The organism is Salinibacillus kushneri (genome assembly GCF_900111405.1).
Classification (GTDB): Bacteria; Bacillota; Bacilli; order Bacillales; family Alkalibacillaceae; genus Salinibacillus; species Salinibacillus kushneri.
Genome location: NZ_FOHJ01000005.1, coordinates 57672 through 115342 on the forward strand (window position 1 = coordinate 57672; position 57671 = coordinate 115342).

At 36.3% G+C, this 57671-nt stretch carries 54 protein-coding genes, 3 pseudogenes and 1 riboswitch (2 of these 58 cut by a window edge); of the genes and pseudogenes, 22 read left to right on the top strand and 35 right to left on the bottom strand.

Annotated features, from left to right (window positions below; genetic code table 11):
• Positions 1-777 carry the 5' portion of an LL-diaminopimelate aminotransferase gene (locus tag BMX63_RS08585; protein WP_143060131.1) on the bottom strand. Its footprint begins 387 nt before the window's first position, so only the first 777 of its 1164 coding nucleotides appear in the window; its start codon is at positions 775-777; its stop codon lies beyond the left edge, outside the window.
• 187 nt (positions 778-964) lie between these two features.
• On the opposite strand from BMX63_RS08585, the gene guaC reads away from it, so the two are divergent.
• The gene (gene guaC / locus BMX63_RS08590) at positions 965-1948 is read left to right on the top strand and encodes a GMP reductase (protein WP_093134232.1); all 984 of its coding nucleotides are present in this window, start codon (positions 965-967) and stop codon (positions 1946-1948) included.
• Positions 1949-2143: 195 nt separating this feature from the next.
• Here the strand turns inward: guaC and BMX63_RS08595 are convergent, their stop codons facing one another.
• From BMX63_RS08595 to BMX63_RS08615, 5 genes and pseudogenes are all read right to left on the bottom strand, one after another.
• Entirely contained in the window at positions 2144-2734 is a 591-nt protein-coding gene (locus BMX63_RS08595) for a hypothetical protein (protein WP_093134235.1), read from the bottom strand.
• On the bottom strand, positions 2731-3225 hold the full coding sequence (locus tag BMX63_RS08600) for an RNA polymerase sigma factor (protein ID WP_093134237.1): 495 nt from the start codon (positions 3223-3225) through the stop codon (positions 2731-2733). The genes BMX63_RS08595 and BMX63_RS08600 overlap by 4 nt, the downstream gene beginning before the upstream one ends.
• Positions 3226-3405: 180 nt before the next feature.
• Positions 3406-3552 (bottom strand): anti-repressor SinI family protein, encoded by a 147-nt coding sequence (locus tag BMX63_RS08605; protein ID WP_143060132.1) that lies wholly within the window; start codon positions 3550-3552, stop codon positions 3406-3408.
• A gap of 181 nt (positions 3553-3733) precedes the next feature.
• Positions 3734-4603, bottom strand: coding sequence for an ROK family protein (locus tag BMX63_RS08610; protein ID WP_093134242.1), 870 nt, complete (start codon positions 4601-4603; stop codon positions 3734-3736).
• A 161-nt stretch (positions 4604-4764) separates the two neighbouring features.
• Positions 4765-5527, bottom strand: a pseudogene (locus tag BMX63_RS08615) (SDR family oxidoreductase).
• Positions 5528-5700: 173 nt separating this feature from the next.
• On the opposite strand from BMX63_RS08615, the gene BMX63_RS08620 reads away from it, so the two are divergent.
• Entirely contained in the window at positions 5701-6537 is an 837-nt protein-coding gene (locus BMX63_RS08620; protein WP_245732782.1) for a sulfurtransferase, read from the top strand.
• 142 nt (positions 6538-6679) lie between these two features.
• Here BMX63_RS08620 and BMX63_RS08625 read toward each other — a convergent pair whose 3' ends face one another.
• The 4 genes from BMX63_RS08625 to BMX63_RS08640 form a co-directional block, all read right to left on the bottom strand.
• Positions 6680-7978, bottom strand: coding sequence for an NCS2 family permease (locus BMX63_RS08625; protein ID WP_093134244.1), 1299 nt, complete (start codon positions 7976-7978; stop codon positions 6680-6682).
• 128 nt (positions 7979-8106) lie between these two features.
• Positions 8107-8481 carry a response regulator gene (locus tag BMX63_RS08630; protein WP_093134246.1) on the bottom strand — a complete coding sequence of 125 codons (375 nt, stop codon included), beginning with the start codon at positions 8479-8481 and terminating at the stop codon, positions 8107-8109.
• Between the two features lie 143 nt (positions 8482-8624).
• Positions 8625-8710, bottom strand: a riboswitch (cyclic di-GMP riboswitch).
• Positions 8711-8891: 181 nt separating this feature from the next.
• Complete coding sequence (locus BMX63_RS08635) at positions 8892-13229, bottom strand: S8 family serine peptidase (RefSeq protein WP_093134736.1); 4338 nt, start codon at positions 13227-13229, stop codon at positions 8892-8894.
• Between the two features lie 695 nt (positions 13230-13924).
• Positions 13925-15715, bottom strand: coding sequence for a S9 family peptidase (locus tag BMX63_RS08640; RefSeq protein WP_093134249.1), 1791 nt, complete (start codon positions 15713-15715; stop codon positions 13925-13927).
• Positions 15716-15919: 204 nt separating this feature from the next.
• On the opposite strand from BMX63_RS08640, the gene BMX63_RS18660 reads away from it, so the two are divergent.
• From BMX63_RS18660 to BMX63_RS08655, 3 genes are read left to right on the top strand one after another with little or no spacing between them, the layout of a single operon-like run.
• Positions 15920-16045 carry a MobA/MobL family protein gene (locus tag BMX63_RS18660; RefSeq protein WP_093134253.1) on the top strand — a complete coding sequence of 42 codons (126 nt, stop codon included), beginning with the start codon at positions 15920-15922 and terminating at the stop codon, positions 16043-16045.
• The gene (locus tag BMX63_RS08650) at positions 16012-17088 is read left to right on the top strand and encodes a MobA/MobL family protein (protein ID WP_093134255.1); all 1077 of its coding nucleotides are present in this window, start codon (positions 16012-16014) and stop codon (positions 17086-17088) included. Before BMX63_RS18660 ends, BMX63_RS08650 begins: the two co-directional genes overlap by 34 nt.
• A 33-nt stretch (positions 17089-17121) precedes the next feature.
• Positions 17122-17349: a hypothetical protein gene (locus tag BMX63_RS08655; protein WP_093134258.1), complete on the top strand. Its 228-nt coding sequence runs from the start codon at positions 17122-17124 to the stop codon at positions 17347-17349.
• 416 nt (positions 17350-17765) lie between these two features.
• Here the strand turns inward: BMX63_RS08655 and BMX63_RS08660 are convergent, their stop codons facing one another.
• The 3 genes from BMX63_RS08660 to BMX63_RS08670 form a co-directional block, all read right to left on the bottom strand.
• Positions 17766-18233, bottom strand: a complete 468-nt coding sequence (locus BMX63_RS08660) for a DUF4362 domain-containing protein (protein WP_093134261.1) — start codon at positions 18231-18233, stop codon at positions 17766-17768.
• Positions 18234-18377: 144 nt separating this feature from the next.
• Complete coding sequence (locus tag BMX63_RS08665; protein ID WP_093134264.1) at positions 18378-18989, bottom strand: hypothetical protein; 612 nt, start codon at positions 18987-18989, stop codon at positions 18378-18380.
• A 26-nt stretch (positions 18990-19015) separates the two neighbouring features.
• A complete protein-coding gene (locus BMX63_RS08670) occupies positions 19016-19603 on the bottom strand; it encodes a M57 family metalloprotease (protein ID WP_093134267.1) in 588 nt (195 codons plus the stop codon).
• A gap of 433 nt (positions 19604-20036) precedes the next feature.
• Between BMX63_RS08670 and BMX63_RS18010 the strand changes: the two genes are divergently transcribed.
• Both BMX63_RS18010 and BMX63_RS08675 read left to right on the top strand, forming a co-directional pair.
• Positions 20037-20210: an antitoxin VbhA family protein gene (locus BMX63_RS18010; protein WP_177167246.1), complete on the top strand. Its 174-nt coding sequence runs from the start codon at positions 20037-20039 to the stop codon at positions 20208-20210.
• A gap of 72 nt (positions 20211-20282) precedes the next feature.
• Positions 20283-20498 (top strand): hypothetical protein, encoded by a 216-nt coding sequence (locus tag BMX63_RS08675; RefSeq protein WP_093134271.1) that lies wholly within the window; start codon positions 20283-20285, stop codon positions 20496-20498.
• A gap of 53 nt (positions 20499-20551) precedes the next feature.
• On the opposite strand, the gene BMX63_RS08680 is transcribed toward BMX63_RS08675, so the two are convergent.
• Positions 20552-20782, bottom strand: a complete 231-nt coding sequence (locus tag BMX63_RS08680; RefSeq protein WP_220083821.1) for a hypothetical protein — start codon at positions 20780-20782, stop codon at positions 20552-20554.
• A 37-nt stretch (positions 20783-20819) separates the two neighbouring features.
• Positions 20820-21308 carry a metallophosphoesterase family protein gene (locus BMX63_RS08685; RefSeq protein ID WP_093134276.1) on the bottom strand — a complete coding sequence of 163 codons (489 nt, stop codon included), beginning with the start codon at positions 21306-21308 and terminating at the stop codon, positions 20820-20822.
• A gap of 1030 nt (positions 21309-22338) precedes the next feature.
• Between BMX63_RS08685 and BMX63_RS08695 the strand changes: the two genes are divergently transcribed.
• Positions 22339-24324 carry a S9 family peptidase gene (locus BMX63_RS08695; protein WP_093134281.1) on the top strand — a complete coding sequence of 662 codons (1986 nt, stop codon included), beginning with the start codon at positions 22339-22341 and terminating at the stop codon, positions 24322-24324.
• A gap of 102 nt (positions 24325-24426) precedes the next feature.
• On the opposite strand, the gene BMX63_RS08700 is transcribed toward BMX63_RS08695, so the two are convergent.
• The 6 genes from BMX63_RS08700 to BMX63_RS08725 all read right to left on the bottom strand — a co-directional run bounded on the left by BMX63_RS08700 (position 24427) and on the right by BMX63_RS08725 (position 29884).
• Positions 24427-24897: a hypothetical protein gene (locus tag BMX63_RS08700; protein WP_093134283.1), complete on the bottom strand. Its 471-nt coding sequence runs from the start codon at positions 24895-24897 to the stop codon at positions 24427-24429.
• 5 nt (positions 24898-24902) lie between these two features.
• A complete protein-coding gene (locus tag BMX63_RS08705; protein ID WP_093134286.1) occupies positions 24903-25688 on the bottom strand; it encodes a hypothetical protein in 786 nt (261 codons plus the stop codon).
• A gap of 384 nt (positions 25689-26072) precedes the next feature.
• Complete coding sequence (locus tag BMX63_RS08710; protein WP_093134288.1) at positions 26073-26573, bottom strand: GNAT family N-acetyltransferase; 501 nt, start codon at positions 26571-26573, stop codon at positions 26073-26075.
• A 34-nt stretch (positions 26574-26607) separates the two neighbouring features.
• Positions 26608-27078 carry an NUDIX hydrolase gene (locus tag BMX63_RS08715; protein WP_093134291.1) on the bottom strand — a complete coding sequence of 157 codons (471 nt, stop codon included), beginning with the start codon at positions 27076-27078 and terminating at the stop codon, positions 26608-26610.
• Positions 27079-27287: 209 nt separating this feature from the next.
• Complete coding sequence (locus tag BMX63_RS08720) at positions 27288-28274, bottom strand: acrylyl-CoA reductase family protein (protein ID WP_093134294.1); 987 nt, start codon at positions 28272-28274, stop codon at positions 27288-27290.
• 245 nt (positions 28275-28519) lie between these two features.
• A complete protein-coding gene (locus BMX63_RS08725; protein WP_093134297.1) occupies positions 28520-29884 on the bottom strand; it encodes an N-acetylmuramoyl-L-alanine amidase in 1365 nt (454 codons plus the stop codon).
• Between the two features lie 286 nt (positions 29885-30170).
• Here BMX63_RS08725 and BMX63_RS18285 point away from each other — a divergent pair, with 286 nt between their 5' ends.
• From BMX63_RS18285 to BMX63_RS08735, 4 genes and pseudogenes are all read left to right on the top strand, one after another.
• Positions 30171-30260: a thioredoxin gene (locus tag BMX63_RS18285; protein ID WP_143060133.1), complete on the top strand. Its 90-nt coding sequence runs from the start codon at positions 30171-30173 to the stop codon at positions 30258-30260.
• Between the two features lie 12 nt (positions 30261-30272).
• Complete coding sequence (locus BMX63_RS08730) at positions 30273-30479, top strand: thioredoxin family protein (RefSeq protein ID WP_093134299.1); 207 nt, start codon at positions 30273-30275, stop codon at positions 30477-30479.
• A 249-nt stretch (positions 30480-30728) separates the two neighbouring features.
• Positions 30729-30983: pseudogene (locus BMX63_RS18740) on the top strand (RepB family plasmid replication initiator protein); the annotation flags it as partial.
• A 45-nt stretch (positions 30984-31028) separates the two neighbouring features.
• Positions 31029-31637, top strand: coding sequence for a replication initiation protein (locus tag BMX63_RS08735; RefSeq protein ID WP_342732330.1), 609 nt, complete (start codon positions 31029-31031; stop codon positions 31635-31637).
• A gap of 1158 nt (positions 31638-32795) precedes the next feature.
• Here BMX63_RS08735 and BMX63_RS08740 read toward each other — a convergent pair.
• From BMX63_RS08740 to BMX63_RS08790, 11 genes are all read right to left on the bottom strand, one after another.
• Positions 32796-33224 (bottom strand): hypothetical protein, encoded by a 429-nt coding sequence (locus BMX63_RS08740; RefSeq protein WP_093134304.1) that lies wholly within the window; start codon positions 33222-33224, stop codon positions 32796-32798.
• A gap of 370 nt (positions 33225-33594) precedes the next feature.
• The gene (locus BMX63_RS08745; RefSeq protein WP_093134307.1) at positions 33595-33903 is read right to left on the bottom strand and encodes an LCP family protein; all 309 of its coding nucleotides are present in this window, start codon (positions 33901-33903) and stop codon (positions 33595-33597) included.
• A 79-nt stretch (positions 33904-33982) separates the two neighbouring features.
• Positions 33983-34420, bottom strand: a complete 438-nt coding sequence (locus BMX63_RS08750) for a hypothetical protein (protein ID WP_143060134.1) — start codon at positions 34418-34420, stop codon at positions 33983-33985.
• Positions 34421-34540: 120 nt separating this feature from the next.
• Positions 34541-35908: an MFS transporter gene (locus BMX63_RS08755; protein ID WP_093134312.1), complete on the bottom strand. Its 1368-nt coding sequence runs from the start codon at positions 35906-35908 to the stop codon at positions 34541-34543.
• A gap of 46 nt (positions 35909-35954) precedes the next feature.
• The gene (locus BMX63_RS08760; protein ID WP_093134314.1) at positions 35955-36800 is read right to left on the bottom strand and encodes an isocitrate lyase/phosphoenolpyruvate mutase family protein; all 846 of its coding nucleotides are present in this window, start codon (positions 36798-36800) and stop codon (positions 35955-35957) included.
• Positions 36766-37677 (bottom strand): NAD(P)-dependent oxidoreductase, encoded by a 912-nt coding sequence (locus tag BMX63_RS08765; RefSeq protein WP_093134316.1) that lies wholly within the window; start codon positions 37675-37677, stop codon positions 36766-36768. Before BMX63_RS08765 ends, BMX63_RS08760 begins: the two co-directional genes overlap by 35 nt.
• 2 nt (positions 37678-37679) lie before the next feature.
• On the bottom strand, positions 37680-38315 hold the full coding sequence (locus tag BMX63_RS08770) for a dTMP kinase (RefSeq protein WP_093134318.1): 636 nt from the start codon (positions 38313-38315) through the stop codon (positions 37680-37682).
• A complete protein-coding gene (locus BMX63_RS08775; RefSeq protein ID WP_093134321.1) occupies positions 38316-39110 on the bottom strand; it encodes an isopentenyl phosphate kinase in 795 nt (264 codons plus the stop codon).
• 75 nt (positions 39111-39185) lie between these two features.
• Entirely contained in the window at positions 39186-39740 is a 555-nt protein-coding gene (locus tag BMX63_RS08780; RefSeq protein WP_093134323.1) for a cupin domain-containing protein, read from the bottom strand.
• 22 nt (positions 39741-39762) lie between these two features.
• Entirely contained in the window at positions 39763-40527 is a 765-nt protein-coding gene (locus tag BMX63_RS08785) for a hypothetical protein (RefSeq protein ID WP_093134326.1), read from the bottom strand.
• 14 nt (positions 40528-40541) lie between these two features.
• Complete coding sequence (locus BMX63_RS08790) at positions 40542-41702, bottom strand: homocitrate synthase/isopropylmalate synthase family protein (RefSeq protein ID WP_093134328.1); 1161 nt, start codon at positions 41700-41702, stop codon at positions 40542-40544.
• A gap of 324 nt (positions 41703-42026) precedes the next feature.
• Between BMX63_RS08790 and BMX63_RS18665 the strand changes: the two genes are divergently transcribed.
• From BMX63_RS18665 to BMX63_RS08800, 3 genes are all read left to right on the top strand, one after another.
• The gene (locus BMX63_RS18665; protein ID WP_281242739.1) at positions 42027-42155 is read left to right on the top strand and encodes a hypothetical protein; all 129 of its coding nucleotides are present in this window, start codon (positions 42027-42029) and stop codon (positions 42153-42155) included.
• 154 nt (positions 42156-42309) lie between these two features.
• Positions 42310-43218, top strand: a complete 909-nt coding sequence (locus BMX63_RS08795; RefSeq protein WP_177167247.1) for a nucleotidyltransferase family protein — start codon at positions 42310-42312, stop codon at positions 43216-43218.
• 785 nt (positions 43219-44003) lie between these two features.
• Positions 44004-44564: a hypothetical protein gene (locus tag BMX63_RS08800; protein WP_093134333.1), complete on the top strand. Its 561-nt coding sequence runs from the start codon at positions 44004-44006 to the stop codon at positions 44562-44564.
• Between the two features lie 2221 nt (positions 44565-46785).
• Here BMX63_RS08800 and BMX63_RS18470 read toward each other — a convergent pair.
• Positions 46786-47086, bottom strand: a pseudogene (locus BMX63_RS18470) (IS256 family transposase); the annotation flags it as partial.
• Positions 47087-47489: 403 nt separating this feature from the next.
• On the opposite strand from BMX63_RS18470, the gene BMX63_RS08810 reads away from it, so the two are divergent.
• Together BMX63_RS08810 and BMX63_RS08815 are read left to right on the top strand one after the other, a co-directional pair.
• Positions 47490-48260: a ParA family protein gene (locus BMX63_RS08810; RefSeq protein WP_093134338.1), complete on the top strand. Its 771-nt coding sequence runs from the start codon at positions 47490-47492 to the stop codon at positions 48258-48260.
• On the top strand, positions 48238-48480 hold the full coding sequence (locus BMX63_RS08815) for a hypothetical protein (protein ID WP_093134341.1): 243 nt from the start codon (positions 48238-48240) through the stop codon (positions 48478-48480). The genes BMX63_RS08810 and BMX63_RS08815 overlap by 23 nt, the downstream gene beginning before the upstream one ends.
• 785 nt (positions 48481-49265) lie before the next feature.
• Here BMX63_RS08815 and BMX63_RS18015 read toward each other — a convergent pair.
• Positions 49266-49439, bottom strand: a complete 174-nt coding sequence (locus BMX63_RS18015; protein WP_177167248.1) for a hypothetical protein — start codon at positions 49437-49439, stop codon at positions 49266-49268.
• A gap of 466 nt (positions 49440-49905) precedes the next feature.
• On the opposite strand from BMX63_RS18015, the gene BMX63_RS08820 reads away from it, so the two are divergent.
• The 3 genes from BMX63_RS08820 (at position 49906) to BMX63_RS08830 (ending at position 54187) form a co-directional block, all read left to right on the top strand.
• Complete coding sequence (locus BMX63_RS08820; RefSeq protein ID WP_093134343.1) at positions 49906-51162, top strand: YeeE/YedE family protein; 1257 nt, start codon at positions 49906-49908, stop codon at positions 51160-51162.
• Between the two features lie 226 nt (positions 51163-51388).
• Positions 51389-52738 (top strand): alkaline phosphatase, encoded by a 1350-nt coding sequence (locus tag BMX63_RS08825; RefSeq protein WP_093134346.1) that lies wholly within the window; start codon positions 51389-51391, stop codon positions 52736-52738.
• Between the two features lie 213 nt (positions 52739-52951).
• Complete coding sequence (locus tag BMX63_RS08830) at positions 52952-54187, top strand: dicarboxylate/amino acid:cation symporter (protein ID WP_093134348.1); 1236 nt, start codon at positions 52952-52954, stop codon at positions 54185-54187.
• 258 nt (positions 54188-54445) lie between these two features.
• On the opposite strand, the gene BMX63_RS08835 is transcribed toward BMX63_RS08830, so the two are convergent.
• Positions 54446-55159, bottom strand: coding sequence for a gamma-glutamyl-gamma-aminobutyrate hydrolase family protein (locus BMX63_RS08835; protein WP_093134351.1), 714 nt, complete (start codon positions 55157-55159; stop codon positions 54446-54448).
• A gap of 308 nt (positions 55160-55467) precedes the next feature.
• On the opposite strand from BMX63_RS08835, the gene glcD reads away from it, so the two are divergent.
• Positions 55468-56889, top strand: a complete 1422-nt coding sequence (glcD, locus tag BMX63_RS08840) for a glycolate oxidase subunit GlcD (protein WP_093134354.1) — start codon at positions 55468-55470, stop codon at positions 56887-56889.
• Positions 56876-57671, top strand: the 5' portion of a protein-coding gene (locus BMX63_RS08845; protein WP_093134356.1) for a (Fe-S)-binding protein. The gene runs 545 nt beyond the window's last position; 796 of the gene's 1341 nt are visible here — the first part of the coding sequence; its start codon is at positions 56876-56878; its stop codon lies off the right edge, out of view. Before glcD ends, BMX63_RS08845 begins: the two co-directional genes overlap by 14 nt.

The window sequence follows — 57671 nt, forward strand, 5'->3', positions numbered from 1 at the left end:
GGCCTCAATAATGATTGGATTCCCTACTACATAGCCAATACGACAACCTGCCATGTTATAGCTTTTTGATAATGAATTAAATTCCACCCCTACTTCCTTAGCTCCGTCTATGGATAAAAAGCTTACCGGCTTCTCCTCATAATACAGCTCAGAATAAGCAAAATCATGAAGGACAGTAATATTATGAGTTTTCGCAAATTCAATCACTTTTCCAAAGAACTCCTTAGATGCAAGAGCTGGAACAGGATTTCCCGGAAAATTTAAAATCATTAGCTTTGCTTTCTTTCTAACTTTCTCCGGAATAGCATCCAGGTCAGGCAAAAATTGATTTTCTTCTTTTAACGGCATTCTATATGGTGCTGCTTCAGCTAAAGAGACCCCTGTCTCATAAGCCGTATAGCCTGGGTCAGGTACTAAAATGATATCATCTGGATTCGTAAGGGTTAAAGGCAAATGCACAAGTCCATCCTGTGATCCTGTAACCATTAAAGCTTCCTCACTTACTTCTAAAGAAACGCCATAACGCTTTTGGTAATAAAGAATAACCGCTTCAAGAAATTCATCTGTTCCTGTTAATGTATAGCCAAACTGTGAAGAATCCATTACATGCTTTGCCATTTCTTCCATAACAAACTTAGGCGGTGGTAAATCCGGACTACCGATACTTAAATCAATTATATCCTGGTCCCTTTGAAGTTTTTGTTTCTTATAGCTGGCAAGTTCATTAAAAATGGAGGTCTGAAAATGATTCATTTTACGAGACAATAAGATATCCACATCCCACTCCCCCTTTAAATCCTTATGAAATAGAGCATAATTAAACCTATTATAAACACAGTCAGAAACGTAAAATCAATAAAATTATCAAATAACTTTGACAACTGGTAAAAAATATTGTAAATTCATATAGGCGAACATTTTAAAAAAACTTGTACTATTTGTTCGTTTATAGAGGGGGATTACGTTGGAAAATGTATTTGATTATGAAGATATTCAGTTAATTCCAGCAAAATGTGTGGTAAAGAGCCGTACAGAATGTGATACATCTGTATCTTTAGGAGGATATACATTTAAGCTTCCGGTAGTACCAGCCAATATGCAAACCATTATAGATGAAACGATTGCTCGATATTTAGCCAAAAATGGATACTTTTATATCATGCATCGGTTTGAACCGGAAACCCGCCTCCAATTTATAAAAGATATGCAGGCCCAAGGCTTAATTGCCTCGATTAGTGTAGGTGTTAAAGAAGGAGAGTACCGGTTTATTGAAAAATTAGCTGATGAAAAATATATACCTGAATTTATTACGATTGATATTGCCCACGGGCATTCCAATGCGGTCATTGACATGATTCAGCATATAAAAAAACATTTACCAGAGAGTTTTGTCATTGCAGGTAATGTAGGAACACCCGAAGCAGTAAGGGAATTAGAGCATGCTGGTGCTGATGCCACAAAGGTTGGAATTGGGCCAGGAAAGGTTTGTATTACTAAGGTCAAAACGGGCTTTGGCACAGGAGGCTGGCAGCTCGCAGCTCTTCGTTGGTGTGAAAAGGCAGCCAGTAAGCCGATAATTGCGGACGGAGGTATACGGACCCACGGAGATATCGCCAAGTCCATTCGTTTTGGCGCAACCATGGTTATGATTGGCTCACTCTTTGCCGGTCATGAGGAATCTCCAGGCGAAACCGTCGAAAAAGAAGGGAAGCTTTACAAAGAATATTTTGGTTCAGCTTCAGAATTTCAAAAAGGAGAAAAACGAAACGTAGAGGGGAAAAAGATGTATGTAGATTATAAAGGCCCTCTGCAAGATACCCTTGATGAAATGGAACAAGATTTACAGTCCTCCATTTCCTATGCAGGAGGAAGGGAATTACAAGCGATTCGAAATGTTGATTATGTTGTAGTGAAAAACTCTATTTTTAATGGAGATAAAGTCTATTAAAAAATCATTATAATCAGAACATAGACACAAAACACGAATGATCTTTCCGTATGAAAAGGTCATTCGTGTTTCATAATGGTCTAGTCCAATACTTCACTTTTTATACGATCGACTATCCAGCGATTTTCATCAAAAACGAGAAAATATGTCATAATGCGATGTTCTAGAAGTTCATTATCCCTCTCCTGATTTACTTTATATTCCGTATCGCTTATTTTTTTCTAAATCAAACGGTAAATCTTCCTCTAGCCATGTAGCTCCATCCTGTGCAATGACATACACTTCTCCATTTTCTTCACGGAAATATAACTCTGTAAAAGATTCTGCCAAATCAGCTGACATCACAGTTCGAAGCTGCTCATATACTTCATCCAATGACTGAACATTGGGCAGCTTTTGATCTTCATTAGCACGATTATATAATTCCTTAAACGTTTTTTCATACTGCTGCATTATCCTTAAAACATCTTCTTCATTTAAGGCTTCCGGTGTTTTCTCATCTTCCCCTTCTTCAAGTATTGTCTCCTGTCCAGCCGAATCCTCTGTTTGTGGTGTAGTTTTCTGATTCATTTGAACTTCGCTCCATAAAAATATTGCTGTAAAAAACAACACCGCTATACTAACAAAGCTAATGAATACCTTTTTAAACATCGGGCCTAGCCTACTTCGTTTTTGCCTTACCGATTCTGTTTTAATTCGCTGTAGTATTTCCATCTTTGTTCGGTCCCTTATCTTTCTATCTTTAGGAAAGGTCCGCAATTCATTCCAAAGTTCCTTTTTTTTCATTTTACCCCTCCCATTTGCTTCTTTAATGTTTTCATTGCACGGTGAAAGGTTACTTTTACTTTATTTGGACTCCATCCTAATATCCTTGCCGTCTCCTCAATAGTCAGTTCCTGAATACCACGCAATAGGAGGACTTCACGATAATTTTTCTTCAGGCATTGAACCGCCTGGTATAATTCTCTTTTGGTTTCACTTAACTGATAAATATCCTCAGGGGATTCTTCGTTTGACATATTTTTCTCTTGCAGAAGCTTGGACTCTTTATTTCGCTCTCTCTTTTTCTTGCGCATTTGGTCAATGGCGACATTTCTTGCAATACTAAAGAGCCACGTTTTCGGTTTAGACTCATGTTTGAAATGTTTCATTGCCTTGATAAATACCTCCTGTACCATATCCTCCACATCCCCGCTTCCAACATAATAAATGAGAAAGTTGTAAACATCATCACTATACTGATGAAACCAAGTTGTCACTACATCTTCATTAGTCAAAGCCTTCTCCTCCCAATTGCCATACTCAAAAATAGGACGATGTAAATTATGAAAAGATTACACTATTAAAACATTATTAGCGAACAAATTAGAACGATATACCCAAAAGAAAAGGATTGGCCAAATGAGCCAATCCTTTTTTTATATACTGAATAGTGTGTTTAAAAGCAAATGAATCCATTATCCATGAACAGTCTTCTTCGTTTCTAACTCTGAATTTTTACTCTTCTCCGCAAAATAATCCCGGATCTCTTCGATGGTTAGACCAATTTCTTTAGCCTCAAGCATTAATGTAACCCATTCTTTATCTAACTCATCCTTCCTCATCTTCTCCCTCCTAATCCCCCTGTGATGCATCAGAGTCTGTGAGCTTCTACCTATTTCTATGATTAAAAGGTACCACACATACCCCAAAAGAAAAATTATACTTTAGTATACATTTATAAAAGGATGTTTCCTGACAACAGAAAAGGATGTTCCTTGATAGAACATCCCCAAAAACTAATTCTTATATTTCTCGTTTTAATGCCTTAACGCCTAACATTATAGCCCCAATTACACCTTGTTCATCTTTTAATTCAGGTTTAACAATAAGGTTCTTTACATTATCCACAGCTAAATAACCATTCAGTAAATTCATAAATTCATCCTGAACCATTTGATATAGCTTTTCCTGCTTCATTACACCGCCACCAAGGATAATTTTCTCTGGCGAAAGCATAACAAAATAGTTCATTATGGCTTGAGCTAAGTAGAATGCTTCCATTTCCCATACACCCGGATTTTCAGCTAACAAATATCCCTTTTTGCCGTAACGTTTTTCAATGGCAGGTCCTGAAGCCAGTCCTTCTATACAAGCACCATGACTTGGACAGCTTCCTTTAAAATCATCATCCGGATGCTTCTGTACAAAAATATGGCCCATTTCGGAATGGTTTTTCCCTTGAAACACCTGACCATTTTGAACGAGTCCTGCACCAATCCCAGTACCTACCGTTATATAAAGACTGGAATTAGCCTCTTTTGCGGCCCCGTAGTAATATTCACCAAGGCAAGCTGTATTAACATCCGTATCCATCGCTACTGGTACGTGGAAGGTATTCTTCAGCTTCTGCAAAAACGGATAGTTCTGCCACTTGATCTTTGGGGTTTTTAAAATGGTACCATAGCTATTGCTTGTCTTATCTAAATCAACCGGACCAAATGTGCCTACACCAAGTGCCTCAATGGGATGCTCTTTAAAAAAAGATTCCACTTTAGCCAACGTTTTATCAGGCTCTTCCGTTGAGAAACTTGTTTTATCCAAAACAAGTCCCTTCTCATCTCCAACAGCACATACAAATTTTGTTCCCCCAGCTTCTATACTACCTATTAACATGAAGGTATCCCCCTTACCTGAAAGCTCCTTTACGATATACGGGTTTCATTTGTCGTAAATATTACTTGTTACTTCCGTATTGAAGTGTTTTTACCTTTATTATATCTAAATGAGGCAAAGCTTTCATCTGCTTTTCTAAACAGTAATACATACATATCGACTTAAAATGGCGACGTCCAGCCACCATCTGCCGTTACAACAGTTCCATTAATAAAGCTTGACTCATCAGAAGCTAAAAACAGGGCTACGTTAGCAATTTCTTTCGGTTTACCAGTACGTGGAATCACTGCTTGAGCCTTACCGGTTCGCTCCTGTCCCAGGTTGCTAATATTATTTATTGAACTGCTGATATTCGTTTCGACAGCACCGGGGGCAATTGCATTACACCGAATACCTTTTTGGGCATACATAAAGACTGTATTTTTTGTCAGTCCAACAACTGCATGTTTAGACGCCGTGTAAGCTGCACCTGCATGAGCACCATTCATTCCTCCTGTAGAATCTGTATTGATAATCACCCCTTGCTCTTTTTTCAAGAAATATTGGTAACGCTTTCTTTATCGCGTAAAAAACACCCGTTGTATTAATGGAAAAAATTCTTTCCCATTTTTCAGAATCAAGATCTCCTGCTGGCTCAAAACCATCCATAATTCCGGCGTTATTTACTAATATATCCAGTGTTCCATATTCGTTAACAGCTGTCTCAATCATATTTTCAATATCTATTTCTTTTGCAACATTTGTTTGGACTGCAGTAGCATTACCGCCCTGTTTTTGAATTCCGGAAGCCACATTTTCTGCTCCTTCTAAATTAATATCAGAGACTACCACTCTTGCCCCCTCTTTTCCATATAATTCAGCAATAGCTTTTCCCATACCTGATGCTGCTCCTGTTACCACAGCAACTTTTCCATCTAACTTCATCACTTTTCCTCCCTTTTCTTATCCCTTGTAAGTTATAGTATATTTTTCCTATTATTTAAATCATATCCCTATTTAAGATTAAGGTCAAAAATAACCCTGGTTACACTATTCATAAACCTTCACTTCATTTAAAATAAAGGAAACAAATTTCCCATGTTATTGGAGGGATTCCATTGACGTTTCGAATGTCTGTTGATGAGTTAAAAGAAAAATTAGACTCAAACTATGTTGTTATTGTGGATGTACGATTTGAACTGACCAATCCAAATGCTGGCAGAAAAGCCTATTTAAAAAGCCACATCCCCAATGCATTTTATTTAGACTTAAATGATGATTTGGCGGGGAAAGTAGAGGAACATGGCGGAAACCATCCATTACCTGATATAAATGAGTTGACTGAAAAATTAGGGAGTATAGGAATTAACCATCATACTACTGTCGTCGTTTATGATCAGACAAATGATATGTTTTCTGGTCGTCTTTGGTGGCTGCTTCATTATTTAGGTCATGAAAAAGTTTATGTTCTGGACGGTGGGTTTGAAAGCTGGCAGGATAAAGGGTATGAAGTAACAGATGAACAGCCTGTTGCAGATAAAAAAACATTTATTCCTAAACCCAGAAAAAATGAAGTAGTAGATATTCATCAAGTAAAGGAAAAACTTAAAGATCAATCTGCTGTATTAATCGATTCCCGTTCTAAAGACCGTTATCTTGGCAAAACGGAACCCCTGTATAAAAAAGCAGGGCACATCCCTGGAGCTAAAAATTACTTCTATAAAGAGGTTTTAAATGAACAGGGAATGTGGAAGGAACCTGAAGAACTGAAAAAACATTTTGCCAATCTTCCCAAAGATAAAGAAATTATGGTTTCCTGTGGATCAGGAGTATCTGCAACACCTAATATAATGGCACTGAAAATCGCTGGTTTTCAAAATATAAAACTTTATCCCGGAAGCTTTAGTGATTGGATTTCATACGAAGACAATCCTGTAGAGACAAAAGAAGAGTAGGAGATAATATATGAAACCGTTATTAATTTCAGTTCAATAATACCTCTCAGGTTAGGATTTCACAAACTTCCTATTGCGGGAATTTTCATGTATTAGAAAGGGTACAAATCAAAAAAGATTTGTACCCTTTCCCTTTGATATATTAATGAACCACATGAAACACAAAATTCACAAGGAATAGTGAAGCTATAATATAAAGCGTGAACGAAACCTCTTTAGCCCTTCCAATTGCTATTTTTAAAATCGGATATAAAATAAATCCGATGGCCATTCCATCTGCAATACTATACGTAAATGGAATAAGAGCAATGATGAGAAAGGCAGGGAAACTCTCGCTCATATCCTTCAGGTCCAGATTACGGATATTTTGGAGCATTAAGCTGCCAATAATAATTAAGATGGGAGCTATAGCACTACTTGGAATTAACTTAATGACCGGAATAAAAAAAATCGAAAGTAAAAATAGAAATCCCGTTGTCATTGCTGTAATTCCTGTTCGCCCACCAGCTGCCATGCTCGCTGAACTTTCAACCGTTGCAACAGTTGGACTTGTACCAAAAATTCCCGAAAGCATAGCTGAAACAGAGGTTGCTTGGAATCCACGTGAATATGCATCCGGGCGGTCAATAAAATTCGCATGGCCATGAACTAATCCTACGTTCTCGAAAACAAGCACCATTGTCAAAGAGAATACGGCAATCCAAAATGTCATCGAAAAGAAGCTTTCAAAAGATAAGGTTCCGAATACATCAAGATATTCCTTAAGGGATACTTGATTTCCCTGACCATTTTGTTTATCAATAAGGCCGAATGCCCATGCAATGATTGTTCCAATCACAACGGTAATAAGAAAGTTACCCGGTACATTCCGTAAAAAAAGGATAATCGCAATCAAAAATGTCAGCACAGTGGCTATTACAAGAGGATTTCCAAGATCTCCAAGTGCTATAATGGAATTCGTACCCTTTTCAACAATACCGCCCTTTTCCAGACCAATTAACATTAAAAAGAGTCCAAGACCTACCGTAATCGCTTCTTTTAGGGATTGAGGTATGGATTCACTTAACGTCTTGGCAAATCTGGAAAAGGCAATCAGTACGAAGATAAGACCTGACACACATACAACTGCTAAGGCTTCTGGCCAGGTCAATCCCATCGATTGAACCATGGTATAGGAAAATAACGCATTTACCCCCATACCTGGAACAAGAAGGATAGGCATATTTGCCCAAAACCCCATAATAAAACAGCCCAAAAAGGATATGAAAATCGTTGCCAGAATTGCTGCACCAAGAGGTATCCCGGCTTCTGATAGAATGAGAGAATTTACGGCGATAATATAAACAATCGCAAAATATCCGATTAAACCAGACATAAGTTCCCTCTTCAATGTTGTTTCATACTTGTCGAGCTGAAAGTAATGGTTCAACCACTTATTCATTTTATACGACCTATCTAGTTAAAAAGCCCTCTCCCTACCCGCTCTCTCCTGAAATTCAGGCGAGCCATGAATATATATTATAGCAAAAAAGGATTATAAATATCAACGTCATCAAACTTTATAATAGATTAATAAGCCTTTCCAACTGGACTAAGATGTTTATTTACCGTTTCACCTAAGTTTTTAAAATAAGGCTTTACAACAAAATCTTTTGCACCTAACTGTATTGCCTTCATGACATTTGTTTCCGTGCTTAATGAGGAACACATAATGACATTGGCTTTTGAATCAAACCTCATTATTTCCGCAAGAGCCTCCAGTCCTGTTATTTTTGGCATCACTGTATCCATGATTACCATATCAGGATGTATGGATTTATAAGTATCGATAGCTTCCTGTCCGTCTCTCGCTTCCACGGTTTCATAGTAGCCATACTGTTTTAATATTTGTTTTAGCCAATTTCTCATAAAGGCTGAATCGTCTGCTAATAAGATTATACTCATATATTCATCTTCCCTATTTATAAATTTGGTAAAAAATGCATAAAAGGCTAATAACCCCTATGCCAACAACCAATAAGGGTAGAGTTTTATACAAGCAAAAAAAGACCAACCAAAGAAAAAGGTTCGCCTTTTACGAATCATTCTTCGGCAACTAGGCTGCCATAGCTCAGTAAGCATTAGGCCCTTGGTTTTGCGTCCTTATCTTTCAATAAGTTTGCCCTTATCGGTTTCATATTTTATTTCAGTAAGGTATCCATTCCCTATTATTATCGACAAATTTAGCAGATAATCAAGCGTTTTGTTTGGACTTTCATAATTTAACAAAAATAACTGCCTGTTTATATTTAGATTGTTTTAATTTAAAACACCCAACATCCCTAAAAAGATGTTGGGTGTTTTACAGCTAAATCCTACTCTTCTTCATCGACATTAATAAATAGTTTTCCATCAGCCGTTTTTCTCGTTTCATTACCATGGTCATCCACAGCTTTTACTTCAATAACTGCCCCTTTTGCGACCAAATTGCTCGTTGCAGTCCAGTACCCAACATAGTGCCCATCTGACACTTCCATCATTGGAAGTTCAGTGGCATTAGATAGCTGATTACTTGCATTTGTGAGCGGCATATGGATGACAAAGGTTGCATTTAAGCCTGGCTCACTATCAAATTCAATTTGTACACTTTCTCCAGCATTTAGATAATGATCTTCTGTTGGAACAAGATTACTGATTTCAGGAGCAGTAAAATCAACATCCAGGGTTATCGAATCAGTAGTTTGATTGCCTGCTAAATCTTTAGCAACGACTTCAATGTCATTTGCGCCATTGTCGAGCAGTATTCGCTTAGAATAGGATCCATCGTCTGAGACATCTGCTTTTTGACCATTCACTTCAACCCAATCAAGGTTCGAATCCTCAACAGTTCCTTCTACCGTCACGGTTTCACGATTGAACTTGGAACCATCTTCAGGACTGTTTATAGTAAGCTCAGGATTCGTTGTATCCAATGTAACCGAAACAGTTTCGGATTCACCCGTCATGGTACCATCAAGCTTAGAAATAGCTTTTAATTCATTTTCGCCCTCTGTAAGTCCAACAGGAATCTCAAATTCTCCATTCTCACCTACTTCGGCAGTTCCAGCTAGTTCTCCATTATTCATCAACTCAACTGTAGTGGTTGGAGAAGCAGTACCTGTTACGGTAATCTCTTCCTCACTGGTAATAAGTTCTGCTTCAGGTGAGGTGATTTGAGGATCTTCCACCTCATAGCTTACACGAGCACGAATCATATAGTTTCCTTCTGATGCTGGAGTTTGCGACCACTCACCACCAACACGCTGATAGCTTCGTTCTTGGTTTTCACTACTTTCATCGGTCGCTAGTCCAGGGGTATCAGGGTTTGGATGGGTTTGAACGTAAACCATATAAAAGTCCCCATCAACAAAAATATTGTGCTCTCTTAAGTCGACAACGGTCCACTCTCCATTACGCAGTGCTTCCGCATCAATAGGACCGGCTATTTTCTCACCAGGCAAACCTTCTTCACCACTGGCATCCCATATCTCAACGGCAAATTCAGTTCCACCCGGTTGTGGCCATTCTTCATCCCAGAAGCGGAATACACCATCTGTTACAACCGCCTGGTCATTGCCTTCGGGAAGGGACATTTTGACCGCCCAGGCATTACCAGCGTCATAAAAGGCTCGTGCATTTTCAGCTGTACCATCATCATAGCCTATTTCTCCACCAGGATAGGTGTATAGGGGTTCAAGTTCAGCATTCACTTGAACATCTTCTGTTAAATCAACATTCAGCTCTTGGCTATGGTAGTTTGATGCCATCACTTTCAACGTATAAGAGCCTTCGTAACCAGTGATAGAAAACTCCCCGTTTTCATCGGTTTCAACTGGAGCAACATTTGCATCCTCTTCAAGCAAGACAGTCGCACCTTCAATCGGTTCACCTGTAGCTTGATCTGTAATTTGTCCAGAAACAGTATATTGGTCAATTTCTTCAAGTGTAAAGTCAGCCTCAGTCACACTATCAGCTTCTAATGTTACACTCTGCTCCTGAGATTCAAATCCATAAGACTCAGCTTTTACCGTAAATTCTCCAGCAGGATGGTTAAAGGAATATTCACCTGTTGCAGGGTCTGTTGTAACCGAACGTCCACTTTCAAGGACGCTTACTTGCGCTTGGATAGGTAATAGGTTAGGATTAACGTAGCCCTCTTGGGCAGGAGGATTCTTTTTAGGTAAGTCCGGCTTAATTTCAGCTGGATTTACCTTTTCTTCTTTTAGACCAGCTTTTTCATTTGCACGTTTATTCCCATTACCCTTATTTTTTCCTTTTGCCTTTCCTTTATTTACTTTTCTATGAAGAGATGCCTGGTTACCTTGAGACGTATCAGATAACGTCACATCATCAATATACCAGCCTTCTCTAGTGACACTGTAGTCTGAGGTTACATTAAAACCAATATAAACTCTTTGACCACTATATTCAGATAAATTAACCTCTGCTTCTTCCCAATCATCAGTCGTTCCTTCCACTCGCATTAACTGAGTCCATTCTTCCTTATCAGTGGAAATAAAGACATGTCCAAAATCATAAGCTGTTCCGGAAGAGTATTGTTCTAAATCATGCCATTGGTTAAATTGAAGGTAAGACTCACCTTCAGGTAGATCAATAGGTGGCATTACGAGTGTTGCATTCATGTCATTATCGTACCCACCTGTAAGATTCGTTGCATATACATTTTCACCGGATGCTGCATTTCCTGGACCTGATTCAGGTGTTCCCCACTCCCAGGAGCTATTTTCACCAAACACCGTCCAGCCAGCAGGTTGTGATCCTTCGAAGTCCTCTGAATACCCAGTGGTTATACCTGGTAATACGTCTAGTGTATAGGCTTCACTTTCAGCCGTATTTTCTCCAAAGTCTTCAACTGACCACTTATAAGTGAGTGAATCACCATTAATTTGATCACCAGGAATTGTTGCGGTGTAATCCGCCGATTTGTAATCTCCTGATGTCTGAGCCGCTTCCACAGATTCCCATTCACCATCTTCGTTTTGATACTCGAGTACAACAGAAGCGATACTAATATCATCTTCCACATGAATAGTAAGTGGAAGGTCCATGCCTTCATACGTCTCATCTGGAGCTGTGTGCTCAAACGTGGGTGCAACGGTATCTTCTCCATTCTTCGTAACGCTACCTTCGATCGTTCCTAAGCCGTTATCTAAAAGAGCAACAGCATCATAAGCATTGAGTAAACCGTGTCCAAATCCATTGTTAGGAGACTCAGGATACTCATCATCCGTCATTGGGATAGCTGAATTGATAAGAACTTCTTCCAGTTCATCGACTGTAATACTGCTATCTGCTTGACGAAGTAATGCAACAGCTCCTGAAACAGCAGGTGCGGCCATGGATGTACCACTATAGGTTCCATCATATCCATCCCCTGGAACAGAAGAGCGAACGCTTACTCCAGGTGCAGAAATTTCAGGTTTTATTTCATCATATGGAGATGGTCCACGAAGAGAAAATCCTGCAAGATTGTCACTGCTGTCGGTAGCACCTACAGCAAAAGACTCAGGATAGTTGGCTGGTGTAGCCACAGAGCCTGGACCACCTGGATTGGTTAAACTCGTATTTCCGGCTGAAAAAGAAGGGAAAATACCAGCAGCTCTCCAATTGGTTACCACATCACGATACCACTCGTCTAAACCAGGACCGCCACCCCAGGAGTTGTTTACCACATCTGGAGCCAGGTCGGCACGTGCATTTCCTTCAGAGTCTGTTGGGGCCATAATCCATTCAGCAGCCTCTAGTAAGTCGGCATCGGTTCCACCAGCAGCCGTAAAGGCCTTAACAGCAATAAACTGTGCACCAGGAGCTACTCCGACCTGATTGGATCCATCTGGTTCACTTCCAACCATTGTCCCCATGGTGTGAGTTCCGTGACCTTGATCATCATATGGTTCACTCTCACCTGCAGTTGCATCAAACCAGTTATAATCATGACTTACTTCTCCAGTTTCGGCATCATAGCCACGATAATTATCCTGAAGGGCCGGGTGATCCCATTGAACCCCTGTATCAATATTGGCTACAACAGTTCCTGTACCATCAATGCCCTGTTCCCAAACCTCTGGTGCTCCTACTCGATCGACATTCCATTCTACGTTTGTCAATTCAGATTCAGGCTCGTTGTTCACCTTTTCATCAACAGGTGTAAGCAATTGACGGGTCTCATTCGGCAAAATCTTTTCTACCTCTTCAAAAGAAGCAATGTTTTCCGCAACTTTCTTTGTAGATGTAACCGCCATTCCATTCACAATATGGTAGGAATGAACGTCTTTCGCATTTCCTTTTTCCACTTCTTTTTGGAGATAGTTTTTCACATTTTGCTGAGACTCCTGAGCCGTCGCTTTTAAAGCGGAAATCACAGCTGAACGCTGGGTAAACTCAGCTTTATTCGCTGAGAGATTGTTAGATTTAGCTTTCTTTTTGGCTTCCTTTGCTACCTGTTTCGTATCTGTTTTTTCTTTAAACTTCACCAGATACGTCACATTCTGCTGCTCGTCAAACTGCTTTTGCAATCGGTCACTTACTTTAGCTTCAGCTATTTGCTGTGTGTTCTTTGCTGACTCATGAATTTTTGCATTCTTAGATGTACTTTCACCATGAGCCATACCCGGAGCTACTAAGGAAAAAACCATCATTGCAGAAGCGACCATACTAAAAGTTCGTCGACGCTTCTTTTTTAGCAAAAAATCTCCTCCTTTTTCGTTATTCTATGTTTCTATCTTTTGGTGTAAAAAACAAAAAACGCCCCTTTTCCCCTCCTTTCCCTACTAAATTTTTTTAGACATGTAGGTTCTAGAGATGCAGGCGATTTATTCTGGAAAATCTATGAAGTTAATTCTAGTTTAGTAAAATTTTGTATGGAATGATGTCGTAATTTGACGCCTGAATCACTATTCTGAAAAATTAGTCTATTCGTACCTTCTAAACCATTATCCCTCCTTCTACGAAAGTACTAATCAATAGAGCCTCTATCAAAAAAGAGAATTCTTTTCAAGGACTGCCATTTTCTATTTTTGGAAAAACGTTCTTCATTTAAGGAATATGTCGCATTCCCATTTCACAAAAACAAAAATCCAACATAATCCCTACCTTCTTCCGATACTTAAAGAGAAAGAAGATTATTCTAGTCAATACATCTATCAAATGAACCAATAGTAGAAATATTGGGGAGTCTATTAAGTAAAAAGGCTTAAAACATAGTGACGAAAGACCAGTGAAAAACGTTTGATTATAAAATATAGAGTATTCGGTACAACAAAATTTGTAAATTAATAAAGCGGACAGTTCGACAAAATTCCACAAAAAATTCCTGGGCATTTATTGTAGCCCAGGAATTTAAAACCCATTAAGATTGATATTTTTCAAAAAAATCAGCAATCATTCGAAAAGCTTTGACTTCATTTTCTTTTTTTGAAAATCCGTGTCCCTCGTTTTCCATTACTAAGTATTCCACTTCAACATCTTTACCTCTTAAGGCCTCAACGATCTGGTCTGATTCTTTCTTTACAACACGTGGATCATTCGCACCTTGTATAATCAACATTGGTTTTTTCATTCCATCTAAATAGGTTATAGGGGAATCCTTGATAAACCTCTCTCTATCCTTTTCAGGATCTCCTAACCATAGTTTCATAATCGGCTTCCATTCTTCTGGAACAGAATTGTAGAAGCTAAACAAATCACTTGGCCCAAAAATATCGACTACAGCACGGAAATAGTCAGGATGTCGGCCTGCTAATAATAGTGACATATATCCTCCATAGCTTCCACCTAATAAAAAGAGATGTTCCCGATCCGAATAACCATTTTCAAATAACCATTTAATTCCCTCTACACAATCCAGACGTGGTCCGTGTCCCCAATCCTGCTCAACAAGTTTGACAAATTCTGCTCCATAGCCAGTGCTTCCACGGAAATTAGGGGCAAAAACGTTATAACCAATGCCAGTAAGAAATTGAAAATAGGATCGGTACGATTTCCGCTCCGAGCTTTGCGGACCTCCGTGCGGCCAAAAAACTGTATACCCATTAGTTACTTCTGGATTTGCTTTAAAAAACAGAGATTCAATTGGGGTATCATCATAGGATTTATAGGTGACAATCTCCGGATTAACTAATTCATCAGAGCTTACGCCCATTACCCGATTATTCGATAAAGCTACCCATTCTTTCCCTATTTCCTTCTGATATATATTGGAAGGTTCAACTGCGCTATTTCCTAATAGATAAAGGTTACCACTTTTCGCTACTTTCAATTGATTTATGGTATGAATGGGAATATCGATTTCACTGAACTGACCCGTTTCTACATCATACGCATACAGTTCATCCACAACTCCATGCTCAGCCACTAAATAGACCGTTTTTGATTCCTTATGATAAACAAGATCGGTCATTTCTCGCCCATCAATCTTTAGCACTTCTTTGAAGGTCTTCGTCTCCAAATTAAAAGAGGCTAAATAAGAAAATTTAGATTGATAGTTTGTTACAAAGTATACCGTTTGATTATCCATATATACAGGACTGGACGTGGTATGCACAGCCTTTGGATCCGGTGTTAAAGGTAAGCTCTCCCCATCTTTATGTACATAAAGTAATTGATAGGTATTTGCATAGGCCTGAAGATAAATGAAGGTTTCTTCATCCGGACTAACGGCTTCTAAAAAGCAAGGAGCCTCATCCCCTTTAAACAGCATCGTGTCCTCTTCTGTTTTTAGATTGTATATTCTGATGTTTAAAAAGGTAGGATTATTCTTATTCGTTGTGTAGTAGATACGTTCTCCATCTTCAGATAAGTGTCCGTAATAAAACTTTTCATTTCTTTCACCTGTCACAACAGGCAGCGGGACTCCACCATTTATAGGTAAAGCATAAATTTGGTAGTTTTCATCTCCATCATGATCAATGCCTGTAAGTAAATAACGCTTTTCCGGATCATAAGAAACAATATGACTGTTTTCATTATGGAAAGATACTTGATAAGGAAATTGATTCGGTAAATCCATCTTCCATAGATTCATTTCACCACTTAAATTGGTGTTAAATACTAGAGATGACTCATCTGGACTTACAGTAAAGTGGGTAATTGCAAAAGACCGTAAATATTGCTCAATATCTGGTCTTGGAAAGTTAATCATAACTTCGCTCCCCCTTATTTTCAGAAAATACAAAACAATTATAATAATTATAGCGCTAAATAATAGGAAGAACAACAACAAAAGACCATTTTGTTTGTTTAGAAGAACGGTGTTAAGGTTGGCACGAGAAATTAACGTGGCTTTGCCCGTTGAACTTTCTCATGGCCAACAAAAAGAATTAATTCAGACCTATGCAAAAGAGGTATGGTTGCCGATATAGCGATACATAGAGATGATTCTAAAAACCCTCATGCTCATATCATGCTCACCGTTCGCCCATTTGAAAAAGATGGAGAATGGCAAAAGCAGAAACCAAGAAAGAGTATCTAAAGGACAAAGATGGGAATTTCCTTTACAACAAAAAAGGGAAAATCAAAACAAGAAAAGTTGATCTTGTCGGCTGGGATAAAAGTGAACTCATTGAGGAATGGCGTCAAGAGTGGGCGAATCATGCCAATAAAATGTTAGAACGTGAAGGTGTTAATGAGCGCATTGATCACCGTTCCCATGAAGAAAGAGGGTTGGAGTTTCAACCTACTCAACATGTAGGATATAAAGCTAATGCTATGGAAAAAGAAGGCATTCAAACAGAGCGCGGCAACTATAATCGTGAAGTGAAAGCCTATAATCAAACGGTTGTTGATTTGCAAGCGTATCGTGAAGAAAAGCGTCAATTGGAACAGGAAAAGGCTCAGGAAGAGCAATTTTCTACAGCTGCAGAACGTACTCAATTAGCAAGTGCTGAAAAATTCTTGAAAGCTAAACCAACGTTTGAAGCTATCGACAAACGATTAAGACAGCTTATTGGCTTTGAAAATAAAGTGGAAAGAGATTATCAGGCCTTAGAACAAAAAGACCAGGACTTTAAAGAAATCAAAAAACATTTATTTGAAATTTCCTCTTCTCAGAATCGAATCAAAGAGAACCAAGAAAAGCTTGATTCTGTTGGCAGGCTCGAAGGCTTAACAAAACGAGGAAAAACCATTAAGAAATCAGCAGAAAGTGAAATCCAAAGGCATAAAGCCCTTGTTCAAGAGCATGAGCGCAAATTAGAACCTTATCGTGAAAAATACGGTTTCCGTAGTAAACCTGAATTCAAAGCCATTGATGAAAAGTATCAAAGTAAACGAACGAAATTACGTGAACAGAACAGAAATCAACGTGGAGCAATCAGACGTGAACGTGATGTGCTTCAGAAGGCAAAAACAGCCTTAGAAAATCGTTTTATTCGGGAAGTAGCATCCAAGTATCCAAACACCCCTGAAATGGCTTATTTGGACTATAAGACGCCCAAACAGATCGATACGATTAATCAATCCAATAAGGCTCAGAAAGTACACTCTATTTCCGATTTCAAGGAAATGAGAAACTAGTATACCAACAGGCATCAAAATATCAGTCAACAAATGGAGCAAATCAAACATGAAGGCACGAACTTAGCTAAGTTACCAGCGATGCAAGAAAAAGCCGATTTTTCAAAACAGGGTGCAAGTTTATTTGATGGTATTATTCAAGGAATCGAGCAGGCTCAGCGTTCAATGGAACAAAAGCAAAAGAAACAAACCAAAACCAAACCTAAACAAAAGGAGAGATTTAAGCAAAAAGGCATTGGAGAAAATGAATTAGAAGGCTAATGATGGGAAAGTGAGTGAATGTCGAGAGAAAATCTAATCAAATTCTGACTGATTGGAGTAGGCCTTTCAGCAAGCAAAGTATCAGCTGAAGATTGAACACTTTAAGTTAACTGATGATGACAAGAAAGTTATGAAGGAACAATATTACACATGAACAACTAATTAAAAATTTAAATAAGGGAGTGATTGATTGCTAGCTCCCCCAAGTTCCTTTCTATCCTAATGCTTTTAATTTGCAACATTCGTTGTGTTTTTATCTGATTCCATAGACATTGATAAGTCTGGTGTCTGTGAAAGAATAAATTCATTTAAATCACCATTACGTAACCAGCGTCAAACCACCTCTATATATGTGTCGGCATCAATGAAGCACTGCAAATGTCTAATAAGGATAATGTGTTTTAAAGAAGGGCGATTTATTGGTCACTCTCCTTCATAGACAATACTACTACTTTTTCTTTATCATTATTGCAATGCTGCAGTACATAGGTAGTTTTATTTTTATTATTAATTTTCGTAAACTTGCTACATTTAATTTCCTTGGGGTTATTATCTCCATATTCATCTTTTGTGTTGTCTACTTTATAAATGAATTCTGTTCCATTAAATTCCAAGTAGTGGTAAATTGGGTCACCTTCTGTTGTTACTTTAACAATTTTTAAATTTGACTTTACAGATTTGTTAGATTTTTCAACAAAGTCATGTAATTGTTCAATATTCATGACTCCATTATTTGTAATAACAACTGCTCCCTTGTTGATATCATGCTTGGGGTCATAGTTAGATATAAGGCTACCTTGGTTAGTATTGCCATTATCAGCACCTGAACACCCTATTAATAATAATAAGGAAATAAAATTAATAATAGTAATTTTCAACCTCATATGTAATATATCTCTCCCTGTTACTATTTTGGTACCTTGTGAACGAGATACGAATCTGTATAGTTCCTAATATAAATGATCAAATTAACCTAGTAAAGATATTCATCGTTTATTGAGGTGGATATCTTTACTAGGTTCTCTTTACTAATTTGAAGCTATTTCATTGACCCCTTTAACTCCTTGTTTAATAACCTTTTTATTTATTTCGCCTTGTGCTGTGCTTTGAATTTTTTGCTCATTACTTAAAGCAAAGTTAGATTCAGTACCAACGGTATAGAACCCTTGTACTCCTCTAACAGTTTGATATTTTCCATCTCGACTTGTATTGTCATCTATATGTTCTAGAAACAATAAATATTGATGATTTTCATCTAGTAAAGGTAAATCATCAAATATTTCAATCTTGCCGTTGGGTCTTTCACCACCATATTGAGAAATTACTACGTTATCTAAAGTTTTTTTACCTTTAATCACTTTTTCAATATTAAATTTCGCATCAGTAAAAGTATCGTTATGACCTTCAAAAGGTTGATAGGATGAGAGCTGTTTGTCAAGACTCCCTATAACAATAAGATCTGAATGGTTAACTAGAGATTTTACATCTGAAAATTCTTCGCCCCATGAGGCGTGAACGGGGATAGTATTATTGTTCGCTGTTTTATTTTCTTCATTTATTTCAAATTCGGAAGACATAAACCCTAAAACCCCTGACAATAAGAATACCCCCATTACAACTATAATCATATTCTTTTTCAAAGGTAATCATCCTTTCTTTTAGTTGTTTAGTTTTGATGATAATAATGATTCATAATCGTTGCATCTTCCGTTTCATTTGGAGTATATTGATCCCTACTATCGTACGGATACATTAGGTAACTACTACTGTCTCTATGCTGTAATCCTATGGCATGTACTAATTCATGCGCAATTAATCCTTTCAATTTTGGATAGTCATAATTCAATATTCCATTTCCAACATTCAATTTCACATTCACGCCATAATAATGATCGTTAGCATCCCAATTATATGAAGCACCTTCTGCTTTTCCAGTCCATCTTGCGGAGGATAAATTAACATCTTCTACGAGTACATGTCTTCCCGAAAGACTCCCACTTTTCACATATGATACGGTATATTGATGATTATTGACATTGTCTAATGCTGCATTATTGACTAGACCTTGCAACCTTGAATAAGAGTAACTCACATTATTTACATACTGAATGTAATCCTCGTTTGACCAGTGTCCATCCCATGCAAAAACGGGAGTTGCCTTGACTTCATTCCCAAAAGCATTCCCTATACCAAAAGATATCGTTGCCAATAAAAGCACTGCAATGAAGAACCTATAAGACTGTTTCTTAAACATTAATAAACCCCCTTCATAATTTTTAGTAGATTTCAGTCCAGTAGACAACCTCGATTAATCCCTCCTCCTAGCGAATCCAATAATATGAAAATATTTCCTTATTATAGGATTCTTCACCATTCGGTTTACTTCCTTCCATACTATGGAAAAATAGGTAATTCGTCCTTTTAAGGGAGTAAGGCAAAGCCGAACGTTTGGAATTCCTCAACAAGCGTCCTTTGCGCCACGAATGTGGCTAGCAAAGGTGCAACAAGAACTATATAATCATAGTATGATTATTACAAATTGGTACAAGGAGAGGTCTTTTGAAGACCAACTGAAAAAAGAGTCGGCAGGTAAAAACCAAACCTAAACAAAAAGGAATAGGAGAGATTGAATTAAAATTAAAAGGACGTCTAAAATAACAGATTTAAGAAAGGTTGAGGTTACTTAAATGGACATAAATAAAGCGTATGAGCAGGCAAAATACCAGCTGGAAATTGAAGGATTTACGCTTAATGAAAAAGATGAGAAAGTCATGAAAGCTGTAGCTTCCGGTCAAATCACACGTGAGCAATTGATTGAGGACTTAAAACAGGGGGTGGACACATGCAAACGGCTTCCCTAATTCTTTCGCTTACTGCATTAGCATTAAACATTGTCACACTAACTATCATTTTTAAAATAAGGGGAAAGAGCAATGGCTGATAAATTGCTGGGTTGGTTTAATCATGAATATGAGAAAGTCCTTCATAGTGGTTTATCTAACAACGAAAAAGATAAACAATATAGCGACCTCATGACCGAAATGGAACACGCTTTTAAAATCCCCATGCTAGGGAATCAGGAGTGGGAAAAAGAGAATCGGAAAGTGATTGCTTTGTATCGAAAAATCTCTAAAAGCAGGCATTCATAGGCAGTAGAAAAGGCCATAGGGAACTATGGCCTTTTCTTAGAAATAAAATTATCTTATTCATTTTCAAGCCAATTATAGTAAGGCGATTCAGGTTTATCATCATTCTCTAGCATAAGTTCCAACATTCTCAAATGATCGCTTGCTTTATATATGAGTTCATCTGCTCGTTTTTTTGTAATACAAATAGGTTCTTGTGTATGAATGGCCATTTCTTCTGTTTCCCTGACCAATTTTATGGCCCTTTCTCTATTTTCCTTATCTTTTAAATTTATATATTTGAACATATCCTCATGAAAAAATATGAATAGAACTACTGCTTTTCTACGTAAAATAAACGAATTCAGTATGTAACTCATTATTAATCTCCAAAATGCTGAATGAATAATAGGGGAGCCTTCGTTTATCCGTAGGCGAACCGGGATTCAATAATAGTGTATTTTTGAAATATCGAAGAAGCGGAATGTGTGAGTGACCAAAAATTAAAATATCAGGTTCTTCTCCCTGAAACGCCTCCAGAGCCCGTTTTTCTGTTGTTTTTTTCTCTCCATGCCCATGAACGATTCCGATTGTAAATCCATTCACTTCTATCTTCTGTTTTGCCGGGAGTTTGGCAGTTATATCATCCCCATCCACATTGCCATAGACTCCTTTAACATCTGCATATTCAGCTAAAGTATGATATACATCTATGGATTTCCAATCACCTGTATGAATGATAAGATCTGCCTCTTTACAAGCTGTAAGTAAACGAGATGGAAGTTCTTTATTGTTTCCTGAAATATGCGTATCACCTGTTACAACAATTTCCATTTACATACCCCCTTTTCTCACATTAGGAATGATAAAATGATCTTTTTTCGATTCAACAGTTTTCAAAACCAAAATAATTTTATCTCTCATCTAGGCGAAAAAGACTAATTATATAAATAAAATGGAAACATATGTTCGATTATGCTATAATAAAAATACACAATAGACAAGCTCGCATGAGGGGGCGGACACTTTATCCTTCAAGGGGAACCTCCCCAAGAAGGGAGGTGATGCCTATCGATATGGCAGACACGATCACACTCATGATCTCTTTCGGAATGTTAATCGCCGTCGTCATGTCCGGAAAAAACAAATAACCCCTCATGTGCTTTGGCTAGGCTGTGAGGGGTTATCCTTCATTTAAACCTCCCCCTCATGATGGGGTTGGTCTATTGTGGGACCGTTCCATGTTACCAGCATGGGACGGGTTTTATTATCGTATGAAATTCTATTTTAATTATAACATGAAATAAACGTATATACCATGTATTTTTGGTCTGTGTTTATTCTAAACATCCAAAACAGAAGTCGAAATGGCCAAATGAGTAACTCTGGTATAAAGCTAATGACATCTAATAATAAATCCCGAAATCGATAGTTGTTGCTGCCTTTCCTTCTTTTTAACACTTGCCTTTTGCTTTTCCACCATTCTTTCAGCGCTCATCCCCCCCTATTTTTAGTGCTTATATCCGTACATCATTCATTTTCATTTACGTTTTTATCCAGGTGGAGGTTCCAGAATAAAATCCTAAGACCGTATACTTCCAAACGAACAATGAACTGTCGATTTGTCCCATTTATGCTACACTATAAAAATAAGATTCAAAATATTTTATACTTTGGCTCTGTTAAACATAGTATTGATTTCCGCGCCAGTGCACTCCCTTTACGCGGGCGGTCAGGTTGCCTCCTCGGCTGCCTCTGTATACCGCTCTTCCCGTAGGAGTCTCGCGTACTTCCGCTCCAATCAACTTGGTAGAAAATCAATAATAAGCTTTAACAAAGCCTATACATTAAAGGTGGGACATTAATGAGTGTAAGTGGTATTACAGCAGAGGATTTACTTAATTTTACGTTTATTTCTGATCCACAAGTGTCACCTGATGGTAACTGGGTGGTGTTTGTGAAACGCACGATGAATAAAAAGGAAAACTATCAATCTTCCTTATATGTAATGAATACGAAAACAAAGGAATCCATACCTTTTACACAAGGAGACAGTAAAGATACACATCCAAGATGGTCCCCTGATGGTAATATGATTTTATTTACATCAAACCATTCAGGAACAAATCAAATTTGGAAAATTTCCTTTCATGGGGGTGAAGCCCAGCAAATCACCTTTTTCAAAAACGGAGCAAGCCAGCCAGTCTGGTCTCCCGATAGTAGGTCGATTTTATGTGCGACACAATTAAAGGAAAATCAGTCCATCCATGAAGAGGAAACGGATAAGAAAGATGAAAAGGATGAGCAGCCTAAGCCATACATTACGACACGCTTAAAATATAAAGCCAATGGACAAGGGTTATTAGAAGAGAAATTCTCTCAGCTTGTTCTAATTGACCTAGAGAGAAATAAAATTACTCAGCTTACTGAGGGGAACTTTTATCATCACAATGCAGCCTTTTCTCCAGACGGAAAACGGATAGCGTTTGCCGCAAATCGTTCGGAGAATCCAGATGATACTATGATTTCCGATATTTTTGAACTCGAGCTAGACAATCTAAATCTAACGAAGCTTACGAATAGTCATGCAGTATTCTCAGCTCCAAATTATTCGCATAATGGAAAAACGCTATCTTTACTTGGTCATGACTTCGAATACCAGGGCGCGACATTAACAAGAGTCTGGACACTCGACCTTGATACTAAACACCTTACTTGCTTAACTAGCGATTGGGATGTGGAAGTAAATGATGTGGCGATTAACGATATGGCAACAGGAAGTGGCAGTCCTGGAGCAATCTGGACGTCAAATGATGATGGCTTGTATGTCCTTGCAAGTAATCGAGGAAACACCCATCTTTATTACATTTCATTAGACCAAACCATTAACCCTGTTCTCGGTGGCACCCGTCAAATCTATGCTATAGACTTTGACAAATACCGGGAACAAGCTGTGATTGGGGTAAGTAATCCTGAAATTCCCGGTGACCTTTATCACGTTTCTTTACCAAATCTAGAAGAAACTCGATTAACTGAAGCAAATGAATCCTGGATGAAAGATAAAGACCTCACTCTGCCAGAGGAAATAGAGATTCCAGCGCGTGATGGAATTTCCTTACAAGGATGGATTATGAAGCCTGTTGATTGTAGGGAAAATGAAACCTATCCCCTTATTGTAGAAATTCATGGTGGACCGCACATGATGTACAGCAATTCTTTTATGCATGAATTTCAAGTGTTCGCAGAAAAAGGCTACGGAGTTCTATTTATGAATCCTCGTGGAAGTCATGGGTATGGACAGACGTTTGTCGACGCTGTTAGAGGCGATTATGGTGGCAAAGATTATGAAGATATTATGGATGCAGTGAATTATGCAGTTAAGAATTTTGACTGGATTGATGAAAATCGTCTTGGTGTAACAGGAGGCAGTTATGGAGGCTTTATGACAAACTGGATTGTCGGGCATACGAATCGATTCAAAGCCGCTGCTACTCAGCGTTCGATTAGTAATTGGATTAGTTTTTATGGCGTAAGTGACATTGGCTACTTTTTCACAGATTGGGAGCATAAAACCTATCAACTGGACGATCCGGAAAAACTATGGAAGCACTCTCCTATTCGTTATATTAATAATGTGGAGACTCCGCTTCTCATTCTTCATGGTGAAGAAGACCATCGCTGTCCCATTGAACAGGGGGAGCAAATGTATGTTGCGCTAAAAAGTCAGCACAAACCAACAAAATTTGTACGCTTCCCGGAGTCTGATCATGAACTATCCAGGAACGGGAAACCAAACTTGAGAATCCGTCGGCTCAATGAAATGGTCGCATGGTTCAATAAATATTTATAACCTGCAAAGATGAATGATGTGCTTCCCTTTAGTGATACATGGATTGATTTTCTTTCCTAAAGGGAAGTAACTTTTTGAATGTGATAGCAGGCTTTCATTTCATCATGATTTCTTATCTTGTTTAACTTTTGCCACACCCAATGTCAGATAGTCCCAAAGAATATCTTCCACTTCTTTTCCGTCTTCTTCCCTGCAATTAATAATTAGGATGACCTCTCCTGTTCCTTTTCCTTTAAAGAGTTTCATTTTTGGATTTTTTAATTTAATTACACAAAAATCAAAAATAAAGCCAAGTATGAATCCAAATGCAGCTCCAATGAGTCCCCAAAAAATGGGTCCCCATTCCAGAACAAATCCTCTGCTAGCACCAATGACAGAGAAGATGACTGCAAGAAACATGCCCTTGTTAATTAAAGATTCTCCATCTGATCGATGTAGTGTATCAAAAAGTTTTGGATCTTCAGTACGTTTATCCAAAGGGACTGCAAAAATCTCATTGAAGCCTTTTTCCTCCAGTTTGCTAATGGCAAGTTCAAGATAAGACGAATGATCAAAAGTAGCAAAAACCTGCATATGAATTACACCTTTACACCTTTTTTTATTTTAAACATTGCAGGCTGGTAATGTGTTTTTAAAAAGTTTTTTTGTTCAGCCTCAAATAATTTATTGTTCTCCACAGCATTCATGTAGGAATCATAAATGGTAAAGAAATAAAAGGATGGCATATAGAGGACCCATTGTTTATTTAATACTGCAGTTGATTTTTCAATGTTTCCCAGTAATAAATAATGCAGGCCTTCTATAAAATGCGAAAAATGAACAAAAACTACGGTAATCACGAGTGTAAAGAAAGCACTAAAAATTCTATGGATATATAGCTGACCAATACTGGGAATGGTCATAGCCCAAAGTGTGGCTACTGTAGGATTTCGCTTATCTAAGTAATTGATTTCCAAAGGTCTAATGATAAGTTGATTTACAGGGGATGTATCCTTTTCATTAAGCAAATAAATTTTATTCAAGTCGACTGCACTCCGGTAGCTATCCCAAATGGAAAATAAGTAAACAGGAATGTATAAATGCATATATTGAACGTTTAACACTTCTTTCGCAGCCTCAATGTCACCCATAAACGAGTAAACCATGGCAAGATTCAGCTGAACCATTTGATTGAGAACCAGTTCCCACATAACTAATAAAAATCCACGCAGGTACTTTGAAAGCAGCAAGTGACCATAGCCGGGAAATGCAACTGACCATAATGCAATGATATATGGATTTCTTAAGTGAATTTGTGTAGTTCCAAAAATACTAAGATGAGCGAGCTTCCTTCGATTCTGATTTTTATTTTGATTACTGGTCATACGTCAACCCACCTTTAAAACTGACCTCCTATTGGTATTATCTTCTAAAAGTGGGTATTCATACATGGACTATCTGACTGATAAGACTACATTTGCATAAATTTCATCATGTAACCCAACTTCATAACGTCATAAACACTTTTGGGAACGCCAAAATTAACTGGAAAGCAGTCTAAACTGTCATCCCTTATATATACTGAACAGCGAAGAGGATGATTAGAGTGAGTGGTTTAAAGTCAGGCACTATTTGCAAAAATTAGATTTAAAAGATGGTAATCTGTAATCGACACAGTGTGCGAAGAATAATCTGATGATTTTAACACGAGGATTTTCACCATTATAATGTACGAAGCTCTGGGCCTGTTCTAAGTGTGGTTTCGATGTTTAAGTTGTATAAACATGTACCTTTCTCCCGTTTAGAATAACGATTTTATCAAATTCCATTCCTAGCTTTTTTGCAACTTTTTGAGAAACGAAATGTTCAGACTGAATTAGGGCAATAAATCTTTCCTGATCTATATGCTTTTCTCCATAATCCAAAAGTGCCTTGGCTGCTTCTGAAGCATATCCTTTTCCCCAATATTCACGAGCAATCCAATATCCAATTTCTATTTCCTCCTTACCATCAACCCTTTGTGGAATTAAACCTGCATGTCCAATTCGTGTTTTATCCTTCTTATTAACGAGCACCATTAAGCCTAAATCTTTCCCATAAGTATATGTTCTATAAATCCAATGCAAGAAATCCTTACCACCACTTTCATCTTTTGTCGTTCCATTACCAATAAATCGAACGACCTCAGGATTTGATAATAAAGACATAAGAAAAGGAAAATCTTCATCACGATATGGCTGGAATAATAATCTGTCTGATGTTAGTTGCATAGTAAATCTTCCTCTCTCAGAAATAAAGGGATTTTCATTCGTTATCTAATCTTCCTAACCGTTTATACGGCCTCGTTTCCCAAGCCTCATACGGAATATAATGATTAGCATTCATTGCATCTATCGTTCGGGACTTCATATTTGGACGTGTTATGTAGTCTCCAATATTATCCTCGTTTAAATGAATAAATGTTGCTTCCTTAATTTCTTCTGGCTGGATTTTCAGACGTCCACTAGAAAAATCTGCTTTAAAAACGACAGATAAGATTTCACCTGAAGTATTATAATAAACTCCCGTAATCCCAATTGGGTTTATGACAATTCCTGTCTCTTCTAAAACTTCTCTGCATACGGCTTTTTCTAAAGACTCCCCTTCTTCAACCTGCCCTCCCGGTGATTCCCATGTATCTGAACGCTTATGGGTCTTAACGAGTAATGTTTCCTGATGATTATTTGTGACAAAAGCTGATACAGCAATAATATGTTTTGGGTGACTATGTCCCATTTTTCTCCCCCTTTTAAACTCTTCCCTGTTCTTCCACTATTTCTTTCTCCCTTTTACCAATTCGTTAAATACTGCACATAGCATATTCTTAGCAGCTGGTCATGTTCGAATGATCTTGAACCTAGTTTACGGCGAGTTGTCCTTACCAACCCCTTTTTGCTTCTTTACCGCATGATAGCGGTAAAGAGGCAAAATAGGAAATTCATCATCTAAAGTTTAACCAGTGTTCTACCACGTACTTTCCCCTCCAAAATATTTGCCAGGACATCTGGAAGTTCTTCTAATGAAATTTCATTTACCAGTTCATTCTCCATTGAAGTTGGCTTTAAATCATCTCCTAAACGCTTCCAAACATTAACGCGCTGGTCCATAGGACATTCTACTGAATCGATACCAAGCCAATTAATTCCTCTTGAAATAGCAGGAATCACAGTGGTTGAAACCTCAACTCCACCTGTCAGACCACACGTTGCAACAGAGCCACCATATTTTAATGTACTGAATATGTACTGAAGTGTTTTACCTCCAACAGGGTCAACCGCTCCAGCCCATTTTTCCTCACGAATAGGTACCTGATCTGTATCCATGATTTCATTACGATGAATAACTTCAGCAGCTCCTAGATCTTTAAGGTAACCCTCCTCACTGGATTTACCTGTACTGGCAATCACTTTATAATTGCGTTTTGCTAACATATTCACAGCAAGACTACCTACACCGCCTGTAGCTCCAGCAACTAAGACTGGCCCTTCACTTGATTTCAACCCATTATCTTCAAGTCGTTTAACTGAAAGTCCAGCCGTAAAACCAGCTGTGCCTAAAATCATTGCTTCTTTTAAAGACAATCCATCCGGCAGTGGGACAACCCAATCTGCAGGAACCCGCGCAATTTCACTAAAGCCACCAGAATGTCCAGTTCCCAGCTGATAGCTCGTTACAATAACTTTCTCTCCTTCTTTAAAACGTGCATCTGTTGAGTCAATAACCGTACCAGCTAAATCAATCCCAGGTATTAATGGGTAGGATTCAACAAATTGGTTTTGAATCGCCACTGTTCCATCCTTAAAATTCACACTAGAGTAAGCCACACGAATCGTTACTTCTCCCTCAGGTAAATCTTCCATACTTATTTGTCTTATATCTAAAGACGACTGATCACCTGATTTATCCAAAACCAATGCTTTAAACTGATTCATTTTTCATACCTCCTAAAAAAGATTCTATCATCATAGAAATTGTAACCAAAATCACACCTGACTCCAAACATTTAAAATGCGGTGCAGTCCACTTATCACTTTTAGAAATAGCTGTTATAAATGATGATATGAAATAAAGGACAGTCCCTCACCGCTTTTAAGCGATAAAGGACTGACAACTTTTAAGGAATGAAAAGCCAAGCATTTCATTATGAATTTATCAGTAATGGATTCCACCTGATACTTCACACATCTCTTATCGCCTGTCTTACTTCTTCTAAATCCTCTATGCTTGAGTTTATCATACCGTGATAAATGTCCAGTATTGATTGACCATAGTCATTGCCTGGAACAGCCCATTTGCCATTTAGACCAGTCCAGGTCGAAGCGGACCCTCTGGATACCAAATCAAAACGAGGATCTACTAAAGGATATTCATCAGGTAAATCGTCAGTTGTAGCATAGGCATACAGATGCTGAATATGAGCAAGTACGCCTTCTTCCGGTGTAGCAAAGCTTGCCCCTGGATTTGAGGAATCTGTTGCACCTAGTCCACAAAAGTTATTTTGCTCAGGTTCCACAATCCCAGTAAATCGTAAATAATCGGTTTCGTGCATAGCCTGAGCAAAGGCAATGTCACCACGAACGCCATAGTATGCACCAAAGGTTAAATAATAGCTCGCAATTTCAATCGCATGACTATAAATGTCTTTTACATAACGATTCATTAATTCTGGTGAAAGGAATGTTTCTCCTAAAATCGAATATCCATTTGGCTCCTCCTGAGAACCGTCCCCGTTTCCACTCTCTCCATTATCTGTCACAATAAATGCATCTTCAATTCCCGTATTACGAATCTCCTGCAAGCGCCTTTCTGCATTCTCCTGGTTTGAAAAAGCTCCTGCTTGCACACGATACCATTGTTCACCCGAAATTGTAACCATTGTAATGAATGACTCAATTCCGTTTGATTGTAATTCATTCACTCGATTTCTTGCATTATCTCTTGATTGAAATGATCCAGCTATTACTTTATAAATGGTAGCTCCTGGTTCCTCTTCCTTACGCTGTAAGCTGAAGGCACTTGCTAATCCATTAACATGGCCTCGTGCTAATGTTTGCCGATAGGATGGATCGCGAAGTAAATCGGCATCATTTACATTGTCAATAAAACCATTCTCGGTTAAAAGAGCAGACATCGTTGTTTCCCGCAAAACATGAAAATTTGCTTTCTTCTGTCCACGATCTCTTAACTGATTAACCTTTGTAATCTCTTCGTGCATAATATCCTGATATTCAGCGGTCTGTGAAGAGTCTGATAAGCTAATGTGAATATAATCCTCATAACCAGTTGCAGAACCATTAAAAGCATTACAGTGGATAGACAAATAATAGTCTGCTCCCCATGCATTCGCATCATTGGTTCGTTGACTTAAGCTAACTGTGCTGTCATCCGTACGACTCATACGAACATTCACATTTTCATATTCACTCACTAAAATATCACGAATTCTACGGGCAATATCCAAAACAATATGCTTTTCATCTAATCCATTTCCGCTGGCACCAGTATCAGATCCACCATGCCCCGGATCTAAATAGAGTTTCATACATAACAATCCTTTCTATTAAAAGGGAATTCCTTTTACTATATTCAAAATATACAGAGAACGACTTGGACAGTTTGTTTAGTTTTACAAAAAATAAGGAATATGTTTTATTAAAGGTTAGAAACAGTAAGGGAATAATGGAAACAGATTCCTTGTTCCTTCCAAAAGGAAGTTGTACATGGTGAATCTGCAGTTCCGTAAAAATCCCAAAAACTTGCTGTTTAAAGATTAAATTCCTGACATAATAGGAAAAATAATGATAACTTCAGCAAAGGAGGTCAGCATCATGGCTAAAACGATTACTTCAGAGGAATACCAGGATCTTGTTAAAAATATGGACAAGCCAATGGTTTTAGAATTTGGAGCAAATTGGTGACCAGGCTGTCGTATGTTGAGACCGGTGGTCTCAAAAGTAAGCGAACAGCTGGATACTGTTGATTTTTATTATGTAGATGTAGATGAATCTTCAGACCTTGCTCAAAAATTTGAGGTTCAAAGTATTCCGACAATGGTTCTTGTCAAAGACGGCGAAGAAGTAAACCGTTCTGTTGGATTTATTCCTGAAGAACAGGTTACCGAATTTGCCCAATCATAATTACAGTAAAGGCATTGCTTCCTTAGCAATGCCTTTTGATTATCATGTTAGACCTATGGTTAATCTATTATAAATAAGTCCACACAAGTAAATGGACGGGTTAATTCTTTTTTAAGCAATTTTTAAAAATTGACTTAAATTGTTTCCGATGAACTTGTTTTATGGATAACTAAATCGTAATAAATACAGATATTAAAGCGCTATATATATTCCATTTATAACTTGACATCCTAGGGATTAGATGGTTCACCAAAGTATAGTGAATTACGAAAGATAACAGAGGATCTAATGAGCAAGGTTATTGAGGTTGTAAAAAAAGAAGAGGCGAAAATTTTGCAGATGCATTGGATGTCTTCAGTGGAATATAATTCAGAAAAAGGGACGGTGGATTTTACATTTGATCCAAAGTTAAAGCCTTATTTATTACAGTTACAGCGAGAATTCACCTCCTATAAATTACGAAATGTGCTGGCTTTAAATAGTGGTTATGCCATACGATTTTATGAATTGTTAAAGAAATGGGAGAAAATTGGAATCATAGAGTATACCTTGGAGGAACTAAGGAAGAGGCTTGGAACTGGAAATAAATACAAGGAATACTCAAATTTTAAGTTAAGAGTTATTGATCCTGCAAGACGGGAACTTTCGGAAAAAACTGATATTAAGTTTAATTATGAGGAGTTAAAAAAGGGACGAAAAGTTGTAGCCTTAAAATTTATTATTTCTACTAATAGAGAAAAAAGGACTAAGATTGTTGAGGACACCAAGAGTACTGAAGAAACTTTGTTGGAAGAGTTAAATGGCTTAGCAAGAGGTTACCATGTATCCAATGAAGTGTTTTATCGTTGGGTAGCATTAGGGAAAAATATTTGGGGATTAGAATATACAAGTCAATTAAGGAATTTGATATTGTATATCAATCAACAAAGCAATAAGAATAACCCGATTGGCCTGGCTAATTATCTGCTTAAAGAAAAAGGGAAGCTAGCTCAACAAGGGTATGACTCAACTATTCAAGTAGAGAAAAAAGAAATCCTACCGGAATGGTTTAATAAAAATAATGATGGAAATGATAAAAAGGATTCAAGAAAAAAAGAAGTAACATACATAGAGAGGCAAGAGATGGAGAAATTGTTGGAAAAGTATAAAGTGTATTAGTTTTTACATACATAATTAGAGTTTTACTTATATCCCCTATTCTATTTTGGAATGGGGGTGGTTCTATATAAGAACCACCATCAGGTTCTAGCATTTTTTCACTGTTTTTTAAAATAAATTTATTCATCAATCTTTATTCCTTCCATAAACAACAAAAATGCATTATATGCGGTTCTTTTAAAACTTTGTACTACGTTATATTTTTCTACAACTGAGGGGGGGGGCTATTTGAGAACACCCTATGTTAAGCAATCATTAAACCCCCCTGATGTTAAAGAACATAGGGGACCGTTATGTACGGATTGTTTTCACTGTATCACGATACAGGTACTCCTCAATCCTCACATACCTTAGCCGCGTCTCGACACGGGGGAGTATGATTAATATGATTATCCAATATATCTATCGGATAATAAAGGATTAAAACTTATCATGATTGAATAGTGGTGGCTAAACCTTTCAGAGGTTATTTATAACCTGGTTCTATATTAGAACCATCCCTATGACGAAAAATATCTGGATTTATCATTTATCTTTTTTGCAGCATCATTAAGGAATATTTTTCCAATCAAAATATTGAGTTATCTCTAAATACAGAAGTTTTATGATACGTTAATTTAAAACGATTTTCAATATCAAAATACCGTTATGTTGGTAACACTCTCTCAAAGTCTACTTTTGATCTTTATCACTCATATTGAAAAAATCAGCACGTCACTTAGCCTTTGCTCCCCCCCCGTATTTACCAGAAGCAAAGCTATTATCCTATTTTATGAGCAAAATAGCATATAGTTTCAATAGGCACAAGTCTAGGAACAATCTGTTGGTCCTGCTATAGGAACAAATATTAGTTACTAAAAGGTTGTAAGAGGATAAATTACATAATTATCCCTATTTGCCCCAAAACTCAAACCGAAAATGTAAGACTAGGCACAAAACTAGGAACAAGACTAGGACTTCTAACGTCGCAGTCCCTTGTTCCTTCTATATATTGCCACTCAGACCAGGCTGCTTCTACTTTTCCAAAAGGAAATACCGTAGTTCCAACTATAAGTAATGCAAATCCTAAAATTACTTTGCAAGTTTTAATAATACCGTCCCACTTTCTATAATAATTGACATATAAATAGTCTTATAAATTGTGAATCATTAATGTATTTATCTATAAATCATAATTTCATCTGACCAAACAGCTGTATTAGGTACAGATCCTGTAAGCAAAACTCTTACTCTAGCTTGTGTACTATGATTTAAGTCATCAAGATATAATTTCTTAACAGGGGTTAAGTATGAAAAATACCCAGTCACTTGATCAATACTACGTATCATGAATTCATACCCCGTAGAATCAGTTCCCCAGACATCCATATAATAATCTAACTGAGGACAATTTCTTGATTCAGCTTGAACATCAACTGAGGTTGCATTAGATGTATAAACACTATAATCAGTCCAAACTCTAACTTGACAATCTCCAGTAACTGTTTGCCATTCAGACCAAGACGATGCTGATGCATTATTTGGAAGTAAGCTCATAGATGTAAACAGTATAATAGCTAAAGCGAATAAAAACTTGAAATTTTTCACTCACAACATCCTTTCTAATATATGAATACCATATTGAACATGGTATTCATATATTATCAGCAAAACCGTTTGGATAAAAATGGACTAATAGTAAAAATGTACCTATTACACCTAAAATATTATTTAATAGATAAATAAATTGGTAAAATTTTATAAAGATAACCAGATATTTTTTATAATATCAATTTCTTTAAAAAATATTTGAAAAATAAATCAAACTGCATATAATATCAGGAAGAGGAAGTGTCTATAATTTTGTGTATAAGTATGACTAATCGGTAAAATTTAAATATTCATAAACCTTAAGGATGCTTAACCTTATATATTTAGACAAATAAAAACTTTAATAATAACCTACTACATAAACAGATTATGATCCTAATTCCCTATTCAACTGAATAGACACATTTTTTATACTCTCTTTATTTGGAATAAAATAGTATGAACCACCAATCATTTTATTAGATCCCTCAATTTCAAAAGTTTTAATAGAGGAAGTATCCATTGATGCATAAGATCGAATTAACGAATGGATTTCCGAAGGTTGAAAGCTAGTGTCTACATTTTGTTCAAGAATGTCAGTGATTTTATGAAGTTTAAAAATTGTCCCGGTAGATATGACTTGGTCAACCGTTGCCTGAATAATAATTGTTTTTTCTTCAAATGCAATCTTTGACAAAAAAACTGCACCTTTAATTGTGTCTAACAATTAAAGGTGCAGTACAACAGTTCAAAATCCTTTCCTCTACTGGTTTTATTTATTTGTAAATGTTTATCGGATTGTCAAGTACCGCTACTTGTTGATTATGAGCTGAATCACTATAAATCCGAAGTATGACATGATAAAGATCTCCATCAGACCAATCCCCATTACTATCAGGTTGTTGTACTAAATCGATATCGAATTGTTTTGTCGGCATTCTGTAAGAGAAATATCCTGAAAATGTTTGACTAGTAGCACGATTGAACTCTTCATTCACTAAAACTAAGTCATAATAAAAGGTTGGACAATTATCACTTGTTGCCCAAACGTCAACAGTGTCTGCATTAGAATAATATGAACGGTAGTCAGTAAAAAGCTTTACTGTACAACCTCCGGATTCATATACTCCCCACGTAGAATGATTATAATCTGCTAAGGAAACAATTGGAAAAATACTTGCTAATAATACCGTTAAACAAAAAATTATTAACATCTTTTTTAGCTTTCTCATAAATTACATCCCGCTCAATTAAAGATTAATATAAACAAATATGCGATTCTAGATTATCTATCACCTATCAGGTACTATTCACAAATTTTATATATTTCATTTCTATATGCTTCCATCATAATTATCACGTTTTTGTAAGCTTAAATTTTGGTTGGTTACTTTGCTATTTTCAACGCTTAATAATTGCCTGTTAAATAATTGTGTGACACTTAAAACAGTAAAAATAACCCCCAAAATGGTTATAGCCTTGGCTGGATCAAAAGAGCTCCCAATCCATCCTGCTAGAACACCATTCAATGGCAATGTAATTTGTGCGACAAATCTTCTTACTGAGAATACCCTACCTTGAACTTCCTTGGGAGTTACCAATTGCCAAATCGTACTTGAATGAGCTGTTGTAATGGGTAACATAAAGAAAATTAAACCACCAATTATCCCGGATATATATATATTATCGGAAAAACCAAAACTAATCTCAAACACCCCGGCTAATATTAAAGGGATGATAACACCGTAAATTCTGTTTTTCTTTAGACCTCCAAACAATGTCATTACTAGACCTCCGCATAAACCTCCTATACTACTAAGAGTGGTGATAATGGCTAATCCTGTATCAAAATCTAATCCGTTACTTTGAAGTTCCCCATTTAAACTATACTTTAGTACAAGAGGATAGAGGGTAGTAACAACTGATAGCAATAAATTACCAACAGCGATTAGTCCTAGTAACCACAGTAAAGGCCTATTAAAATATGATAAACCAGACTTCATCTCTTTTATAAACCCTATTGATTTTTTTCTTAACTTTTTGTTATTTTCACTTGGTGAAGGAATATACAAAAAACCTAAGATTACAGCACTGATAATGAATGTTACACCGTCTAATAGAATAGCTAGTGATATCGCTTGCTCTTCACCTTGGAAAGAAATAATGTAAGTATCCATAAAAGCTGGAATAGAAATTAGGAATGTTGCAATTGTTGGAGCAATTACTTTAGAAAGTGAAAAACTTGTTTGGGTCATTCCATTAGCGCGGGATAAATGTTTTTCAGGAACAATCATTATGTAAGATGCTGTAAAGGAACTGATAATAAAGCTTCTTAAAATTCCCAATAAAGCACTGTAAATTAGTAGTATAATTAGACTCTTTAAAGTTTCGGTAAACATTAAAAAAAAGAGTATTAATGTAAGTAATCCTCCAACATAATTGCAGAATAACAGTATTTTTTTTCTATCAAGTCTATCTGTCCAAATTCCTACTAAAGGTTGCGACAGTACATAAGCAGCGTTATAAACAACTGTATTTGCACCAATTGCAAAGGCTAACATCGTTCTATCTGAAGGATCATTATACATTACTTGTGTAAGCCATATAGTTATGGCGAAAATGTTAACAGCACCGCCAATTTCAGAAAGTGTCTGGCTGAACCAATATATCGAGAATTTCTTAAAGCTTTTCTGTGGGTACATTTAGGTCACCTTTCTTCGTATTTCATTGTAGGAGCCGCATATTCCTTCATACCATTTCTTTGACTTTCTGTAAGTCAAACATATAACTCATATCTATTAAATCGTCATCGATTTCTAAAAGTGAGTCTGATGAATATAATTTAGATAAAGTATCATTTATTGCCTTGACAGAAGATCTGATTATTGGGTTAGCATATATAAGCATTTTGAAGTCGTTGTTTCTTGCTTCCTCTACTGAAAACATAGGGTAAGTGGTAGGAACAATAACTACTGGTGTTGGATAGTTCCATAGTTTTCTGAATTGCAGCACCTCTGATGGATTATGTATTTTTGAATGAATTAGAATCATATCAGCACCGGCTTGATAATATGCAAAAGCTCTTTCTAATGCATCATCCATACCACTACCAGCTATTAGACTTTCAATTCTTGCAATAATAATTAAATCAGGGTCTATTTGAGTATCTTTAGCTGCCTTTAGTTTATCCTCAAATTCCTTTTTTGAGATTAGACTTTGACCCTTTTCAACAAAGCTATTCATCTTGGGAAATATCTTATCCTCGATAGATATTCCAGACACTCCAATATTTTCAAACTTTTTAACTGTCTCGATTACATTATTTACATTACCAAATCCTGTATCACAGTCAGCAATCACAGGAAGTGTTGTTGATTCGATAATGTTTTCGGTTATATTTTTAAATTCTGTCATACTTAGTATATTTGCATCTGGTTTTGCAAAAGAAGATGAAATCTCAAACCCGCTTGCCCATACAGCATCAAAATTATGTCTTTCAACTAGTCTTGCCGTTAAACCATTATGAGCCCCAACCGCTCTTATTACTTTTCCTTTTTGATTAATTAGTTGTCTCATTTTGTTTCTTGCCTTCATTGAAATCACCCTCATTATTGTATAAATTAATACATGCCGTTTGGTCTAGATCCCCATCCATCACGTTAACAATCTCTTGAAATAACGAGTGAACTAGTTCGCTAATAGGAGTAAAGTTATTATTTTGGATAATGTCTGAAGCTAAATGTAGGTCCTTTAATCGTACATTTATTGATGCTGATACATTGTCTTTTGGTGATATAAGCCGTTCAAACAGTACATTCATATATCTTGAGTTACCCCGGGTTGATTGAAATACATCATACATTTCTTCCAGTGACAATCCTTCTCTTTTTCCCATTGAAATTACCTCAGCAGCTCCAATTAAATTTATGCTTTCAGCAAGGTTATTTAATATCTTTAGTATTTGTGCTTTACCTGGAGTATAAAATTCAAAAACTTTTTTACTAAAACTTTCTATAATGTGCTTGTTCGAATTAATTACTCCTCGATGACCAGCTAATATGGTGGTTAAATCCCCATTGATAGCATTTTCAGGACCTCCAGAAACAGGACTTTCTATGTAGTAACTATCAAACTTAGCTACATTGGTTGAAAATTCTACGGCATATTTAGGACTTATTGTGCTAGTATCAAAGATTGTAAGCTTATTTTCTTGGTTTCGAAAGAGTGCATTTTTGTTTAAAAAAAGAACTGACTGTACTGCTTTTTCATCGCTTAAACAAAGAAATATTAATTTACAATAATATGAAATATGTTGAGGAGATGGTACAACATGAGCACCAAACTCCCCTAGTTTCGTTGCCTTGTCTTTACTCCTGTTGTATACATAAACCTCATATCCTTGATTTAATAATCTTTTCACTATAGATGTACCTAGGTTTCCAGTTCCGATCCATCCTATTTTCGTTATCAATATTATTCACCCTTAATTTCATTGAGGATTATGTTCTGTACATTATTCGTTATATCATCCTCGGGTTGCAGGGAAGACACTTGTTGCCAACTATATGAATTTGCCCATGATTTTAGTAATTTCCTTAGTTTAGTTTGATGTCGAATAAAATTTTCTTCCTTAACTTCGTTATCTCTTCCGCATTCATATGGAGTTAAATCTCCCTGTTTACGTTTGAGTGCTTCCTTCGGAGGAACATCAAAATAAAAGACGAGATCACTTATAGGTAACTGTAAAAAAGTTTCCTTAATCCATTTTTCATCACAACCGTATAAAATTTCGGATGCAGCATGTTTCATCCAATAGCCATCCAACAAATAAATATGATTTTTATCCTGGAGGTTATTTTTAGTCAATGTTATACTTATACTCCAAAACAAAAACAAAGCACGGCTAATTCCTTCCATTTCAGATATACAAACCCGTAGATCACTTAAGGGCGTGTTTATAAATCTACATTCAGGAAATTTTTCAGAATCTAATATATTCCATTTATCTAGTATATCAACATTATAATTGTTGTCTCTTAACCATTTTTGAATTTTTTTAATTTGTGTACTCTTACCGGACCCGTCGCATCCTGTAAATGTTATTAACATTTAGTTCACCTGCTCTTGCCATTCTTTAATTTGTGTTCCTGGCGTATTATCATTCAGTAGTGATACGGTTAAGTTGTAAGGATCATTTCCATCACAAATCACACCTCGAACCCCCTGTTTAGCCAGCTCAATTAAAGCAAGGAGTTTAGTCTTCATACCACCAGTGACATCCTGTTGGTTAGACACCCCTGTTTCAGACAATACTACATAAAAGTTTTCTTGAGTGACCTCTTCATAAATTTGGTCCGGACTATTTTTATAGTAAATTCCTTCAACATCTGTGAGCATAACAACTCGAGAGATGTCTAGTTCTTTATTCAGTACTAATGGGATTTTATCACTCGAGAATATGACAAACTTCTCTTCAGAATCGAACGTTAAATCACCTGATAGTATAGGGAGTAATTCCATATTTAGTGCACTTTTAATTGGTTCAATATAACAAGAAGATACATTTCCATCATTCGATGTAATATAACTACTCCCTTGAAATGGATAACACGGGATTCCTTCATCTCTAAAAATTGTACATACCTCAGTTTGCCATTCATTCATTTTGGTAGTCATCATTAGTAAATCTTGAGGTTTCCACTCTTGCATTGAATTCTGAAGGTTGTAACGAATTGGGACACCATTTCCGTATGATCCCCCGCCTAGAATAATGATTAAGTTACCTTTAAATAGAGTCCAATTTTTTTTAATTTCTTGAGCATACTGTTTAATTGCTTTCCTATTTGGGCTGCAGTATTTATCTTTGTGAGTTATTAAACTACCACCAAGTTTTATGACATACATTATACCTTTAACCTTTCTGAAAATATTTTAAAAAAATTAGTAAATGTTCGTGAGTTATAGAAGGCTCTAATAATCTTAATAATTAAATGCTAGAAGCTCTGAGTCTTCTTCAATGGCCATAAAACTATGTGGAGTTCCTGGTTTTATATATACTGAGTCCCCTACATTCAATTCCTGTCTATAAATCTTGTCTTTTGAAGACCAATCCATTCGAATTTTCCCTTTGGTAACGTAAATCACTTCTTTAGTATCATGTCCTTCATTTAATCTTATATCATCTTCATCATTGCAATAGAGAGTGACTTTTAGAGGCATTAAATAAGGTTCAGTATTAGTTGTAACTAAATGTTGATAGGTATAATAATCTTTTCCGTCCCTTTTACTAGTACGTTTATATCCTTGGTTATTATATTGTATTTTCACACCCTCATTGAGATCGCTTTCTTCTGAATTATTAAATAGATCAGAAACTTGCACGTTTAAAGAATGAGCAATTTTCTTTACCTCATCAAAAGAATCTACATAAACTTCGTTACCTTGAACATCCAAGTTATTTACAATTTCATCAAAAGTTTTTTTGCGATTTGCACATAATTCCTTTAGATTTTCTGTTGATAAACTGATACTCATCAAAATCTCCTCCTATTAAAATTTAAATAGATACAGTAACTTCCTCACTATTTGATACCGAATCTTTTAAGTGTTTTCTTAGAGAAGTTTCAAGCTTGACATAAAATTCTCGAACTTCAGGATTTAAGGAAATATCATCTACCGCTAGGTCATTTTCTACTTTTTTAATAGTAGATTTACTAACACTAGGCTGTGTATAATGTGCAATCCTATCTATCATTCCCTTTACCATCTCTTTTGATGTAAAGGAATAATCGTTCCAAAATTTTTCCTCTAACACTTTTTGCCGAACTTGAGGAGCAGTTTCCTGATACCATTTAATTCTATAATTAAAATAGTCAATCTCGTGCCACATGTCGTATTGTCCTGCGCAATATGATTCGTATGGGGTAAATGCTTGTACGGCATTATTGAAAGTATCGAAATAAGTATGTGAAATTACTGATAGCAAAGGACCATATCCAACTGATACTTCCATTCCCTTATTGGTATAACCCTTCACCAATTTGTTAAATACTTCTATAAATTGATGTTTTTCCTGACGAAATCTCTTTAATTCGAATACATCTTCTGAAATTTGAGGTATATGATCACCTTCATACCCAAAAACAACTTTTGCTGCATCTACTACCGTACTAGCCTTACTGAGTGGGTGACAATGCAAGCGGTGCAGAAAACTCGGTGCGCCATCCACTAAAGGTAAAATTGACATATATGAGACATTAATGTTTTCATTCGATATACGTAGTAATCCCTTAGCAAGCTCAACATGTGAAAATCTATCCATACTTATCACTCCTATTATTTAATTGGTAATGGCTCTCGTTTGAAGTTATTATACAAAGATATAAGTAAGTTTGTGGAAATGCTAGTTCCTAATGCTGTCGATACTTCACGTATTAAAGGAATTAAGTCTCTTGCATCTTCCCTACTGATGGCTATCCCTTGTCTCTCCAAGATATATTGGACAGCAACAGAACCAGAATGTTTTCCAATAATAAATTCGTGTTCACGTCCAACCATTTCTGGAGAAAAAGAAGAAAAGCTATCTTTTACTTTTAACATTCCATCAACATGTATTCCTGATTCGTGTTGATATACATGATTACCTATAATAGGCTCATTACCTGAAATTTTTAATCCTGTAGCGTCTTCTACAACTTTGCTCAATTGTGGGATTTTTGTTAAATCAATATCGGTTTTATGTTCGGTAAGAACTTTTATTGCCGTGGCAACTTGATGTAATGATGTAATACCTGCTCTATCCCCTAGTCCATTTACTGTTGTATGAACCTGACTTGCTCCGGCTTTAATTCCAGACAAAACGTTAGCAAGTGCTAAATTTAAATCATTATGCATGTGTAGTTGAAACTCAAATTCTGGAGAAACACTATTTGTTAATGTGCTAACAATTTTCTCAGTTTTATCTGGTGTTAGGCACCCAACAGTATCGGATAACCTCATCCTCGTGGCTCCTGCATTAGACACAGCATTTGCATAACGTTTTAAGAACTCTATATTAGCTCTTCCCATGTCTTCTGCACTTACTGATATAAATGTGGCTCCCTGACTTTTAGCATATTCTATTAGTTCAGTCGCTGTCTCAATTACCCAGTTATAATCCTTTTTAAATTTGTTTTTAATATGAATATCTGAGGATGGAAGCCCAATGTGTAAAGCTGTCAAGCCTGTTTCTAATGTTTTGTTTAAATCATCTTTTCGTCCACGATTCCAACCAATTAATCTTGGAAGGTTTTCATCTTGTGCTAGCGATTTAATAGATTCAAACTCTACGGATCCCATAGAAGGAATTCCTACTTCAGCAAATGGAACATTCGTTTCAGCTAACTTTTCTAAAATAATTCTCTTCTTTTTTTCATTTAATGCAATTCCAGGTGTTTGTTCGCCTTCACGAAGTGTACTATCTTCTATAGTGATTTTTTTCTTAGGGGTATCTATCATACCTTCACCTCCACTTTTTTGAACGTTGCTCAAAGATTACAAAAATTGTATTAAACTGTCAAATAGATGATAATTTTTACAAAAAATAGAATTAGTAAAATAATACCATTTATTAAAATTAAAGTAGGTGAATAGATTTATATATTATAGATAATTTTTACTAAAAGTTCCTTGACTTTTTATTGATAAAATAAAAAATATGGACAAAAATTACCAAATTTAAAAATATTTACTATTTAATAAAAAGTTGTAAACGTGTAAAAGTTCTGATAATTTCTTTTAGGAGAGGGGAGAACTGAAAATACCATTGAGGAGGTGTTAATTGTGAAAGGAGATGTATTGTCTCAGGCAGTAAAATGGAAACAACCAAGTGAAGTGATTTCTCAGCCAGTAAAATGGAAACAATCAAGTGATGATGTTTTGTCTCAGCCTGTTAAATGGGATCAACAATAATTAATCACTAACTAGGTATATGTAGCGTCTCATTATATGTCTAGAAATATAACCTAAATTCAGTTCTTCTCTCTCTTCTAAAAATATCTAAAGGAGAATAAATTTGAGGAATTTATTAAAGGGACTCATCACAAACAATTTATCCAGGTATAATATGAATAATCAAAAAATTACTCTTGACGACTATGAATTTATTTTCAGAACAAAATTAAATGGGTTTATTTATCATAAAAGGAACCAGATAAGAATAGAGGAAACATTGCTTGATGTGTTGAAAAAACAGCGTAATGTTAATTTGAATAGAAATATTAGTATATTGCGATATACTTTTTATATCGACAATCTTCTTCATAATGAAAATATAGAAAGGTGTTGGTTAAAAGGTATAAGGGACTTGTTTAATTACCCATATTTAATAGATAAAAGGCAAATGGCTGATGTAGACGTTTTGGTAAAAGATACTGAAAAAACAAGAGCTGTCTTATTGCGTGAGGGATTGAGTCATGGAGGTTATGATTATAATGGTAATTGGATTACTGGGGATAAGGCGGAAATAAGAGAGTTTGAGAGAGGACATTATGAATTATTCCCTTTAAGTAAAAAGTTACCCATTCACATTGAAAATAGTCTGAATTTACAGTACTTGAATAATTCTAAAGTTTATAAGGATGATTCAGGTTTTTTTACTGATATAATATATGATGTCCATCGGGAACTTACATTTGGATTAAAACCGGATTGGTTATTTCAAAAACATTCTTTTCTTCCTGTAATGAATGAATTAGATGACTTATGGTATATGATAAATAAGTGCTATTATGAGATATTAGAAGGAGATTCCATTAATATTCAGTCGCTAATTTTAACCCTAAGAAAGATTGAATCTAGTCATTATACAATTGATGAAATTAAAGATAGAGTTATAGAGACCGGTTTTTACAACGCTAATGCATTATACTTAATGTATGAATTATCCAATAATAATATTTCTGAACAAAGATTAGATTCAATAGTGAACCAATTAATTAATAAAATAAATAAACTCTTATCAAATTTAAAATAGTAGGGTTCAGATCATGATGGTTTTCCACTCCATCATCATGTACATAACGTTTATCATTTACGACTTGTTTAATACGGTCATCTTTTGTAGGAAAATAAGAACGATAATCAGGTAGATTAACCTGGATTAAGTCTAAGACATTAGCAAATCTTTTTGCTTCTTTTGAGATGCTGACTTATCTCTATAAAATTAGATGTACATAAATAATAATTTATTCTTAACGCGGTATTTTTTAATGTAAACCTTGTGCTAACTGCTGTACACAAATTTATCTTTGCACATAATTAAACTGTTGTTTTAGTTAATTATGTGCATTTTTATGGTCACAAATTTGAGACTCCGCAATAACCACGGAAAGTAAAATCTAGACAACAATTGAGCCACCGTTGCCATTTTTTCCACGCTATCGATGACAGGAAAATGAGCCAGTAATGACAGAGATGATCCACTCACTGAAAAACATACCTCACTATTAACCACATCGTTAGCTGCTTGCCTCCTACCCCTTGACCATTGGTATTATTTAACTTATAAAACATCCCATTCTAAACGTTCGCTAGTTTCCATAAAACATTACTACTAAATAATACTTAAAAAACAGCATGGTATTCCTCGGCCCGGAATAGTATAATATGTAAAAATTAGTAATAATTTCCTATTTAAAACTCCCGAATCTACTATAAAGTGGAATATGTAGAATCATAGAAAGGGGGGGGGAGTATATTTAAAGCATCTTAGAAATACATAAAAAATACAAACAAAGGGATGAGGGAGGATACAAACAAATGAAGAGACTGAAAAGAATTTTAGTAACTACTTTAACTATTACCTTACTTGCAATTCCTTTTTCAAATTTTGCAACAGCAGCTAAAGTTCAAAATCAAAACAACCAAGTTGTGGAAGACCTTGCTAAGGAATTGGAGTTTATTTTTGAAAAAGCAGCAACAAGAGATAAAGACGGTAATATAATTGATATCAACGTCGAAAAATTGGAAAATAAATATGGCCCCTCTCAACAATTAGAAGAATTAAAAGAATTAAAAAAGGGATTAAAAACGGAGACAGAAGAACAACTAAAATCACAAAGTCCGATAGCAAGCGTTAGTTCTGGTCAAGATCCAGTGGACCGTTGTATTCAAAGAAAAATTGAAAATGGGTTTGCCGATCTTGTTACAGGGGCTTTTATAGGTGCAATTGTAGATGATATAAGAAATAAAGATTATATCGGAGGGGCTAAGAAGCTTATAAAGAACGGTGTTAAAGGAAGTCCAGTAGGTATAGGAGTGACGCTTACTTCCTATTTGTTTACTTGCTTATGGACTGCTGGAGATAATCCTTGGAACTAAGATACTTAAAAAAAGAGTCAGGTTATTAATCTGACTCTTTTTTAGTATGATTATTTTTACTAGAGTTTATAAACCATTTAAACAATCGGAAGAGTATAACAAAGCTTAAAGATTGCATTATATTTTCAATCCACATTATTTCACCATGTCTAACATAATCCCAGATAATAAAATTAATTAATAAGATTATAAACATTAGTATTGAATTTTTGATCAATCCCATAAAAATACTCCTTTGATTTTCTGTTTTGGGTTTAATTATATATATAATTATTGATGAAATCTACTCTACTTTTAGCCTAAAATAAGCAAATCATCTGGGTTGATATTCTAACGTTTAATTTTCCTTAAGCAGCTCGCTACTGCGAAACAAAAGAAAGTGGTGGAAATTTTGGAAATAGGCTCATTTGATACCCTAAAATATGGTATAATAAAAGAGATCTAGGTACTCACTATATCACAAAAACGCCTTATGCCTCTCAGATTAAATTTAAGGGGCATACAAAGCGTTTTTTCTTTTTAGGTAGTTTAGGTCTATTAATCTATTAAAAATTAAATGTGAGCCTTATATTTACTTTTAAAGTGAATGTATTAATGATTTTCTTTGTTATAGTTTTGAGATTTTATTTATAGAAGGGATTTTCAGAATCGGATTTCCCTTTATATATTTATTTATATATTAATTACAATTAATTATATTTAACGGAAGATTAAACCGTTGGGGCACAAGGGGTTTGGTCTTTTATTGTACTTTTTTTATTCTTATTATTGTACTTTCGTTTTAATTTAGGTATATTTATTGTAATATAGGAACTTCATTTCAAAACTAAGTACATAATGGAGAGTTTTTTTATTTCATAGGGGGCTGGGCATTATGGTTAGGAAAAACGGAAAAAAACAGATATTTTCATACGAAAATTCAATTCGTAAAAGCAATGAACTATCAATGGGGAATGTCATTCGAAAACAATAACGTATTTATTTTAAAACCTTTATACAGGAATAGATAACTCGATATTAGTTTTGATTGCCCAATATTTTTTGATTGAAAAACATTCTACTTGTTTGAATTTTGGACATATCCAATATGTAGGCTCATTGCCTTTATATCAGGTTTTTAGGAGGGCGCTTAGATCAGTAAATAATTCCCCTAAAAGCAGAAATTATTCAAAATACCAACACCGTTAAAATCGGAAAAATCTTCCCCTACCTTCTTTCTCCATTTTCACTTCTAAAGACCATACCTTGTCCAAGTCTGACACGGGTAAGTATGGTCAATATTAGTATCTGTACCTTTTGGATAACCATCAAAAATTGCTACCGAGGAAGCCTTGTTATATTTAATTCCCTATTCAATTATTAAAGAATCAAATGATAGAAATGATCCTAGATTGACTGTTAGGGATTACCTGAATACTTCTTTGATATTAGAATGAAACAAAGGAAAAATCCAAAAGTATGTATAAGGATAAATTGACATTTTGATGTATAATGGTAAGAAAATACATGGTGTAGAATGTTTTAACGTATAATAACAATAAAAATTATACAAAATAAAAAGAAACGGAATGTTTGTGCATTCCATCTTTTAAACAGTAGCACCCCTCTAGAAACAAGGTGTGGGCTGTTATTTACGTCGATGTTGCTTCTTTTTTACTACCTTGCTTCCCCCAAAGCAAGGTAGTTTATTTTTATCCACATTTATAAAGAATGATGGGATAATGATAAACGAAGGTTCAAAGCTGATGATAGCTATATTAGATAGCGTGATTAGCAATAACCTCCATTACAATAGGATCACTCCCCTCTCTCGCTTTCAATAAGACGTAGAAGATTTTCGTTCAATGTTTTATTTTCTCTATAGGTATCATCGTCATTTTTAGGTTTTATAAAAATTGAAAACTCCATAAAAGATAAAAGCGACTAACATACTTCAACAATAATCCGAGGTGGCAAGTGGCATACATTTGTTTTTTCTATACAAACTTTAGTATAATTGAAAGTGAAAAGAATAAAACTATTTAAAAGTGGTTTGTTATAATTAAATAGGGGACATTAAGTGCGTAAGAAGATCCAAGGTGTGGTAGCCGAGGTTCTTCTTATTTTTCTAAAATAAAGGAAATAGGTTAGTTGAGGAGCATAAAAATTGTATTGCTGTTTATACAAAAATACAGTTTGATGGAAAAACACATAAGAGTCTTTTCAAGTAAAGTGTGTAAGTTCAGATATCTTCAAGAACCCGATCCTTTAATCGATTATCAACTAGTAACTGGTTCATAGTTAAGGCCCAATTTTGAATATGACCACCTACCCATTTGGACTCTAATTCTTTTAAGAATAGAACCTTTAAGCATTCTCATCTGGGAATACCCTTTTTTGTTACCTTGCGGAAGCTGAGAGTATATGCTTTCTATCGCATTGGTCATGTACATGATTTTGCGTAGTGCACTACCGTAACCAAAGAGCTGCTCAGCGTGATCAAAATTTAGAATTCATACATCAACAGCATCAGGATAGGCAGACTGTGCCTAGTTCGCTCTAAAACCTGAATAATCTTAAATTTTGTTCTTTGATACTATTTTACATATAATTATATTTGGTCCTAAAAATGATTGAATAGGTACGTGATTTAAATTAAACAAAAACTTGTCCTCTAAAAGCTCTTGTTACCACATAGGCCAGATTACTTTTGCCCAACCACGAATTTCCACTAGGATTCACGGAATGGCTTTATTTTATAACTTTTCAGCTTAATAGCCTTTTAATATCCACAACAAATTTTCATGTAAAGCTGTAAATACAGTTAACTGTATTTACAGCTTATGTTATTTATGATTTAATGATGAAGGAATTAAGTAGTACTATATCGAATCCCTTATATACAGAAATACATAAATACAGTTATATGGGTGACTCAATTAGAAAGTGAGGGATAATGATGGCTATGACCATTACCTTTGGAAATCAAAAGGGGGGGTAAGAAAATCTACAACTTCAGCTACTACTGCCTTTCTTTTGTCACAAAAAGGATATAAAGTACTAGCAATTGATATGGATTCCCAAGCCAATATGGTTCAAATGATTGCTAATACTGATGACCTTCTACAATATGAAAAGAGAACCATAAAGGAAGGAATGGAAGAGGAGGATGTTCGTCCCTATGTTTTAGCAGCAACGGATAATCTTCATTTTATTCCAGCAGATGACTATTTAGTTCTTGTTAATGAAGACCGAAATATTATACGTTTAAAGAAAGCCTTGGAACCCATCCAAGAATATTACGATTTTATTGTCATAGATACTCCTCCTTCTTTATCTAAACAAACCGTCAATGCTCTTATGGTCAGTGACTATGTAGTTGTGATGTTCCAAACAGAAAAACTTCCTTACAACGCTTTGCCTCGTTTTATGGATTCGATTGAGGGGGCAAAGCAGGCTGGAAACCAAAAACTAGAAATAGCTGGGATATTGCCAACGTTAACCGATGGTCGTCGTAATGATGGAAAAGAACTACTACAACTGGTTCAAGAGGAGTATGGAGAATTAGTATTTAAGACTGTACTTCCAAGAAACGCAAAAATTTCGCGACTATCTGTTTATGGTTTTTTTGATAATCCTGAACTCAATGATGCTACGAAACACCATGCAAAATTTCTTGAGGAGTTGTTGAACTATGTCAGAGTTAAAGAAAAATAAATATAATCGAACAGGTCCTGGTGCTAATCAGTCCGTTTTTGGTTCCTTGGTTACTGATACAGGAATACAGGAAGATGTAAATACAGTTAAGAAAAAGAAAGCTACCTTTGAAATGGATCCCAATCTTCATCGTGAATTAAGACGTTTTGCTGTGGAACATGATACCACCATGGTAACCATTGTAGAAAAGGCACTAAAAGAATATTTTCGTCAAAGATAAAGTTAGGGGAAACCGAACTGGCTAACATAAAACATATATCATTCACCTAATAAGTATCTATGTTTAATTTAGAATGGAATAAAGGTGAAATCCAAATGTATATATGAGTATAAATTGACATTTTCACACTAAAAGTTTCTATTAAAGGTAACAAAATACTTGTTTATTCATTTTTATTGTGTATAATAACAATAAAAAATTATACACAATAAAAAGAGACGGAATGTTGGTGTGTTCCATCTCTTTAACAGTAGCATCCATAAAAACAAGGTGTGGGTTGTTATTTTCGTAGCTGTTTATTCTTTTTTACTACCTTGCTTTCCCCTAAAGCAAGGTAGTTTATTTTTATTCGTATTTATAAAGAAAACAAATGGGTAATGATAAACGAAGATTCAAAACTGATGATAGCTATATTATTAGGTAGAATGAACTGCAAAACTTCGTATTACTCATCCACCCCTTTCTCGCCTTCAATAAGACGTAGAAAGAGATAAAGCCCACTATTCCCGAGGGATTAATTAATGCTTAGTAGGGGAACTTCTTCGTTTTACTTTATATAAAATGTTTTGTTTTATTTATACCGTAGCTTCATTCCCTTCCGGTAGCTCAATCCTGCATCCCAAACTTCTCGCGGTTGATTATTATACCCAGAAAAAAACCACTCAACAAATAAACTCTCCTTCAAATTCCTATGAGGTGGAAGATAATCACATTGTCTATAAAAGAGTTTAGCGAAATGAGCCGTGATATTCTTTATCGGTTACCATTTGCTGAACTGATTGTATTCATATTCTAATCCAAGTGGTAACCAGACCAACGAGAAATACCCCAGCAAAATCAACTGGTAATACAGGTGCAAAACCAACTAAAAATAATCCTAAAAATATATCCATTAAGGAACGACTTGAAATGTGAATTGTATTTTTATTCCACCACCATGTACTAAGAATTCCTGCCATTACACCCCCAAAAAGAAAGGGATGCATCTTGGTATGAAACCAATTCTTCCAATAATCCAGTATACATTGCGTCATTTGTCATATTATATAAAAGCTTGTCATGATAATAAAATACGCGCCCTTTGAAACTCTGCTAAAAAATGCACCCCATAAATATTTTAGTTTAACAATCCTGATTATCCCTCAATTATATATTACTAGATAATTTTCATTTTCATCTCTTAATATTTCACAATACTATAAATTAACATAATAAGTTTAAATTCAATTAATGTTTTTGGTTATTTTATTACGCTTCACTGTAAGTTAAATGGGCAACAAATTTAATGATAAATTACCATTAAACAACTCATATTATTTCAACGAAAAATCTAAAAAATTATTTTTCTTTGACATGTTTTCGTCAAGTGGGTATTATTATTAAAGTAAATCCAACCAAACTTATATGAAAAGGGTGTCTTTGATTATGACAACTACGACTGTTCAAGCACAAGCAAATACTAAGGAGCCTGTTCAAAAGCAACAGTCAGCATTAAATAAGCCGCAAACTCCGTTGATTATTGGCGGATTACTTGTTGGCGCGGTATTATTAATTTATCTTATGTTTACCCAAAGCGCCGTACAATCATTACTGCTTGTTATTGGTCTGCTGCTTGGATACACTTTATTCCATGCACGCTTTGGTTTTACTTCAGCCTTTCGCAGATTGATGTCTGTGGGTAATGGGCAAGCATTACGTGCACACATGGTTATGCTTGCTGTTGCCGTGACGTTATTTGCTCCCATTTTGGCATTTGGGTATTCCTTTTTTGGCGGTGAAGTTTCAGGCTATGTTTCACCAGTAGGCGTTAGCCTTTTTGTAGGGGCCTTTATGTTTGGAATCGGAATGCAGCTTGGCGGTGGCTGCGCATCTGGTACACTTTACGCCGTTGGTGGTGGACGCTCTGTAATGTTTATAACGCTATTATTCTTTATTGTAGGATCAACGATAGGAGCTTATCATCTACCATTTTGGACGGAAGACTTACCAGCATTCGAACCGATTTCCTTAGCAACATCAACAGGACTTGGTTATGGAGGAGCCTGGATTCTTTCCATTGCTCTATTTGGACTTATATCATGGATTACTTTAAGGGTAGAAAAAAAGAAGCAACCACCCAAAATGCCTCCATTACCTTCAACAAAAGGTTGGAAGCGAATATTCCGTGGTTCCTGGCCACTATTTGCCGCAGCGATTGCATTAGCTGTTCTTAATGCATTAACGCTTATGACTCGTGGTGCACCATGGGGCGTTACATCTGCGTTTGCCTTATGGGGATCTAAAGTGGTTCAGTTCTTTGGCGTTGATGTGGCAAGCTGGGGGTATTGGCAAGGTGCAAACGCCTCAGCTCTTGAATCCTCCATTTTCGCTGACTCTACAACAGTATTGAACTTTGGCGTCATTCTAGGAGCTTTTCTTGCTTCAGCTGCTGGAGGACTCTTTAAATTTACGAAACTACGATTAGGTAATGTAGTAGCATCTATAATTGGAGGATTATTATTAGGTTATGGCGCCCGCCTCGCATTCGGTTGTAACATTGGTGCTTACTTTGGTGGAATCTCCTCCTTTAGTCTTCATGGCTATGTATGGGGAATTCTAGCACTAGCAGGTACGTTTGTCGCCCTTTTTCTACGGCCATTATTTGGTCTATCCGTGCCAAAACCGAAGGATACATTCTGTTAACAAAAAGATAATGGATAAAAATCACCATGTGAAGAACATGGTGATTTTTTCTGTTTGCTATAGATTAAGACCTAATTCCCTATAACCTTATGAAAATTACGCAAAACGTCTTAGTTAAAAAGAATTACATATTTTTACAATTGTTCACTATCATTTAACATCTCTTTAATATCAATCTATTAAACTACAAGTGTAGTAAGAAATAGGATAGAAAGGAGATGTTGTAATGCTAAAGAAGTTTGGGGTTGTGGTGTTAAGTACTGGACTTGTTTTCTCCGGCTTAAATGCAGGTAGCTCTATTGATGCTGCCAAACCAACTAATCCTGGAAATGGCAATGGGAACGGGCATAAGGGAAAAGTAGAAAATATCATATTTATGATTCCGGATGGCTTTAGCTCAAATTATGCTTCGAACTATCGCATTTACAAGGGGGAAGATGCAGTCTGGGATCAGCATCTAAAAGGAATGTTTACAACCTCTTCTGCTAATTCTGATGTTACGGACTCAGCAGCAGCAGGGACCGCTATGGCAACTGGTAAAAAGACCAATAACGGTGTAATTGGACTTGGCCCAGAAGGAAACACGCTTGAAACCATCCTTGAATCTTCTGAAAAAGTCGGGAAATCATCAGGTCTCGTTGCCACGTCCACCATCACCCATGCAACACCTGCTTCATTTGCTACACACGTGAAGGATCGAAACAACGAAACAGAAATTTCCAGACAGCTTATTGATAGTAAAGTAGATGTCTTACTTGGAGGCGGTAAAGATAATTTCTTACCTGCATCCGAGGGTGGAAATCAGGAATCTCTTCATTTAATTGAAAAAGCTAAAGAAAAAGGGTTCGAATTTGTTGAGAACCGAAACGAGCTCCATCAATATCAGAATCATCGGGTAGAAGAAGGTGATAAACTACTCGGTTTATTTGCAGATGATGCCCTATCACCTGAATTACATCGTGAAGAAACAAGTGAACCCAGCCTATCCTCTATGACAAAAACAGCCATTGATGTATTAGAAGAAGATAAAGATGGATTTTTCCTTATGGTTGAGGGTAGTCAAATTGACTGGGCTGGACATGCGAATGATGCGGCATGGGCCATGTCTGATGTTCAAGCTTTTGAAGCGGCTGTTGAAGAGGCTATTGAATTTGCCAAAAAGGATGGAAAAACCTTAGTTGTTGTCGCCGCCGATCATGATACTGGTGGCATCACTACAGGCGCAAATGACTCACTGGATTTAAATGCCGGAGTGCTGCAAAAGGTTACTGCGACTGGTGAGTATATGGCTTCACAAATCAATGAAGAACGGTCAAACATTGACAAGGTTATCCAGACTTATACAGGTTTTGAATTAAAGGAAAATGAGATTCAAACCATTGCAAAGGCTGATGATATCACACATGCAATCAATACAGTTATCAGTCAACGTGCTCATATTGGTTGGACAAGTACGAATCATACTGGAGCAGATATACCCGTTTATGCGTTCGGGCCACAGTCGAATCGTTTTACAGGCTTCCATGACAATACAGATTTACCCGACATTATGAAAGATGCATTACATCTCAAATAAACCAATTCCCGAAAACTTCGTTTAAACCCCCGGTTTTCCAACAAACCGGGGGTTTTTTTCTCACCAAATAGCCTTATTAAAAGAATGAACTCCTGCACGTAATAGAAACCTAAACATATGTTTTGACATCTGTACGAGTTTCATCTATATTTTCATAGAATCCCGAGTAAATATATATGAATAAACTATTATTTTTAGAAAGGAGTATGAACCATGAAAGCCATTTGGAAGGGATATTTAGATACATCTCTCATTTTAAAAATTACCATTGCACTTATATCGGGTATTATTGTTGGATTTATCTTGGGTCCTGATGCTTCCGTTCTATCCCCATTAGGAGACCTTTTGCTTCGTTTGCTTAAATTTCTGATTATCCCGCTCATTTTGTTCACCCTTATTGTCGGGGTTAACCAGACAAATATACGTGAATTAGGAAGAATGGGAGGAAAAGTCTTTCTTTATTATGTAATCACTTCAGCATTTGCAATTGCTGTAGGTTTAGCTGTCGCAAGTATCTTTAATCCTGGAACCGGAATGACTCTTCCAAACGAAGAATATGAGGTGCCAGAGAATCCCGGATTTATCAGTGTGTTATTAAATATTGTTCCAGAAAACATTGTAACAGCATTTAGTGAGCTAAACTTACTTGGAATCATTTTCACAGCACTCGTCTTTGGAATCGCCATCTCTTATCTACGATCATCAGAAGAATACAATGAGTTAGGCGAGCATGTCTACAAAGTCGTGAATGGATTGAATGAAGCAACCTTATCGATTATGAAAGGGATATTACAATATGTTCCGGTTGGTATTTTCGCCATTATTGCTGAAACAGTAGGAAATCAAGGGATAGACACAATTGAATCATTAGGAAGCATGGTAGCGGTTCTTTATATTGCTTTATTTGCAATGCTTGTTATTTATATGATTATGATGCTACTATTTAAAGTTCGTCCTGGTGAATTTTTTGAACAAGCTCGTACACCTATAATCACAGCCTTTGTAACCCAAAGCAGTTCAGGGACCTTACCCATTACCCTAAATGCCGCTAAAAACCTGGGATTTTCTAAAAGTTTATACGGATTTAGTCTGCCATTTGGTGCTACGATTAATATGGATGGAGCAGCGATTCGAATCGCCATTTCTACCGTATTTGCTGCGAATGTAATGGGGCAGTCCTTAAGCTTTCCGGATATGCTTCAAATTGTATTAATTGGTACATTAGTATCTATCGGTACAGCTGGTGTACCTGGCGCGGGTATTGTTATGATTGCAACTGTATTTGCTCATTTTGGTTTATCCATGGAAGCTGTAGCCCTATTAACAGCTATTGACGCACTTGTTGGAATGGGATGTACAGCTCTAAATGTCACAGGAGATTTAGTAGGAACGTCCATTATTAATAAGACAGAACATAAGGTGGAAGATGCTGTACCTGAAAAATCATAATTCACCCTGTTTTTTAATCAATAAAAAAACGCTATTTTTCTACTCAAATGAGATAGGAAATAGCGTTCTTTTTATTGGTTTTGGAAAAGATATTATAAACCAGTTAATGGTTCACACCTCAAAGCTACATTCATTGCCCTCACCCTTTTCCGAGACATCTTCAATCCAGGTTGCAGGATAACAATTCGGCGTTTTATCATAACAGCATAAGCCCTCATTCTGTTAACCCCTTTTTTACTTCATCATTCTACAGAATGCTTACTTTTGACACGATCTAATAAAATCAACAAATAACGTAAACTGATTATCATCCTTTTGATAATTAAATTCTGGATGCCATTGAACCGCTAAAACATACTTTTGCTCTGGCATATAAGCCGCTTCAATTAATTCATCCTCTGCTTGTGCCATTGGTACTAATTTTGGTGATAGTTGTTTAATTCCCTGATGATGAAGGCTATTTACGAAAATCGATTCCCTATGTAACATGTCAAAAAGTCTACTATCCTTTTTTATATCAACTCTATGAACCGCCCTATCATATGGTGGTCTTTGTTTATGTTTAACTTGCTTTTCATTTTTCATCTGTGTTGGGATATCCTGATAAAGAGTACCTCCCAGCATTACATTAAACAATTGAAGTCCACGGCAAATTCCAAGTGCAGGTTTATCTAATTCTAATACCCGTTTAAAAAGGATTTCCTCCATGATATCCCGATTTGTACAAATGATACCAGATTCCTTTCCGACTTTCTCACCATACATTTCAGGATTTATATCATGACCTCCTGTAAATAAAAATCCGTCAAACTGATTGGCCAGACTCAAAATGATATTTTCATCTGTTGTTAACGGCAACATTACAGGGGCTCCACCTGCATCTTCTATCCCCTTCATATAACCTGGAAGCATCCAGTAACTTTCCTTAGCCTCATCATATAATGGCAATACTCCGATCAATGGTTGTGTCATTTTTAGACTCTCCCTGCATCAAAGACTTTTTACGGTTTATAAAAATGAATGTAAATACTTCTTTCATTTTAGGGTTGAATACTCTCTTATTCAACAGAAACCGCCTACTTTACGGATAAGAAGATTAAACTTCGATAACATAGTCAGAATTATGCTTTTTACATTTCACTCCCGTTACAACCATATATCTTAGTTAAACCTACAAAAATACCCCTCCTCTTTTTCCGTTTTCTGTACAATTATACATTAATATCCTCACCACTATATAATACAATGAAAGTAATACGAATAAATAAAGGGGTCTTTCTATGTTACCAGATGAGGTTAAGGAGCAAATAATCGAAATTGTGGGAGAACAGGACTTCCAGGACTCCTACACCAATAAGCTCGTCTACTCCTATGATGCTACTCCACAATTTCAAGCCATGCCCGATGCTATTGTAGCTCCACACAATACCGAACAGATTGCGCAAATTGTAAAAGTATGTAATCGCTTTAAAATCCCCATTGTCCCCAGAGGTTCAGGAACCAATCTTAGTGCTGGCACAACACCTTTAGAAGGTGGTGTTGTGCTGTTATTTAAGCATATGGATAAAATTCTTGAAATTGATGAAGAAAATTTAACGATTACAACCCAGCCAGGTGTAATCACACAGGAAATCATCAATCAAGTAGAAGAAAGAGGCCTTTTTTACCCACCTGATCCTGGTTCTTTAAACATTTCGCAAATCGGTGGAAATATCAATGAAAACTCCGGGGGACTACGGGGATTGAAATATGGAGTTACCCGTGATTACGTTTTGGGATTAGAAGCTGTCCTTCCGAATGGAGAAATCCTGCATACGGGCGGGAAATTGGCCAAAGATGTGGCAGGATACGATTTAACCCGACTACTGGTAGGGTCTGAGGGTACGCTTGGTATTATTACAGAAGCGACTTTAAAACTCCTTCCTTTACCGCCAGCAAAAAAGACAGCCCTCACTTTATTTGAAGACATTCATATGGCAGCTAAGGCTGTATCGGATATTATCGCTCACAAAATCATCCCTGCTACCCTGGAATTTCTGGATCAGCCTACGATTAAAGTTGTGGAGGAGTTCTCTAAAGTTGGATTACCAACGCACGCTAAAGCTGTTTTACTCATTGAACAAGATGGGGACTCGCACAAAGTCGAACAAGACATCAAATCCATCTCAACTATTTGTAAACAAAATGAGGCCTTTGAAGTACATGTTGCCCAAACAAAAGAAGAGGCTGAGGCACTCACCACAGCAAGACGGGCTGCCTTATCTGCCCTTTCCCGTTTAAAACCTACTACCATCTTAGAGGATGCCACCGTTCCCAGATCTGAAATTGCCAATATGGTCAAAGCCATTAATAACATCGCAGAAAAATATGAGCTAGATATCTGTACGTTTGGTCATGCGGGTGATGGAAATTTACATCCCACCTTCCTAACCGATGTACGCAACAAAGAAGAAATTGAACGAGTCGAAAAAGCTTTTGAAGAGATTTTTATTACAGCTGTAGAATTAGGCGGGACGATTACCGGAGAACATGGAGTTGGCGCTATGAAATCCCCGTATCTGCACCTGAAATTAGGTGAAGCAGGAATCAATACAATGAAACAACTGAAACTCGCCCTTGATCCCAACCAAATTATGAATCCTGGCAAGATGTTCGCTAAATCCAATCGAAAAAAAGTGGTGATAAAACATGAATACGCATGAGAAAGCTAGAATTCAAGAGGAATTTCAACAAAGAATGGACTATGATGAGTTACTCAACTGCATGAGATGCGGATTTTGTCTGCCGAGCTGTCCTACCTATCTAGAAACCGGAAAAGATGAAGCCCACTCTCCCAGAGGACGAATTGCTCTGATGAAAGGAGTTGTGGATGGGAATATAGAGCCAGATGAAGAAGTTAAGAAATCACTGGATATGTGTCTTGGCTGCCGCGCCTGCGAACCCGTATGTCCATCTGGGGTCAACTACGGACACTTACTGGAAGAGGCACGGGACATCATTTACCAAAACCAAAAAACACCATTCTTCCAAAAAATAATAAGAAAAATAGCCTTCAAAGGCTTGTTCCCTAAACCCAAACGATTAAGAAGATTAACAAGCCTATTACGATTCTACCAAAAGTCAAAATTACAAAAAATCGTACGAACGCTGAAATTAACTAAAATTCTTCCATCTACATATCGGCTTATGGAAAAAGTACTGCCCGTTGTGCCCAAAATGAAAGAAGCGGAAAAGCGACAGAAAGTTCTCGAGCCGTTCTCGAAGAAAAAGAAGCGTGTGGCTTTTTTTACAGGCTGCTTAATGGACTCGATGTTTTTATCAACCAATCAATCTACTATTAAACTTTTACAATATGCAGGATGTGAAGTAGTTATACCGGATAATCAGATCTGCTGCGGGGCACTCCATGGACATAGTGGAGAAAAAGAGCAGGCCAAAGAGATGGCGAAGAAAAATATAGAAGCCTTTGAGAATCTGAATGTCG

Excerpts from the sequence above, each read along its gene's own strand:
- BMX63_RS08595 (WP_093134235.1), bottom strand. The coding sequence starts at position 2,734 with ATGAAAAAAAAGGAACTTTGGAATGAATTGCGGACCTTTCCTAAAGAT.
- BMX63_RS08605 (WP_143060132.1), bottom strand. The coding sequence starts at position 3,552 with ATGAGGAAGGATGAGTTAGATAAAGAATGGGTTACATTAATGCTTGAG.
- BMX63_RS08610 (WP_093134242.1), bottom strand. The coding sequence starts at position 4,603 with ATGTTAATAGGTAGTATAGAAGCTGGGGGAACAAAATTTGTATGTGCT.
- BMX63_RS08625 (WP_093134244.1), bottom strand. The coding sequence starts at position 7,978 with ATGAATAAGTGGTTGAACCATTACTTTCAGCTCGACAAGTATGAAACA.
- BMX63_RS08630 (WP_093134246.1), bottom strand. The coding sequence starts at position 8,481 with ATGAGTATAATCTTATTAGCAGACGATTCAGCCTTTATGAGAAATTGG.
- BMX63_RS08635 (WP_093134736.1), bottom strand. The coding sequence starts at position 13,229 with ATGGTCGCTTCTGCAATGATGGTTTTTTCCTTAGTAGCTCCGGGTATG.
- BMX63_RS08640 (WP_093134249.1), bottom strand. The coding sequence starts at position 15,715 with ATGATTAACTTTCCAAGACCAGATATTGAGCAATATTTACGGTCTTTT.
- BMX63_RS18660 (WP_093134253.1), top strand. The coding sequence starts at position 15,920 with ATGGTTGCCGATATAGCGATACATAGAGATGATTCTAAAAACCCTCAT.
- BMX63_RS08650 (WP_093134255.1), top strand. The coding sequence starts at position 16,012 with ATGGCAAAAGCAGAAACCAAGAAAGAGTATCTAAAGGACAAAGATGGG.
- BMX63_RS08655 (WP_093134258.1), top strand. The coding sequence starts at position 17,122 with ATGGAGCAAATCAAACATGAAGGCACGAACTTAGCTAAGTTACCAGCG.
- BMX63_RS08660 (WP_093134261.1), bottom strand. The coding sequence starts at position 18,233 with ATGAGGTTGAAAATTACTATTATTAATTTTATTTCCTTATTATTATTA.
- BMX63_RS08670 (WP_093134267.1), bottom strand. The coding sequence starts at position 19,603 with ATGTTTAAGAAACAGTCTTATAGGTTCTTCATTGCAGTGCTTTTATTG.
- BMX63_RS18010 (WP_177167246.1), top strand. The coding sequence starts at position 20,037 with ATGGACATAAATAAAGCGTATGAGCAGGCAAAATACCAGCTGGAAATT.
- BMX63_RS08675 (WP_093134271.1), top strand. The coding sequence starts at position 20,283 with ATGGCTGATAAATTGCTGGGTTGGTTTAATCATGAATATGAGAAAGTC.
- BMX63_RS08680 (WP_220083821.1), bottom strand. The coding sequence starts at position 20,782 with ATGTTCAAATATATAAATTTAAAAGATAAGGAAAATAGAGAAAGGGCC.
- BMX63_RS08685 (WP_093134276.1), bottom strand. The coding sequence starts at position 21,308 with ATGGAAATTGTTGTAACAGGTGATACGCATATTTCAGGAAACAATAAA.
- BMX63_RS08695 (WP_093134281.1), top strand. The coding sequence starts at position 22,339 with ATGAGTGTAAGTGGTATTACAGCAGAGGATTTACTTAATTTTACGTTT.
- BMX63_RS08700 (WP_093134283.1), bottom strand. The coding sequence starts at position 24,897 with ATGCAGGTTTTTGCTACTTTTGATCATTCGTCTTATCTTGAACTTGCC.
- BMX63_RS08705 (WP_093134286.1), bottom strand. The coding sequence starts at position 25,688 with ATGACCAGTAATCAAAATAAAAATCAGAATCGAAGGAAGCTCGCTCAT.
- BMX63_RS08710 (WP_093134288.1), bottom strand. The coding sequence starts at position 26,573 with ATGCAACTAACATCAGACAGATTATTATTCCAGCCATATCGTGATGAA.
- BMX63_RS08715 (WP_093134291.1), bottom strand. The coding sequence starts at position 27,078 with ATGGGACATAGTCACCCAAAACATATTATTGCTGTATCAGCTTTTGTC.
- BMX63_RS08720 (WP_093134294.1), bottom strand. The coding sequence starts at position 28,274 with ATGAATCAGTTTAAAGCATTGGTTTTGGATAAATCAGGTGATCAGTCG.
- BMX63_RS08725 (WP_093134297.1), bottom strand. The coding sequence starts at position 29,884 with ATGAAACTCTATTTAGATCCGGGGCATGGTGGATCTGATACTGGTGCC.
- BMX63_RS18285 (WP_143060133.1), top strand. The coding sequence starts at position 30,171 with ATGGCTAAAACGATTACTTCAGAGGAATACCAGGATCTTGTTAAAAAT.
- BMX63_RS08730 (WP_093134299.1), top strand. The coding sequence starts at position 30,273 with ATGTTGAGACCGGTGGTCTCAAAAGTAAGCGAACAGCTGGATACTGTT.
- BMX63_RS08750 (WP_143060134.1), bottom strand. The coding sequence starts at position 34,420 with ATGTTAATAATTTTTTGTTTAACGGTATTATTAGCAAGTATTTTTCCA.
- BMX63_RS08755 (WP_093134312.1), bottom strand. The coding sequence starts at position 35,908 with ATGTACCCACAGAAAAGCTTTAAGAAATTCTCGATATATTGGTTCAGC.
- BMX63_RS08760 (WP_093134314.1), bottom strand. The coding sequence starts at position 36,800 with ATGAAGGCAAGAAACAAAATGAGACAACTAATTAATCAAAAAGGAAAA.
- BMX63_RS08770 (WP_093134318.1), bottom strand. The coding sequence starts at position 38,315 with ATGTTAATAACATTTACAGGATGCGACGGGTCCGGTAAGAGTACACAA.
- BMX63_RS08775 (WP_093134321.1), bottom strand. The coding sequence starts at position 39,110 with ATGTATGTCATAAAACTTGGTGGTAGTTTAATAACTCACAAAGATAAA.
- BMX63_RS08780 (WP_093134323.1), bottom strand. The coding sequence starts at position 39,740 with ATGAGTATCAGTTTATCAACAGAAAATCTAAAGGAATTATGTGCAAAT.
- BMX63_RS08785 (WP_093134326.1), bottom strand. The coding sequence starts at position 40,527 with ATGGATAGATTTTCACATGTTGAGCTTGCTAAGGGATTACTACGTATA.
- BMX63_RS08790 (WP_093134328.1), bottom strand. The coding sequence starts at position 41,702 with ATGATAGATACCCCTAAGAAAAAAATCACTATAGAAGATAGTACACTT.
- BMX63_RS08795 (WP_177167247.1), top strand. The coding sequence starts at position 42,310 with ATGAATAATCAAAAAATTACTCTTGACGACTATGAATTTATTTTCAGA.
- BMX63_RS08800 (WP_093134333.1), top strand. The coding sequence starts at position 44,004 with ATGAAGAGACTGAAAAGAATTTTAGTAACTACTTTAACTATTACCTTA.
- BMX63_RS08815 (WP_093134341.1), top strand. The coding sequence starts at position 48,238 with ATGTCAGAGTTAAAGAAAAATAAATATAATCGAACAGGTCCTGGTGCT.
- BMX63_RS18015 (WP_177167248.1), bottom strand. The coding sequence starts at position 49,439 with ATGGCAGGAATTCTTAGTACATGGTGGTGGAATAAAAATACAATTCAC.
- BMX63_RS08820 (WP_093134343.1), top strand. The coding sequence starts at position 49,906 with ATGACAACTACGACTGTTCAAGCACAAGCAAATACTAAGGAGCCTGTT.
- BMX63_RS08825 (WP_093134346.1), top strand. The coding sequence starts at position 51,389 with ATGCTAAAGAAGTTTGGGGTTGTGGTGTTAAGTACTGGACTTGTTTTC.
- BMX63_RS08830 (WP_093134348.1), top strand. The coding sequence starts at position 52,952 with ATGAAAGCCATTTGGAAGGGATATTTAGATACATCTCTCATTTTAAAA.
- BMX63_RS08835 (WP_093134351.1), bottom strand. The coding sequence starts at position 55,159 with ATGACACAACCATTGATCGGAGTATTGCCATTATATGATGAGGCTAAG.
- glcD (WP_093134354.1), top strand. The coding sequence starts at position 55,468 with ATGTTACCAGATGAGGTTAAGGAGCAAATAATCGAAATTGTGGGAGAA.